Annotated in this window: 52 protein-coding genes and 1 riboswitch (1 of these 53 only partly in view); of the genes, 21 read left to right on the forward strand and 31 right to left on the reverse strand. The window is 61.6% G+C overall.

What is annotated here, in order from left to right; genetic code table 11:
- From ABSE61_RS13125 to ABSE61_RS13140, 4 genes are all read left to right on the forward strand, one after another.
- A partial coding sequence (locus ABSE61_RS13125; protein WP_423871546.1) for an efflux RND transporter permease subunit occupies positions 1-2,844 on the forward strand: 2,844 nt, incomplete at its 5' end.
- 142 nt (positions 2,845-2,986) lie between these two features.
- Positions 2,987-4,183 (forward strand): ABC transporter substrate-binding protein, encoded by a 1,197-nt coding sequence (locus ABSE61_RS13130; protein ID WP_423871547.1) that lies wholly within the window; start codon positions 2,987-2,989, stop codon positions 4,181-4,183.
- A 253-nt stretch (positions 4,184-4,436) separates the two neighbouring features.
- Positions 4,437-5,135 (forward strand): hypothetical protein, encoded by a 699-nt coding sequence (locus tag ABSE61_RS13135; RefSeq protein ID WP_423871548.1) that lies wholly within the window; start codon positions 4,437-4,439, stop codon positions 5,133-5,135.
- Positions 5,136-5,282: 147 nt separating this feature from the next.
- Positions 5,283-6,257, forward strand: coding sequence for a LysM peptidoglycan-binding domain-containing protein (locus tag ABSE61_RS13140; RefSeq protein ID WP_423871549.1), 975 nt, complete (start codon positions 5,283-5,285; stop codon positions 6,255-6,257).
- A gap of 40 nt (positions 6,258-6,297) precedes the next feature.
- On the opposite strand, the gene ABSE61_RS13145 is transcribed toward ABSE61_RS13140, so the two are convergent.
- From ABSE61_RS13145 to ABSE61_RS13190, 10 genes are all read right to left on the reverse strand, one after another.
- Entirely contained in the window at positions 6,298-6,924 is a 627-nt protein-coding gene (locus tag ABSE61_RS13145; protein WP_423871550.1) for a methyltransferase family protein, read from the reverse strand.
- Between the two features lie 75 nt (positions 6,925-6,999).
- Positions 7,000-7,986: an NAD-dependent epimerase/dehydratase family protein gene (locus ABSE61_RS13150; RefSeq protein ID WP_423871551.1), complete on the reverse strand. Its 987-nt coding sequence runs from the start codon at positions 7,984-7,986 to the stop codon at positions 7,000-7,002.
- Entirely contained in the window at positions 7,983-8,546 is a 564-nt protein-coding gene (locus tag ABSE61_RS13155) for an Mpo1 family 2-hydroxy fatty acid dioxygenase (RefSeq protein ID WP_423871552.1), read from the reverse strand. The genes ABSE61_RS13150 and ABSE61_RS13155 overlap by 4 nt, the downstream gene beginning before the upstream one ends.
- Positions 8,547-8,739: 193 nt before the next feature.
- Complete coding sequence (locus ABSE61_RS13160; RefSeq protein ID WP_423871553.1) at positions 8,740-9,132, reverse strand: MAPEG family protein; 393 nt, start codon at positions 9,130-9,132, stop codon at positions 8,740-8,742.
- A gap of 47 nt (positions 9,133-9,179) precedes the next feature.
- Entirely contained in the window at positions 9,180-10,268 is a 1,089-nt protein-coding gene (locus tag ABSE61_RS13165; RefSeq protein ID WP_423871554.1) for a lipocalin-like domain-containing protein, read from the reverse strand.
- On the reverse strand, positions 10,258-12,717 hold the full coding sequence (locus ABSE61_RS13170) for an FtsX-like permease family protein (protein ID WP_423871555.1): 2,460 nt from the start codon (positions 12,715-12,717) through the stop codon (positions 10,258-10,260). The genes ABSE61_RS13165 and ABSE61_RS13170 overlap by 11 nt, the downstream gene beginning before the upstream one ends.
- On the reverse strand, positions 12,714-13,388 hold the full coding sequence (locus tag ABSE61_RS13175) for an ABC transporter ATP-binding protein (RefSeq protein WP_423871556.1): 675 nt from the start codon (positions 13,386-13,388) through the stop codon (positions 12,714-12,716). Before ABSE61_RS13175 ends, ABSE61_RS13170 begins: the two co-directional genes overlap by 4 nt.
- Positions 13,389-13,527: 139 nt before the next feature.
- Positions 13,528-14,778 (reverse strand): MFS transporter, encoded by a 1,251-nt coding sequence (locus ABSE61_RS13180; RefSeq protein ID WP_423871557.1) that lies wholly within the window; start codon positions 14,776-14,778, stop codon positions 13,528-13,530.
- 128 nt (positions 14,779-14,906) lie between these two features.
- A complete protein-coding gene (locus ABSE61_RS13185; protein WP_423871558.1) occupies positions 14,907-15,062 on the reverse strand; it encodes a hypothetical protein in 156 nt (51 codons plus the stop codon).
- Positions 15,063-15,224: 162 nt separating this feature from the next.
- Positions 15,225-17,324, reverse strand: a complete 2,100-nt coding sequence (locus ABSE61_RS13190) for a TonB-dependent receptor plug domain-containing protein (protein ID WP_423871559.1) — start codon at positions 17,322-17,324, stop codon at positions 15,225-15,227.
- A gap of 109 nt (positions 17,325-17,433) precedes the next feature.
- A riboswitch (cobalamin riboswitch) is annotated at positions 17,434-17,633 on the reverse strand.
- A 182-nt stretch (positions 17,634-17,815) separates the two neighbouring features.
- Here ABSE61_RS13190 and ABSE61_RS13195 point away from each other — a divergent pair.
- Genes ABSE61_RS13195 through ABSE61_RS13205 form a run of 3 tightly spaced genes read left to right on the forward strand, consistent with a single transcriptional unit; the run spans position 17,816 to position 20,525 of the window.
- Positions 17,816-18,859 carry a FecCD family ABC transporter permease gene (locus ABSE61_RS13195; protein ID WP_423871560.1) on the forward strand — a complete coding sequence of 348 codons (1,044 nt, stop codon included), beginning with the start codon at positions 17,816-17,818 and terminating at the stop codon, positions 18,857-18,859.
- On the forward strand, positions 18,856-19,677 hold the full coding sequence (locus ABSE61_RS13200; protein WP_423871561.1) for an ABC transporter ATP-binding protein: 822 nt from the start codon (positions 18,856-18,858) through the stop codon (positions 19,675-19,677). Before ABSE61_RS13195 ends, ABSE61_RS13200 begins: the two co-directional genes overlap by 4 nt.
- Positions 19,674-20,525, forward strand: coding sequence for an ABC transporter substrate-binding protein (locus tag ABSE61_RS13205; RefSeq protein WP_423871562.1), 852 nt, complete (start codon positions 19,674-19,676; stop codon positions 20,523-20,525). Before ABSE61_RS13200 ends, ABSE61_RS13205 begins: the two co-directional genes overlap by 4 nt.
- A gap of 109 nt (positions 20,526-20,634) precedes the next feature.
- Here the strand turns inward: ABSE61_RS13205 and ABSE61_RS13210 are convergent, their stop codons facing one another.
- From ABSE61_RS13210 to soxX, 7 genes are all read right to left on the reverse strand, one after another.
- Entirely contained in the window at positions 20,635-21,675 is a 1,041-nt protein-coding gene (locus tag ABSE61_RS13210; RefSeq protein WP_423871563.1) for an MBL fold metallo-hydrolase, read from the reverse strand.
- Between the two features lie 67 nt (positions 21,676-21,742).
- Positions 21,743-23,488 carry a thiosulfohydrolase SoxB gene (gene soxB / locus ABSE61_RS13215; RefSeq protein WP_423871564.1) on the reverse strand — a complete coding sequence of 582 codons (1,746 nt, stop codon included), beginning with the start codon at positions 23,486-23,488 and terminating at the stop codon, positions 21,743-21,745.
- 27 nt (positions 23,489-23,515) lie between these two features.
- Entirely contained in the window at positions 23,516-23,839 is a 324-nt protein-coding gene (locus tag ABSE61_RS13220) for a hypothetical protein (RefSeq protein ID WP_423871565.1), read from the reverse strand.
- Positions 23,836-24,681: a sulfur oxidation c-type cytochrome SoxA gene (gene soxA, locus ABSE61_RS13225; RefSeq protein WP_423871653.1), complete on the reverse strand. Its 846-nt coding sequence runs from the start codon at positions 24,679-24,681 to the stop codon at positions 23,836-23,838. The genes ABSE61_RS13220 and soxA overlap by 4 nt, the downstream gene beginning before the upstream one ends.
- Positions 24,682-24,723: 42 nt before the next feature.
- Positions 24,724-25,035 carry a thiosulfate oxidation carrier complex protein SoxZ gene (soxZ, locus tag ABSE61_RS13230; protein ID WP_423871566.1) on the reverse strand — a complete coding sequence of 104 codons (312 nt, stop codon included), beginning with the start codon at positions 25,033-25,035 and terminating at the stop codon, positions 24,724-24,726.
- Between the two features lie 2 nt (positions 25,036-25,037).
- On the reverse strand, positions 25,038-25,532 hold the full coding sequence (gene soxY / locus ABSE61_RS13235; RefSeq protein WP_423871567.1) for a thiosulfate oxidation carrier protein SoxY: 495 nt from the start codon (positions 25,530-25,532) through the stop codon (positions 25,038-25,040).
- A gap of 40 nt (positions 25,533-25,572) precedes the next feature.
- Positions 25,573-25,899, reverse strand: coding sequence for a sulfur oxidation c-type cytochrome SoxX (soxX, locus tag ABSE61_RS13240; RefSeq protein ID WP_423871568.1), 327 nt, complete (start codon positions 25,897-25,899; stop codon positions 25,573-25,575).
- A gap of 130 nt (positions 25,900-26,029) precedes the next feature.
- On the opposite strand from soxX, the gene ABSE61_RS13245 reads away from it, so the two are divergent.
- The 4 genes from ABSE61_RS13245 (at position 26,030) to ABSE61_RS13260 (ending at position 29,784) form a co-directional block, all read left to right on the forward strand.
- On the forward strand, positions 26,030-26,704 hold the full coding sequence (locus ABSE61_RS13245; RefSeq protein ID WP_423871569.1) for a DUF938 domain-containing protein: 675 nt from the start codon (positions 26,030-26,032) through the stop codon (positions 26,702-26,704).
- A 114-nt stretch (positions 26,705-26,818) separates the two neighbouring features.
- Positions 26,819-28,033 carry an MFS transporter gene (locus tag ABSE61_RS13250; protein WP_423871570.1) on the forward strand — a complete coding sequence of 405 codons (1,215 nt, stop codon included), beginning with the start codon at positions 26,819-26,821 and terminating at the stop codon, positions 28,031-28,033.
- Between the two features lie 44 nt (positions 28,034-28,077).
- Positions 28,078-28,449, forward strand: a complete 372-nt coding sequence (locus ABSE61_RS13255; protein WP_423871571.1) for a nuclear transport factor 2 family protein — start codon at positions 28,078-28,080, stop codon at positions 28,447-28,449.
- A 138-nt stretch (positions 28,450-28,587) separates the two neighbouring features.
- Positions 28,588-29,784, forward strand: coding sequence for an MFS transporter (locus tag ABSE61_RS13260; RefSeq protein WP_423871655.1), 1,197 nt, complete (start codon positions 28,588-28,590; stop codon positions 29,782-29,784).
- Between the two features lie 24 nt (positions 29,785-29,808).
- Here the strand turns inward: ABSE61_RS13260 and ABSE61_RS13265 are convergent, their stop codons facing one another.
- The 12 genes from ABSE61_RS13265 to ABSE61_RS13320 form a co-directional block, all read right to left on the reverse strand.
- Entirely contained in the window at positions 29,809-30,303 is a 495-nt protein-coding gene (locus ABSE61_RS13265; RefSeq protein WP_423871572.1) for a VOC family protein, read from the reverse strand.
- 46 nt (positions 30,304-30,349) lie between these two features.
- Entirely contained in the window at positions 30,350-30,895 is a 546-nt protein-coding gene (locus ABSE61_RS13270; protein ID WP_423871573.1) for a carboxymuconolactone decarboxylase family protein, read from the reverse strand.
- Positions 30,896-31,139: 244 nt separating this feature from the next.
- Positions 31,140-32,177 carry an amino acid ABC transporter substrate-binding protein gene (locus tag ABSE61_RS13275; protein WP_423871574.1) on the reverse strand — a complete coding sequence of 346 codons (1,038 nt, stop codon included), beginning with the start codon at positions 32,175-32,177 and terminating at the stop codon, positions 31,140-31,142.
- A 56-nt stretch (positions 32,178-32,233) separates the two neighbouring features.
- Positions 32,234-32,827, reverse strand: a complete 594-nt coding sequence (locus tag ABSE61_RS13280; RefSeq protein WP_423871575.1) for a L,D-transpeptidase — start codon at positions 32,825-32,827, stop codon at positions 32,234-32,236.
- Positions 32,828-33,140: 313 nt separating this feature from the next.
- Positions 33,141-33,269 (reverse strand): DUF2474 domain-containing protein, encoded by a 129-nt coding sequence (locus ABSE61_RS13285; protein ID WP_423871576.1) that lies wholly within the window; start codon positions 33,267-33,269, stop codon positions 33,141-33,143.
- Positions 33,269-34,282: a cytochrome d ubiquinol oxidase subunit II gene (gene cydB / locus ABSE61_RS13290; RefSeq protein WP_423871577.1), complete on the reverse strand. Its 1,014-nt coding sequence runs from the start codon at positions 34,280-34,282 to the stop codon at positions 33,269-33,271. The genes ABSE61_RS13285 and cydB overlap by 1 nt, the downstream gene beginning before the upstream one ends.
- Positions 34,279-35,688 carry a cytochrome ubiquinol oxidase subunit I gene (locus tag ABSE61_RS13295; RefSeq protein WP_423871578.1) on the reverse strand — a complete coding sequence of 470 codons (1,410 nt, stop codon included), beginning with the start codon at positions 35,686-35,688 and terminating at the stop codon, positions 34,279-34,281. Before ABSE61_RS13295 ends, cydB begins: the two co-directional genes overlap by 4 nt.
- A 69-nt stretch (positions 35,689-35,757) precedes the next feature.
- Positions 35,758-36,369: a sigma-70 family RNA polymerase sigma factor gene (locus ABSE61_RS13300; protein WP_423871579.1), complete on the reverse strand. Its 612-nt coding sequence runs from the start codon at positions 36,367-36,369 to the stop codon at positions 35,758-35,760.
- Positions 36,370-36,652: 283 nt separating this feature from the next.
- Complete coding sequence (locus tag ABSE61_RS13305) at positions 36,653-37,393, reverse strand: response regulator (protein ID WP_423871580.1); 741 nt, start codon at positions 37,391-37,393, stop codon at positions 36,653-36,655.
- Positions 37,394-37,397: 4 nt separating this feature from the next.
- Positions 37,398-39,140, reverse strand: a complete 1,743-nt coding sequence (locus ABSE61_RS13310) for an ATP-binding response regulator (RefSeq protein WP_423871581.1) — start codon at positions 39,138-39,140, stop codon at positions 37,398-37,400.
- A complete protein-coding gene (locus ABSE61_RS13315; RefSeq protein ID WP_423871656.1) occupies positions 39,110-41,167 on the reverse strand; it encodes a sensor histidine kinase in 2,058 nt (685 codons plus the stop codon). Before ABSE61_RS13315 ends, ABSE61_RS13310 begins: the two co-directional genes overlap by 31 nt.
- 31 nt (positions 41,168-41,198) lie before the next feature.
- On the reverse strand, positions 41,199-42,194 hold the full coding sequence (locus tag ABSE61_RS13320; RefSeq protein ID WP_423871582.1) for a TRAP transporter substrate-binding protein: 996 nt from the start codon (positions 42,192-42,194) through the stop codon (positions 41,199-41,201).
- 289 nt (positions 42,195-42,483) lie between these two features.
- Between ABSE61_RS13320 and ABSE61_RS13325 the strand changes: the two genes are divergently transcribed.
- The 8 genes from ABSE61_RS13325 (at position 42,484) to ABSE61_RS13360 (ending at position 50,637) form a co-directional block, all read left to right on the forward strand.
- Complete coding sequence (locus tag ABSE61_RS13325) at positions 42,484-44,103, forward strand: ABC transporter substrate-binding protein (RefSeq protein ID WP_423871583.1); 1,620 nt, start codon at positions 42,484-42,486, stop codon at positions 44,101-44,103.
- Between the two features lie 38 nt (positions 44,104-44,141).
- A complete protein-coding gene (locus ABSE61_RS13330; protein WP_423871584.1) occupies positions 44,142-45,149 on the forward strand; it encodes an ABC transporter permease in 1,008 nt (335 codons plus the stop codon).
- Positions 45,146-46,048: an ABC transporter permease gene (locus ABSE61_RS13335; RefSeq protein WP_423871585.1), complete on the forward strand. Its 903-nt coding sequence runs from the start codon at positions 45,146-45,148 to the stop codon at positions 46,046-46,048. The genes ABSE61_RS13330 and ABSE61_RS13335 overlap by 4 nt, the downstream gene beginning before the upstream one ends.
- Positions 46,049-46,141: 93 nt before the next feature.
- Positions 46,142-47,884 (forward strand): dipeptide ABC transporter ATP-binding protein, encoded by a 1,743-nt coding sequence (locus ABSE61_RS13340; RefSeq protein WP_423871586.1) that lies wholly within the window; start codon positions 46,142-46,144, stop codon positions 47,882-47,884.
- A 33-nt stretch (positions 47,885-47,917) separates the two neighbouring features.
- Positions 47,918-48,100, forward strand: a complete 183-nt coding sequence (locus tag ABSE61_RS13345) for a DUF4089 domain-containing protein (protein WP_423871587.1) — start codon at positions 47,918-47,920, stop codon at positions 48,098-48,100.
- A gap of 25 nt (positions 48,101-48,125) precedes the next feature.
- Entirely contained in the window at positions 48,126-49,502 is a 1,377-nt protein-coding gene (locus ABSE61_RS13350; protein ID WP_423871588.1) for an AtzE family amidohydrolase, read from the forward strand.
- Between the two features lie 14 nt (positions 49,503-49,516).
- Positions 49,517-49,915, forward strand: coding sequence for an oxalurate catabolism protein HpxZ (gene hpxZ, locus ABSE61_RS13355; protein WP_423871589.1), 399 nt, complete (start codon positions 49,517-49,519; stop codon positions 49,913-49,915).
- On the forward strand, positions 49,912-50,637 hold the full coding sequence (locus ABSE61_RS13360; protein WP_423871590.1) for a GntR family transcriptional regulator: 726 nt from the start codon (positions 49,912-49,914) through the stop codon (positions 50,635-50,637). Before hpxZ ends, ABSE61_RS13360 begins: the two co-directional genes overlap by 4 nt.
- Before the next feature lie 24 nt (positions 50,638-50,661).
- Here ABSE61_RS13360 and atzF read toward each other — a convergent pair whose 3' ends face one another.
- Together atzF and ABSE61_RS13370 are read right to left on the reverse strand one after the other, a co-directional pair.
- The gene (atzF, locus tag ABSE61_RS13365; protein WP_423871591.1) at positions 50,662-52,455 is read right to left on the reverse strand and encodes an allophanate hydrolase; all 1,794 of its coding nucleotides are present in this window, start codon (positions 52,453-52,455) and stop codon (positions 50,662-50,664) included.
- A 270-nt stretch (positions 52,456-52,725) separates the two neighbouring features.
- Positions 52,726-54,009, reverse strand: coding sequence for an NAD(P)/FAD-dependent oxidoreductase (locus ABSE61_RS13370; RefSeq protein WP_423871592.1), 1,284 nt, complete (start codon positions 54,007-54,009; stop codon positions 52,726-52,728).
- Between the two features lie 345 nt (positions 54,010-54,354).
- Between ABSE61_RS13370 and ABSE61_RS13375 the strand changes: the two genes are divergently transcribed.
- Positions 54,355-55,527 (forward strand): ABC transporter substrate-binding protein, encoded by a 1,173-nt coding sequence (locus tag ABSE61_RS13375; RefSeq protein WP_423871593.1) that lies wholly within the window; start codon positions 54,355-54,357, stop codon positions 55,525-55,527.
- Between the two features lie 104 nt (positions 55,528-55,631).
- On the forward strand, positions 55,632-56,664 hold the 5' portion of the coding sequence (locus ABSE61_RS13380) for an ABC transporter substrate-binding protein (protein WP_423871594.1). It continues 140 nt past the right edge of the window; only the first 1,033 of its 1,173 coding nucleotides appear in the window; the start codon lies at positions 55,632-55,634; its stop codon lies beyond the right edge, outside the window.

Consider the following 56,664-nt stretch of genomic DNA (forward strand, 5'->3'; position numbering starts at 1 on the left):
CAGGTGCTGGTCCAGAACCGGGTCGCGATTGCGACGCCGCAACTGCCGGACGACGTTCAGCGCAATGGCGTGGTGACGCGCAAGAACAGCCCCGACATCCTGATGGTCGTGTTCATGTTGTCGCCCGACGACACCTTCGACCAGCTCTATATCAGCAACTATGCGCTGCTTCAGGTGCGCGACCAGTTGCTTCGGCTTGACGGCATCGGCGACATCCAGATTTTCGGCGCGCGCGATTATTCCATGCGCCTGTGGCTCGACCCCGACAAGATCGCCAATCTCGGGCTGACGGCCGGCGACGTCTTGACCGCCATCCGCTCGCAGAATTTGCAGATTGCAGGCGGCCAGCTGGCGGGACCGCCGATCGCGGACCGCGCCTTTCAGCCCAATCTGACCTTTACCGGGCGTTTGAAGAATATCAGGCAGTTCGAAGACATTCTCGTCAAAGCCGGCAGCGATGGCCGCACCGTGCGGCTGCGCGACGTAGCGCGGATCGAGCTCGGCGCACTCGACTACACCACTAACAGCTTTCTCTTGCGCAAGACCGCCGTGGCGATGCTGGTGACCCAGCGCCCGGGCTCGAACGCTCTTGCCACCGCCAAGAACATTTCCGATGCGATGGTCAAGCTGAAGGCGAACTTCCCCAAAGGGCTCGACTACAACATCGGCTACAACCCGACCGAGTTCATCGCGCAATCCGTCAACGAATTGATCAAGACCATCTACGAGGCGATGGTCCTGGTCGTCATCGTTGTGCTGGTTTTCCTGCAAGGATGGCGCCCGGCGATCATCCCGATCGTGGCGATTCCGGTATCGCTCGTCGGTACATTCGCCGCGATGGCCGCGCTCGGCTTCGCCATCAACAACTTGACCCTGTTCGGTCTCGTGCTCGCGGTAGGTATCGTGGTCGACGACGCGATCGTGGTGGTGGAGAATGTCGAGCGGCATCTTCGCGACGGCTTGAGCAAGCGTGATGCGGCGCTGCGCACGATGGAAGAGGTCGGCGGCGCGCTGGTGTCGATCGCGCTGGTATTGTGTGCGGTGTTTGTACCCACCGCGTTCCTTGGCGGCATTTCCGGGCAGTTCTTTCAGCAATTCGCCATCACGATTGCGGTCGCGACCGCAATTTCATGCTTCTGTTCGCTGACGCTGTCGCCGGCGCTCGCGTCGCAGATCCTGGTGGCGCATCAGGAGAGGCGGGAGCCCGCACGCTGGAATATCCTTGCGCGGGGCTGGGGAGCCTTCACCGGCGTTTTCAATCGTGCCTTCGACCGGCTGTCGCATGGCTATGGCAGCGCCGCCGCCTTCGTGATCCGGCATTCGACGGTGATGCTGTTGATCTATGTGGCGCTGATCGGCAGCGCGGGCTGGTTGCTGGCGACGACGTCGCAGGGATTTATTCCGGCTCAAGACCGCGGATACATCATCGTCTCCGCGCAATTGCCCGGCGCGGCCTCGCTCGCGCGCACCACCGAGATTGTCCGTGAGATCGAAAGGATTGCGCTCGACACGCCCGGCATCGTCCGCGTGGCGGCGTTCGCCGGCCTTTCCGGCGCGACGCGAACACAGTCCGGCAACGCGGCCGCGCTGTTTCCGGTCTTCGACGAACCGGAAGCGCGTCTGAAGAAGGGCCTGACGGCGAACGCGATCACAAGCGAGTTGCGGAAACGGCTTTCCGTGATCGAAGGCGCGTTCATCATCGTCATTCCTCCGCCGTCGATTCCCGGCATCGGCACCGGTGGTGGTTTCACCATGCGGATCCAGGACCGGCAGGGTCGGGGAGCGGAATTGCTCGCGGCGGCGACCGATGAGCTGGTCGCGGCGGCGCGCCGGACACCGGGACTGACGTCGGTGTTCTCACCCTATTCAGCCAACACGCCGCAGGTTTTCGTGGATATCGATCGCATCAAGGCGCAGAAACTCGGCGTGCCGATCCAGAACGTGACGGATGCGGTCGAAACCTATTTCGGCTCGACCTATGTCAACGACTTCAACATCCTCGGCCGGACCTATCACGTCACCGCGCAGGCCGACCTGCAATTCCGCAAGGAGGCGGCCGACCTGGCGCGCCTGCGCACACGCAATGCCGCCGGCAACATGGTGATGCTGGGCAGTGTGGTGGATTTCCAGGATATCGCGGGGCCGGATCGGGTCGCGCGCTATAATCTCTACTCGGCCTCCGAGCTTCAGGGAGAGCCGACACCGGGAACGAGTTCAACCACGGCGATCAACATCATGAAGCGCTTGGCGGAGGAGACCTTGCCGAGCGGCTTCTCCTACGACTGGACTGATTTGTCCTACCAGCAGGTCAATGGCGCCAATGCGGGCCTTTATGTCTTCCCGATCTGCGTGCTGTTCGTATTCCTGGTACTGGCGGCGCAGTATGGCAGCTGGACGCTACCTTTCGCGGTGATCCTGATCGTGCCGATGTGTCTGCTGGCGGCGACGCTCGGGGTGCGCATCATGGGACAGGACGTCAATATCCTGACCCAGATCGGCTTTGTGGTGCTGGTGGGGCTGGCCGCGAAAAACGCCATCCTGATCGTCGAGTTCGCGCGTGACATCGAGCTCGAGGGCCGGCCTCGTCTGGAAGCGGTGATCGAGGCCTGCCGATTGCGCTTGCGTCCGATCCTGATGACGTCGTTTGCCTTTATCCTCGGCGTGCTGCCGCTGGTCGTCTCGTCAGGTTCGGGATCGGAAATGCGTCAGGCGGTCGGAGTGGCCGTGTTTTTCGGCATGCTCGGCGTTACGCTGTTCGGGCTCGTGTTCACGCCGATCTTCTACGTGATCGTGCGCAATCTTGCGGATGGATCGCAGCGGAAGACGCAGGCCGAGCCTGGCTGAAACGTGATTAACGACATTCTCTGGCCGTTGCCACGGAGGCCGCGCCTCCGCGACCCTACTTTTGGCTCATTCCAGGTGGGTGGGCAGGGCTAAGGTTATAAAATAAGCTGCACGTCATAAAACAAAATCGGGAGAGGCCCAAATGAGAGCGAAACTATTGCCGGTCGCTATTGCCGCTTGCGGCCTGATGCTGGCGGCGCCGGCCTCGGCGCAAGGCGTCAAGATCGGAATCTTGAACGACCAGTCCGGCGTTTATGCCGATTACGGCGGCAAGGGTTCGTTCGAAGCCGCCAAAATGGCGATCGAGGATTTCGGCGACAGTGTGCTGGGCCAGAAGATCGAGATCATCACGGCCGACCATCAGAACAAGCCCGACCTCGCCACCAGCATCGCACGGCGCTGGTATGAGGTCGAAGGCGTCGACATGATCACCGAGCTGACGACGTCCTCGGTCGCGCTTGCGGTGCAGGGACTGTCGCTGGAGAAGAAGAAAATCGACATCGTCGTGGGGGCCGCGACCTCGCGCATCACCGGCGATGCGTGCACGCCCTACGGCTTTCACTGGGCCTTCGACACTCATTCGCTCGCGGTCGGCACTGGCGGTGCGCTGGTGAAAGCAGGTGGCGACAGCTGGTTCTTTCTGACCGCGGACTATGCCTTCGGCTACTCGCTGGAAAAAGACACCAGCGATATTGTCCAGGCAAACGGCGGCAAGGTGGTGGGCTCGGTCCGTATCCCGCTCAATTCGTCGGACTTCTCCTCCTTCCTCCTGCAGGCGCAAAGCTCGAAGGCCAAGATCGTCGGGCTCGCCAATGCCGGCCTCGATACCACGAACTCGATCAAGCAGGCGGCGGAATTCGGCATCGTGAAGAGCGGTCAGAAACTCGCAGGCCTCTTGATGACGCTGGCCGAGGTGCATGGCCTCGGTCTTGAAGCCGCCCAAGGCCTCGTGCTCACGGAAGGCTTTTACTGGGACCAGAGCGACAAGACCCGCGCGTTCTCGGAGCGCTTCTTCAAGCGAACCGGCCGCATGCCCAACATGATCCAGGCCGGCACTTACTCGGCGACGCTGCAATATCTGAAAGCGGTGAAGGCGGCCGGCACCAAGGATTCCGACGCGGTTGCCAAGAAACTCAAAGAGCTTCCGGTCGATGATGTGTTTGCCCAGGGTGGCAAGGTGCTCGAAAACGGCCGCATGGTGCACGACCTCTATCTGTTCGAGGTCAAGAAGCCCTCCGAATCAAAGAGGCCCTGGGATTACTACAAGCAACTCGCGGTGGTTCCCGGCGACAAGGCGTTCTTCAGTGCCAAAGAGAGCGGCTGTCCGCTGACGAAGTGATCGAAGGCGCCGTTAATACGGCCATGTGACGCGGCGCCATTTTGACGCCGTATCAAGGGCGACGTCCACAAAGGAACTTCTGCCAAAAAGCCTCGGCAAAAAGCGTGCGTGTTCCCGAGGGGTAACGGGGCACGCGCGGTGTTGCAATCGTGTCACGCCACGTGGATTAAATCGCAATCTCACACTGCCTTTTATTGCAGATGCGAGCATGCCGGGGCTACGTTCCGGCCACCAAATTTCTCCCGAGGGAACCATGACATCATCCGGCGTCACCACGAAGTTTTTCAGCGTGCTCGGTTTGTCCGCGCGATGGTGGTTGCGCTCCCTGAAGCCTGCGGCCCTGGCGATCGCGCTGTTCGCTCTTCCAGCCTTGACGACCGCAAGCCATGCCGTGCCGGCGTCTGGTGCCAGCGGCGTGCACGTCTATCTCTTGCGCGGCGTGCTCAACGTCTTCTCGCTCGGCCTCGATGGCATCGCTTCCAAGCTGGAAGCCCAGGGCATTCCTGTCACGATCACCAACTATCTTGGCTGGTCGGCTCTCGCCGACGAGGCCGCGGCCGACTACCGGAGTGGAAAAATCCACACCATCATTCTGGTTGGGCACTCCTCGGGCGCGACGGTGCTGCCCGACATGGTGGCGCGTCTCAGTCAGCAGGGCGCGCCGGTGAAGCTCGCGATTGGACTTGATTCAGTATTTCGCACCAGCCTGTCCGGCCGCGTCGGACGATACGTCAATTACTATATCGGCAACGGCAATGGCGAGCCGGTCGCACCGACGAAGCAACTGCATGGGACGCTTGAGAACGTGAACGTGTCGAATGTTCCCGGCGTCGGGCATCTCACGATCGAAAAGAGCGAGATCATGCAGCGGCGGGTGATCAGCGATATCGATGCCGTGGCTTTCGGCAGCCGCCCCAGGGAAGTATCCGCGGCACCCATTCTGGCTCGATAAACTATCGCCGCCACGCGCGGCGGCCTCTCGGATCCGGCAATTTGCCTTATCGGCGCTGCAAGGTGCCACAATTCTACCAACTCGGCTGACCAAAAAGGGCACTTCGCGCGCATCGGCCGCGTCAATAAAGCCCTTTGGATGCCGCTCATGCCGGCGTCCGACACCGGGCTCTCAGCGTTAGGATGGTTTGTGGAGCGGTTGATCAATCCGGCGCGAGTTGCAGTGGCCCTTGCCGGGGCACTGCTATGGACCTCGCTATTTGACGGTGGCCTCAATCCGGCGGCGGCCGATCCGGCCGCGACCGAGACATTGATATCGCCGCCGCCTCCTGGATTATCGACGACTGCCCGGCACCCACGGGTTTATCTGTTCCGCGGCGCGCTCGGGCCCATTTTCTCGCGCGGGATGGATAGCCTCACCGAACGTCTTGAAGACGCCGGCATCACCGCCAACGTCTACGAATTCACTATCTGCCGCCTGATCGCGGCCCAGGCGGTTCACGAGTATCGGGAAAATCCCGAGCCGATCGTCCTGATCGGGCATTCGATGGGCGGCCTCTGTGCTGTGATCTTTGCGGAGATTCTCGAGGGCGAAGGCATCCGCGCGGATCTGGTCGTCGCCATCGATCCCGCTCATGCGACGAACGACGTCCCGCTGAATGTCGATCGTTTCATCAACATCTTCCTGTCCAAGAGTGTGCTCGGCGGCGGTGACGTCAAGCCGAAGTCCGGATTCCGGGGCCACTATGCGAGTTTCGACCTTTCGCAGCATGACGAAGTTTCGCACATCAATATCGAGAAGATGGATACGGTGCAGCAGCAACTTGTGACCAAAGTCCTTCAGCTAGCGACGGCAAAGGCCCAGGGTGACACCGTCCAGATTCGTTATGTCGTTCCCGCAAAAGCACCCGTCGAGCTCTGGGACAGCGGAACGTCGGTGTTTGCCCGGCCCGGCGACAGCCTGCAATCGATCGCGACCGCCTATCATGTGCCGCTGTGGTCGGTCACCCAGGTCAACAAAGGCGCGGAACGTGCGCCGCTGGTGCCGGGCGAACGCGTCATCGTTCCGCGTCATATCGAGCCGGTTGTCGAGGTTTCAGAGCCGGTGCCGCCGAAACATTGATCGGCGGCCGGAATGCTCTCACGGCATCGAGCCGCAAAGTTCAGCGCTGCGGCAGGAACGGCACCAGCATCGGAACGCGTTGACAGTAAGGACCATAGGCATCCGCGCCGAGTTCGGTCGAGAGGAAGCCTTCTTCCATGCGCGCCTTTTGCCAGAGCCCAAAAGCGATTAGGGCGGTGCCGAGTAACGCGGTTGCGGTTCCCACCGCAATGCCGGTTCCGATCATGGCGCCGATCAGTCCGGTATAGATCGGATGGCGAACCATCCCGTAAGGACCGGTGTCGATGACGCGGTGGCCTTCCTTGCGCGTGATGGCGTTCGACCAGAAACGCCCGAGATGAATCCGCGCCCACCAGGTGAACAGGCAACCGGCGGCAGCGAGGACCGCCAGGATGTAGGTGCCGGTGGTGCCGACTTGCCACAGCGGCTTCTCGCCAAGGACGGTCGCCGTCCAGGGCGTCAACAGGATGGCGCCGATCAGGATGGGAATGCGGTAAGCCCGCGAGTCCCAGGTCCTCACATGCTTTTCGGTTCGCCCCGAGAAGAACGAGCCTATCAGCCAGCTCAAGAGCCATGCAGCCCAGATCAAGGCCAGCAATGCGGTGGGCCAGGTTGCGGTCCATCCGCTCCATACGAAAGCGATAATCGGATTTGTCTCGTTCATCATGCGTGACCTTATATTCCCGATTGGATGGTGCTGGCAAATGGCGAAAAAGCGCAGGCAAAGGAGGCGCTTACCGCCTCAAGACGCTTCGGGAGTGCTGAGCAGATACGCAATGGTATCGCGCAACGCCGGTTCGATCGGGCGCGGCATGTAGCCGAGCTCATTTCGGGCTTTCTCGATCGACAAGTCCGTCGCTCGCAATGCGATCCGCACACCTTCTGCCGTGCCGGCCGGCGGCCGGTGTGTCACGTGGTCTGCAACGAATTCCAGCATGGTGGCGGCGGCCTCTGCGATCTTGCCGGGGACCGGAATAGCGAGAGAGCGGCGGCCGCTGATCGTTGTCATCAGCTTCAAAATCTTGCCCAACGAAATGCTCTCACCGCCGAGAATGTAGCGGTGGCCGACCTGCCCGCGTTCCATCGCCAGGACGAGGCCCGCGGCGACATCGCGCACGTCTACCAGGTTCACGATGAAATCGAGATACATCTGAACGCGCCCGTGCAGAAATTGCCGGAGCATGGCGGTCGGAGGTGTAAGGTTGTGGTCGTGCGGTCCGATCGGCATGGTCGGCGTGCCGATGACCAGCGGAAAGCCTGCCGCGGCCGCCTGTGCTGCCGATTGCTCCGCCAGCATTTTCGAACGCGTATAAACGCCCGGCATTTGCTGCGGCGGCAACAGGCTGCGTTCGTCAGAGGCCTCCTTCAATGAGGGCGGCCTGAACAGAATGGATTCAGTCGAGCAATGGAGAAAGCGGGCCGTGCCGCGTTTGCGGGCCGCCGCAATAACGACCTCGGTGCCTTGAAAATTCACCGCATGGAAATCGCCCTTCTGGGGTAGCCACATACCCGGAAGGCCGGCAAGATGATAAACGTCTTCGACGTCCCGCAGCGTGTCATCGACCAGCGCCGAATCCAGCACTGAACCCGAGATATATTCGACGCCGGGGATCGCACAGACCGGCGGCCGGCGATCAAGCACGCGGACCTTTTTTTCGCGCGCCACCAGCGCCGACACAAGGTGCTGCCCAATGAAACCGGTACCGCCCGTGACAAGTACGCTGGTCATGAACGTGGCAGCGGTTCGACCTGATGTTTGTTGGCAAGGGGTGAGGGGTCGCGCTGCGCTTGCGGTGGAGCGGTCTGGATAATGGCTGCCAGATCGCGCCGGAACCCGAGCGCGATGAACAATTTCGCCATCACAAACATCGGCCCCAGCAGAAGATGAGTCGGGTTATCGACGAGGGCCGGCTGGCGCTGCTCGAAGACGCGGTGCCCGACCACCTGGAAGCCGATGCCGATGACGATCAACATGGCCGTGACAGACCAGATCACGGTGAGGCTCGCATGGCTTACGACGAATGCGGCGGCTGAAAGCAGCACGACGGCGGCGCCGAGAATCGCGGCGCCGATCGCAGCATCGAGCACCAGCCAATAAGCCAGCACCGGCAACACCATGATCGGCGCGAGTGTCGTGTGCACGCCGAGTGCGCCAATCGGCCACAGGCTGAGCGGAAGAATGGCGGCGAAGAACAACGCGATGATACCAAAAACATGCATCGCGCAGTTCCAGGGATCACGATGATACTCGACGTAATCCGCAAGTTGGTGCTTGAAAAAGGCACTCATGGAGTGGGCTCACTACCTTCGCGCGGAAACGATTCAGGGGCTGATGTCGAAAAATGAGGCGGGGCAGCCTGCTGCTATAAAAGCTACTTAAACTTGGCATATGGCTGAAGTCAAATAGCGGTCCAAGCCCTCGTTCCGGCAGGATTTTTTTGATTTATTGAAAATTGCGAGCATGGGATGCGGCGGTTTCGGTTCACGGATGAATCAGGCGCCACAAAATGGCTCCAGTCGCGCCCAGCCAGAGGATAATGGCGGCACCTCCCTGGATCGCAAAACCAGGTCCGCGTTTGTTGGCGGCCTTTGCGTAACCGGTCATGTAGAGCACACGTCCGACAATCCAGACGACGCCGAGCGCGGCCGCGATCGCATCGCTGATGTAAATCGCAAACAGCCAGAGCGCGGGCAGGAAGATCGGCAGCCATTCCAGCGTATTCATGTGGACGCGGAAAACACGTTCGAAGTCCGGATTGCCCGATATGGCCGGCGCCTTGACTCCATAAGCTTCACGTGCCTTTCCGACCTGAAAGCTGAATAGCAAATACATCAGGGTCGCGAGGCAGGTGACGAGGGCGGTGAGATGAAACATGGCGCGCTGATCCCTTGTGGTTCTCTTGGGCTTCCGAAAGGCCGCCTTCAGTAACCCGTCATCTCCAGATAACCAACCCCGTTGTGACTCCCGGAAAAGCCGATCGGCCCCTCCCAGTAGGGAAAGCGCGTTCCCATCCAGCATTTTGGATTCACCGGCGCGCATGAAATCGTCAGCGCCAACGACGGGATCGCAATGTCCCAGCTGGTCGGGATGCTGCGTCCGGCAATGCCGGTCGAAGCCTTCGGTGTCATGACAATCTCGGAAGAGATGATTGGCCGGCCATTCCCATCCGGCGAGAACCACTTGCCGGAAAGGAAGGAATGGCCATCGGTCCTGCGCAGCCGAAACAACATGAGTTTCTCGCCGCCGTTGAAATGCAGTGACAGCCAGTCCCACCCCGTCTGATCGGAAGCCAGCGGCTGGCTGCTCCATTCGCGGTCCATCCAGGCTTGTCCGGTGACTTCGATCGGTCTGTCATCGATGGTGATGTGGCCCGCCGCCTTGAAATAAGGTTGGCTGTAATAATAGGACGCCTGTCCCTGCTCGGATTTGACGCTGTAGCCGTCCTCGCCCTGCAAGACCAAAGGGCGATCTGTCTCGAGGCGCAGCGTGTAGGTGAAATCGGGTCCCGCCGCGTTGAGTTCGAGCGGCGAAAGAGTGCCGTTGTTCAGTCCCTCTCGGCCGCGCATTTGCCAGGCGTCGATCCAGGCATGAAAGGGCGTGGCTTCAACATCTGCCTGTCCAACGCCGCCGCGCGCGAAGGTCTCGCTGAAGCGGTGGGTATCGGCGCGCGTGACCGCCGCGTGCCCCATCCAGATCTGCTGATTGGCCCAGCCTCGTTGTTGTGCTCCTGAAGACATGGCTTGGCGGAACAGCGTCCATTGCGCGCCGTAGCTTGATCCCGTTGCATCGGTAAGGTTTGCCGTCACGTACCACCACTCAATGCGAAACTCGGGATGCGGGCCATGATCGGCGGGAAAGATCAGCTTTCGACCCGGGATAACAGGCGCAAAGCCCTGGCCGTTCATGCCGAGCCCGGCAAAGCCCTGCGCCCGCGCAGCCTTTTGCGCTGACGCCAGCAGCAACCCGCCGCCGGCAAAAGCACGGCGTGACAATCTGAAGTCACCGCTCATCGGCGAAGACCTTGATCAGCGCGGCGGGCTGCAACCGCATCAGTTTGAAAACCGGAATCGCCGCGGCGGCGAGCGAAGCCACGGTCGCCACCGCAAGAAGCTCGGCCAGTTGCAGCGGAAACACGTGAAACGGCAGGCGCCAGCCGAACGCCTTCACGTTCACCACCGCGATCAGACACCACGCGACCAACAGGCCCAGCGGCAGCGCAAGCAGGGCCGTGATCAAGGCGGCCGACATCGTTTTGAGAAGCTCGATCATCGCCAACTGACGTCGCGTGATCCCGATCGCCCATAACGGCGCGAGTTGCGGCAGGCGGGAATTGCCAAGCGTGAGCAGGCTCGTCAAAAGCGCGATGCCGGCAACACCGAGCGTAAAGGCATTCAACGCGGCGGTCACCGCGAAGGTCCGGTTGAAGATGCGTTTGGATTCCGCCTTCAGCGTCGCCTGGTCGATCAGGTTGCGTTCATCCAGTCCGAATTTCTCCCGCAACGCCGACATCAGGGCGGGAATGACGGCGGGCTGCACGCGCAAGCCGATTCGCGTCAGCGGGGTATTCGGAAAGTAACGGGTCAGCGCGGCGAAGTTGACCGCGATCTGTGCTTTAGGATTGCCGTAATCGGCATAGATGCCGACCACGCGAATTTTCCAACTTCCGGCCGGAGTCGGCACCTCGACCGTATCGCCGGTCGAAAGCTTCATGCGCTCGGCGAGTTGTTCGCTGATGAACGCGGCATCGCCCGCCACAAGCCGCGCCCAGGCATTCGGGGAAGATCGCAGCAAGGGCCAGCGATCGCGATAGGTCGCATGATCGGGAAGGCCGAAAACCTCGAGCGGTGCACCGGCGAATTGGGTGTCGGCCCGGCCGCCGGGCAGGATCGCGGTGACGTCGCGCCGCTCGCGCAGCCACGCAGTGATGGCTCTGGCCTGCGCGTCATCCGGTGCATTGAGGTAGAGATCGGCCGCGAGCCGCCCGTCGAGCCAGCCGATGAAAGTTCGGCTGAAGGTTTCAACCATGGTGCCGACGCCGACATTGACCGATAGCGCGAGCAATAACGCCATCAGCGCCAGCGATAATCCCGAAAGCTGCTGGCGGCTGTCGGCCCAGAACCATGTCGCAAGTGCGCCACGTGCTTGCCGTTGGCCGCCCGTTAGCGCCAGTTCCAACATCAGGGGTAACGCGAGCGCAGCGCCAAGCATGATCGCCGCCAGCACCGCAAAACCCGCCAGCAGCGAATCGCCGAACCAGAAGAATCCTAAGGCTACGACGAACACCGCCATGGCTGCGATCGCTTGAAGAACCACCCATCGCCGTTGCGCCTGATGCCAGGCTTGAGGCTGGGCCGCCGCGAGCACGGACAGGCGGCTTGCCTTCCACAGGCTTTGCGTCGCGGCCAGGAGCGCGCCGACGACACTGATGAGGAGGCCCGCGATCCACCATTGCGGCTGAAGCGAGAGCTGCCCCGGAATTTGCGCGCCATAAAGTCCGCGCAGCGATGCGGCGACATCCGGCAATAGCGCGGCCGCGATCAGATAACCGCCGACCATCCCCAAAAATCCGGCGGCGAGGGCGAAGAAAATCAGCTCGATCACCAATACCGTGTTGAGCTGCCGCGCAGACACGCCGCAAGCGCGCAAGGTCCGCAACATCGGCAGGCGTTGCTCGAATGCGAGCCCAATCGCCGAGTTGACGATGAACAGCCCGACGAAAAACGAAAGCAGGCCGAACGCCGTAAGGTTCAAATGAAAACTGTCGGTGAGGCGCTCCAGATCGCTCTCCGCATCGGGCTCGATCAGGCGCAGCCGATCGCCCGCAATCGATTCCAGTGTCGCTCGCGGGCCCCTGGCCTTGCCGACAAGCAAGCGCGAAACCTGATCGGGCATTTTCAGCAGCCGCTGAGCGATGCCGATATCGACCACCATCACGCCCGGCGCGAGTTGCGCCGCCACGCGAAGCGGCGGCAAAGCGACGTCGCTACTGATTTGCGGAGAGGCGCCTTCGCTCAAACCGAGTTCGGCCAGCGTCTCAGACGCTAGACGCGTCTCTCCCGGCGGCATGACGAAGGCCTGCAAATCGCCGCCGATGGCCGGCGTATCGCCGACGTTGGCCGGAAGGGTCACGGGTTCGATACCAAGCAGACGAAATATTCTGCCGCCGACCTGGATCCGGCCTTCGAGGACCGGCGATACCGGCCAGCCGGCGCGGCGGAGCTCGACAAAAAGTTGCTGCGAGAAAGCAACACCGTTGCGGGACACCAGCGCGGCAGTACGGACCCCGCCGAACGCGGCGGCCGCCCGATCGTAGCTGGTCCGCGCCTGCAGGTTCAGCGCCTGCACCCCGCTCCACAGCGCGATCGCCGAGGCGAGGCCTATCATAAGCGTTGCGAATTGCATCGGATGCCGCCGCCAGTGGCTGAGCAGCACGGCCAGAATCCAGGTGGGCCGCCTCACGCGATCAATCCCGCGCTGAGATGGATATGACGATCCAGCGTTGCGGCCAGCCGGGTCGAATGAGTCACCATCAGAAGGCCGCAGCCGGTTTGTGCGACAAGGTCGCGGGTGAGCGACAGCACGTCGTCGGCGGTGGCTTCATCGAGATTGCCGGTGGGCTCGTCCGCAAGCAGGAGCGCAGGCTTGACCGCCAGCGCCCGGCCGATCGCGACCCGTTGCTGTTGGCCGCCGGACAGTTGTTCGGGATAGCGGTCGAGGAAGGCGGCCAATCCCAGCCGCTCCGCAAGCTCGTTTTGCCAGGCTGCGTCGTGGCGTCCGGCAATACGGGATTGGAAAGCCAGATTGTCTCGCACGCTCAGGCTTGGAATCAGGTTGAACTGCTGGAAGACGAGACCCAGCCGGTCGCGTCGCATCGCCGCAAGGGCCGCTTCGTTGAGCTGCGAGACCGATGCTCCGGCAACATCGATCTCGCCGCCATCGGCGCGATCGAGTCCTGCGACCAGATGCAACAGCGTGCTCTTGCCGCTGCCGGATTCGCCGGTCAGCGCGACCCGCTCGCCGGCCGCGATCTCCAAATTGACCCCGCGCAGAACGGCTATTCGCTCGCCGGCCGCCGAATAGGCCTTGGTCAGGTTGCGGACGCTCAGCACGATCTCTTTGTCAGCCGTCATGCGAAGCGATGCACCCTCAATACCTCTTCAAGGCTCATTCAGCATAGCAATACCACAGGGGGAGATCACGGTCCCGAATGCAACGGCGACACGATCGTGAAGGTGGGCTTACGATAGAGGCTGTGGCGCAAAGCCGCGCTTAAGACACGGATTTGGCTGCCTGCCCGGACGGGCTGCTTTTCGGATTTCGCTCGGTGGCCAAGGCCAACAGGACCGTGAGCACCATGAACACGACCGAGGTGCCGAATACCCAATGCGGGAGGTTCTTGTCCATGATCCAGCCAAACAACAACGGGCTGATGATGCCGCCGATATTGAAGCCGGTCGAGACGATGCCGAACGCCCGGCCGGCGGCGCCTGGAGGGGCGGCATTGCGGACCATCATGTCGCGCGAGGGAGCGATCACGCCGCCGAGGAATCCGGCCAGCGCCATCGCGGCTGTCAGCAACAACGGCGGCAGACTGGTGGTCGCCACAATCAGCAGGATCACGGCATTGACCGCAAAGCAGGCGGCTGCGACCTGTCCATGACGCTCGGTCAAGTCGGCGAGATATCCGCCCGCCAGAACGCCTATCGCGCTCGCGCCCAGATAGGCGGTGAGCGCAAGGTTGGCGGCGGAGAAGGTCGCGCCATATCCGCTCATCATCGCCACGACACCAAAATTGGCGATTCCGGCGTTGGACAGGCTTAGCAGCAGGAAGAAAACCGTTAATACGATAAGCGCTGGCGTGATGACGTTTTGCCTGGGTGGGTTGGCGCTGTTTGTTTTTCGATTCGTGGCGCCGGCATCGGGAATGCCGACGCCGAGAAGAAAAAGCGCCACCAGCGGGCCGGTCGTCCCCGCCACGATCAACGCGCCATGGCCACCGACGATGGCCACCAAGCCTGCCACGATCGCGGGCGCCACCGCGCCTCCGAGAAATCCGGCAAAGGTGTGAATCGAAAACGCGCGGCCCATGCGTGCCTCGTTCATATGCGCCGAGAGGATCGCGTAATTGGCCGGGTGATACACGCTGTTGGCCAATCCTAACAGTGCGGCGCTGACGAGCAGCGAGGGGTAGCTCAAATGCAGCCCGAGTGCGATCAGCGCGGCGCCGCCGAGGCAAAGGCCCATCAGCAGAATTTTCCGCGCGCCTAGATGATCCGCGACATAACCGATCGGGGCCTGGGTCAGGCCGGAACTCACGGCAAAAACCGTCAGCGCGAAACCGAGTTCGACATAGCCGACGTTGAGCTGCTGCTTCAGGAACGGAAACAGCATCGGCAGCACGAAAATGTGGAAATGGCTCACCCAATGGGCGACGGATATCGCGCCCAGCGTGCGGAGCTGTTCGTCTTTAGCGGTCTGCGGTGATGTCGCATGTTGCGGTGCGGCCAGAATGTCGGCCATTTCAGGCATTTCCTCGCTTTTTGGGCGGGAAAATATCGGTCCTTCCGGTTACTTGTCCATGAATATGGCTGCATGGCAGCCCTTAGAGAGCGGCTGCCCCCGGGCTTCACAAAACGGCTTCTCGCCTCTCAAAGCGGCTGATCGTCTTCGCTATAGCGGTCCTGCTTGGGCGTCGCGATATCGCCGTCTTCGACGTCGTCGTCATCTTGGGGCGGAGGCTCTGGCTTGCGTGGCTTGCCGCCCGCTTTGCCCGAAGGTTGCTCTTGCTTGCCGGCTCCGCCCATGTCGTGCTCGTTGGTTGGCTCGGTTCATCCGATCAGAACGTCACGCCGGCCTTTAGCATGAAAGTGCGGCCGGGCAGCGGGTAGGCGCCGAATGCTCCCGGTGTGAACGCGCTCGCGATAGCGCAGTCATAGTATAACAGGTTGAACACGTTATTGCCGCGCTTACTTGACCGCGTAGCTCGCGAAGCGGATGCCGCCGAACACGCCAAGTCCCGGTGCAAGGAACCCGGTCGGGTTCTGGTAGTGAACATTGGCGACGTTATCGATCCGACCAAACACCTTGAGCTGATCGTTGATCGCGTAATCGGCTCGAAGATTCACGGTCGTGTATCCCGGCGCAATTACGGGTGCAAATGTTACGCGGTCAACATCGGTCCAGTCGCTGACCCGAAGCACGGTTGCCGACAGCGTGAGCGGGTCGATCGGATTCCAGATCGTTGTGACACTGAACTTTTCCTTCGGCCGGCGTTCCAGTTGCAGCCCGGTGCTGGCATCAACGGCTCGTGTGACGGTATAATCCGCCCGCACCTTGACACGGTCGATAATGTTGGCGGTGATGAAGCTCTCGGTGCCTTCGGTGATCGCTTGGTCGACATTGATAAGGGTGGTGCCGGCGGCGTTGGAATTGATCAGGTCCGTGATGTCGTTTTTGAAGTAAGTCGACCCAAACCGTATGCGGTCGTTGAACAAAGGTTGTTCGAAGCCGATATCGGCGCCCCGGCTTTGTTCGGGCTTCAGGTTCGGGTTGGCAAAGAAGCCGAAATCGGGAAAGTTCTGGAAAAGCTGGCTGAGGGTTGGCGCCTTGAAGCCGGTCCCGTAGCTTGCCTTGATTGTGGTCTCGGTGAAGGGAACGATCACGGCGGGCGCGACCCGATAGGTCATGTGATCGCCGAAACTGTCGTTATCGTCCTGGCGAATATTGGCGGTCAGGAAAAAACGCTTGGCGAAATTCGACTGCCATTCGACGAAACCTGCCTGATTGCCGGTCTGCGCCGAGAAACCTGTCGTGTCGATCCGGGAGTCTTCGCGCTCAAGCCCGACGACAAGATCTTGTCCGGTCGCGACTTGGGTCACGCTATGCCAATCGAATTTGAGCCGGTCGCCGCTTGTGATGCTCGAAACCGGGTCGAACGGGCCCTGGTCCGAGTCCCAATAATGGGAGTAGTTCGCTCCGAAATAGTTTTTGATACGGCCGTCGAACAGCGACAAGACGGCTTCTTCACGCCCGAAGAACTCGTGGACGCCCTGTCGGCTTTGCGCGGCGTCTGGCAACGAGGTGAAGTTCGGACCAGGCGTATTAGTTCCCGTAAAGAGCAGTGTTGACTCAGTATAGCGCAGCACCGAATTCCACGTCAGGTACTCGTTGAGATCGACGCCGGTTTTAGCCGAGTAGGTCATGTTGTCGTAGTTATTTCCGTTCGCCTGCTGCCCGGGGGGCAGCAGTTGGAGTGGCGTAACGGGCACGTCGCTGGCCTCTAGATGGGACACGCTGAAAGCGTAATTGAAATTGTCCTGCGAGCCGCTGACGCCGACGCTCTGGTTGAAGGTGCCGAATGAGCCGGCCTCGTTCGATGCCGTCCAGCGCGCGGGCCCTTCACCCTTTTGCGTGATGATCGAAATGACGCCGCCGATGGCGTCGGAGCCGTAAAGACCGCTTTGCGGTCCGCGCAATACTTCGACTTGGGCCGCGTCGCCGATGAGGAGATGCGCAAGGTCGATCGCGCCGTTCGGTGTGGTGGGGTCGCCGACGTCGATGCCGTCGATCAGGATCTTGGTGTGGTTGGAATTGGTGCCGCGTAAGAAAACGGAAGTCTGCCCGCCGGGCCCACCGCTCTGAACGATATTCAGCCCGGGCACCGTGTTCAGGACGTCAGGTAGCGTACGGTATTGCTGGGTTGCGATATCCTGGGCGGAGATGGCCGTGACCGAGTTCGCGACCTGGTTGGTCGGAGTTACGATTCCCGTCGGGCTGACGACGGTGGGGGCCGTGTTCGGAATACCTTGCTGCGCGGTTGTAGGCTTCTCTGCCGGCTTCTGCTGGTTCGGCTTGGCGGCAGCCTGTCGCGGTTTCGGCTTCTGTGCGGCCGGAGGTTGCGTGGTTTCCGGCTTCTTGGGTGGGCCGACTTCGATGGGTGGCAGCAGATCGGGCGAAGCCGATTGCTGCGCATGCGCGGCTGAAATTGCGAACGGAGAAAGCGGGATCAGCACGGTCGACGCGAGCCACAGGCTGCGCCGGGCACAGGCATTGATGATAGGACGCATGGTCGGACCTCGGAGTGACGTCAGTGGCACGTCACAGCGAACGAAGTCTCACCACGCTGTCCCCAGCCTAGTGAAGCTAATGCCTGTACTCCCCGACCGGCATCCTCGCGTGTGACCACGTATGACGGCAGGTCTCCTGGCTCGCGGGTCGTTACCTTTCGTCGCCTTCCCGGGACCGAGTTTCCCAGTGGCATCTGACGAAAGATTCACCGCTTACAGTTGCGGGGGCAGCCGCGGCTTTGGAGGATTCTCTCCGCACCGCATTCCCTCTTGATCCTCGTGAGAGGAACCGTCGGAGCCATCTAGGAGGGGGCCGGCGAAAGAGTCAATGCCGGGCGCCCGGTTGCGCGATGGCGGTACGCATTTTGTTCGCTCGCTGTCTCCTGCTCGACACGGCCGCTTGTACCAGCCTTTATTCGCTGTATGAGCATAGGCCTTGGCAGGCTTGGGCGACGAAAACGTCGCGCCTTTTTGGACGTGTTGGACGCGCGATGAGCGGTACGAACGTAATGGCGGGGAGCGATGGCGAAGCGCGCTGGCGGAGTAGCGTGACGGTTTCGCTGTTCGTTCTGGTCATAGCGCTGTTTCTCGCCTCGCTCGGCATTGGGGCGGTGCGTCTTTCGCCATGGGCCGTGGTCGATGCCCTGTTCGGCGGCGGCACCGACGTCGCGCAGGTAATCGTCCGCGAGATCCGGCTGCCGCGTGCCGTGCTGGGCGTAGCGATCGGTGCGATGCTCGGCCTTTCCGGTGCGGCATTGCAGGGTCTGTTGCGCAATCCGCTGGCGGCGCCGTCGCTGTTCGGCGCCCCGCAATCGGCGGCGTTCGGCGCCGTATTGATTATCGCGCTCGGCCTCGCTGATGTGCGCTCCTATGCGTTGCCGTTGGCCGCGATCGCTGCCGCCTTCCTGTCGGTCTTCATGCTTCTCGCCATCGCCGGGCGCAATGCCGGGCTCCTGATTCTGATCCTGGCGGGGCTCGCATTGTCGAGCCTTGCGGGCGCGGCGACCGCGCTGGTGATGAATCTGTCGAGCAATCCGTTTCTGGTAATCGAGATCACGTTCTGGCTGCTCGGCTCGCTGGACGACCGCAGCTTTCGCCATGTCGCGTTGGCGCTGCCCTTTATCATCGCGGGCGCGATCATCCTGTTCAGCCAGCGTAACGCCTTCCGCGTACTTAGCCTCGGCGAGGAGACCGCGCAAAGTCTCGGCGTCGATGTCGCCCGTTTGCGGTTGTGGGTGGTTTCCGGCGTCGCGCTCGGCGTCGGTGGGTCGGTCGCCGTATCCGGCACCATCGGCTTCATTGGTCTCGTTGCCCCGCACTTGGTGCGGCCTCTGATCGGGCAAGACCCGGCGCGGCTGTTGCTGCCGAGTGCGCTCACCGGCAGCGCGTTGCTGCTCGCCGCCGATATCGCCGTGCGTATCATTCCCTCGACCAGCGACATCAAGGTTGGCGTACTGACCTCGATCATCGGCGTGCCGTTCTTTTTCTACCTCATCATGCGCGAGAGACGCTCATTGGGCGGGGGCGTCGCATGACGGGGCAGGCTTTCCTGACGGCGCAAGGTCTGAGCGTGCGGCTCGCCGGCAGGACCGTGCTGCGCGATGTCTCGCTGGGGTTGTCCAAGGGGCATCTGGTCGCGCTGGTCGGGCCCAACGGCGCGGGAAAAACCACACTGCTGCGAGCGCTGGCAGGGCTCGTGCCCTGCGAAGGTATTATCCATGTCGAAGGCGACGTTTTGTCGACGCTGACGTTGCGGGAGCGCGCGCGCCGCTTTGCCTATTTGCCGCAAGGCCACATCGTCCATTGGTCGTTGCCGGCGCGCGATATTGTCGCTTTGGGGCGCTATCCGCATGGCGCAACCGACCCCGCGCGTCTGACGCCGAAAGATGCGGAAGCCGTGACGCGGGCGATGCAGGCCGCCGACGTGACCGATCTCGGCGAGCGCCCGGTCACGGAATTATCCGGCGGCGAGCGCAGCCGGGTGGCGCTGGCGCGGGTATTCGCGGTCGAGGCGCCTGTCATTCTCGCCGACGAGCCGACGTCGTCACTCGATCCGCGCCATCAGCTCGACGTCATGGAAACGCTGCGCATGGCGGCTGACAGCGGCGCGCTCGTGATCGTGGTGACCCACGATCTCGGTCTTGCCGCGCGATTTGCCGATACCGTGCTGGTGTTGTCGGAAGGCCGATTGGTGTCGCAAGGCGCAGCCAGCCAGGCGTTGACGGATAGTGTGATGGCGGACGTGTTCCGGGTCAGTGCCTATCGCGCTGAATATCGGCACGAAGCGGTGATCGTGCCGTGGGAAAAAAATACGGACCAGAATTCGGACAAAAATCCGGAACCGTCCACATGAGCCCGAGGGCGGGGGCGGCGCTTGCGGCATGGTGCGTCATTTTATGGTGCATCGTATTGCCAGCGCCGGCTTCGGCCGCGGACTTGCCTCGCATCGCGTCGATGAATTTGTGCACGGATCAATTGTTGATCTCGCTCGCCGACCCCAAACAGATTCTGGGCCTCAGCCGTTACGCGCACGAGCGCTTTGAATCCTTTGCCGCCGATGACGCGACGCAATTTCGGATTTTGTCGGGCGGCGCGGAAGATATTCTTCTACTCCATCCGGACGTCGTGGTCGCGAGCCTTTACGACAAGCGATCAACGCGGGAGTTGTTGAAAGAAAATGGGCTTCATCTCGCTGAATTCGCCGTGCCGCGCAATCTCGACGAGGTCAAGGCGCAGATTCGCGAAATGGGCGATCTCGTCGGTCATCCCGACCGTGCCAGCGCCGAGGTCTCACGGCTGGACGATGCAATCGCGCAAGCGCGCGAGACGGTGTTGCAGCATCGCTACAAGGTGTTGCCGTTGTCGCGGCGCGGCTGGGTCACGGGCAGTGATAGCCTGCTCAGCTCGCTGCTGGCCGAGACCGGACTTTTCAATGCAGCCGGCGACCTCGGCATTGGCTTCGGCGGCTATGCCTCGCTCGAAGCCATCGTGAACTTGCAGCCCGATTTCATCGTGGTTGCGGATGCAAGCGAGCGCGCCGAAGACGACGGCCACGCTTTCCTGCTGCATCCCGCGCTGGAGCGGCTTTATCCGCCGTCGCGGCGTATCGTGATTCCGGACCGGCTGACGGTATGCGGAGGCGTGATGATCGCCGATGCGCTGGATCAGCTGGTCAGCGAGTTGAAGCGGGTCGAGCGATAGGATCGGTGCCTCACCCCGAGGGGCGGTCGTAAAGACCGCGTCTCGAAGGGCCACAACGTCTCGTCCTTCGAGACGCGCGAAGTCGCGCTCCTCAGGACGAGGAAGGTCTCTAGCCCGTCAGTACCGGCCCTCCGGCCTTTTTCCAGGCATCGATGCCGCCGGCAATATGGGCCGGATGGGTCAGCCCGGCTTCCTTCGCGGCGGCGACTGCCATCGCCGAGCGTTCGCCATAGGCGCAGAAGAAGACGATGCGCCGCCCGGTCGCGGTCGCGACTTCGCGCAACATCCCGCCAGGCTTGAGGCTGTCGCCGATCGCTGGATATGGCGCGTGCAGCGCGCCGGGCAAAGTGCCATGCTTGGCGCGCTCGGCTACCTCGCGCAAGTCGACCAGAAGAATATCGGGACGGCCGAGACTTTCGATCGCCTCGCGCGCGGTGAACGCCAGTCCTTGCTTGGCCAACTCATCCTGATGCAGGCCGACATGTATGTTGGCCGGCACCGCGACATCCATCATTTTCGGATTGGGCAGCTTCAAATTATTCATCAGCTCGACATATTCGTCGACCGAGCGCACCTGCAGCCGCGGATTGTGGCGCTTCTCCTCGCCGATGGTGGAGACGGTGTCGCCTTTATAGTCATGGGCGGGAAACACCATGGTTTCTTCCGGCAGCTTCAACAGCCGGTTGAAAATCGACTCGTATTGCGCCCGCGCGCTGCCGTTCTGGAAATCGGTGCGGCCGGTGCCGCGGATCAGAAGCGTATCGCCGGTGAAAACCCGATCTGCCATCAGATAGCTGTAGGAATCGTCGGTGTGGCCGGGCGTGTACATCACATCGAGCGTAATGCCCTCGATCGTTACCTTGTCGCCGTCGGCGACCCGCATCGCCACGACGTCGGCTTTGGTCTGCTCGCCCATGATGGTGACGCAGTGGGTGCGGTCGCGCAGCTCGCCGAGCCCTGTCACATGGTCGGCGTGCAAATGCGTATCCACGGCCTTGACCAGTTTGAGGTCGAGTTCGCGCAACAGCTGGCAATAGCGATCGACCCGATCGAGAACGGGATCGAGGATCATGGCCTCGCCACCTGCGCGGCTTGCCAGGAGATAGCTGTAGGTGCCGGAGACGCTGTCGAACAGCTGACGAAAGATCATGCCATGAGATCCGTGAACCGATTCCCTGATCGTATCATGCCGAGGAAAATGGCGCAGCAGAACGGCGTTAACCGGGCTCCAGGATGCCAGGGTTGCCGGTCACGCCCCGCAGCGCAACATTGTTGGCCGAGGGGTTGAGCGGCTTGCCACTCCCAAGATGTTTGGCAAGAACGTCCCACACCGGTATTCCCTGCTGGGCGTTGACGGCGGCCCAACCGGCGACGGCGTAGCGCTTCCCAGCTTCGATCGCGCGGCCCCTGTCGAGCTTCAGGTCGGAAATTCGTCGCCCGATTTTTTCCGAAGGCGTGCAGCTATAGCTGAGCCCGGCGATCCGGACCATGTCTCCACCCTGCTGGTAGTAGGGATCGGGATTGAAGAGATTGTCGCAGATATCTTCGAGCGTGTTCTTGATCTCGGTGCCGGTCAGCCTCGAGACATAGGTTTCCGGATAGGTGATGGCGGTCTCCGCCAGCACGTCTTCCATCGTCAAGGGCTGGTTCGGCAGGAAACTCGCACCCCAGCGAAAGCCCGGCGACAGCGCGATTTCGGAATCGAACTCACGGCGCAGCGCGCCGCAGATCAATTGATCCACCGTGCCCGTGAAATTGCCGCGGCGATAAAGCAGACGATCGGTGGTAACGATCTTGCCGATCCATGAGGCTGCATGGGGGTTGCGAACTTTATCGATCAGCGCCGCCATCGCGGCATCCGCTTTCAATAGCTCCGAAAACACCGGAAACAGACGGTACCGGATGTCCCGTACGCGGCCTTTGTCGAGGTCGAGATCGAGCACGCCGAGGAATTTGCCGTTCGAGCCGGCGTTGGTAACAAGCGTGGTGCCGCCGGTATTGGCGACCGCGATGGTTTGCGGAATCGCATCGTGGGTGTGCCCGCCGAGAATGACATCGAGGCCACGCACGCGGCTCGCCAATTTGAGATCGACATCCATGCCGTTATGCGACAACAGCAACACCGCGTCGGCCTTCTCGGCAGAACGAATATTGTCGATCAGCGTTTGCAATTCCCGTTCGCGAATGCCGAAGGTCCAGTCCGGTGTCAGCCGTTTCGGATGCGCGATTGGAACGTAAGGAAACGCTTGGCCGATTACCGCAACACGGTAGCCGCCGACCTCCTTCACGGTGGCCGGTTTGAACACGCGGCCTGAAGCGGGGTCGAAAGCCTTGGCGCCGTTGAATGCGGCTTCGTCGGTCAGGAAAACATTTTGCGCCAGGAATTCGCCTTTGAAGCGCTCGAGATTGCTGCGCAGCGTCTCCTCGCCATAGGTGAATTCCCAATGCCCGGTCATCGCTTCGACGCCGAGCAGGTTAGCGGCCTCAATCATGTCGGTACCGCGCAAGGTGTTGGCCAACCCTGTACCTTGCCAGGTATCGCCGCCGTCAAGCAGCAAAGCGCGCTGCGGTCCCACCTCATTACGCAACCGGTCGATCAAGGTTTTCAGATGCGCAAAGCCGCCAAGCTTGCCAAAGCGGCTTGCAGATTTCTCGAAATCGAGTGAAGTGAAAGCGTAAGCAGCGGCGCTCTCCGGCTTGATGCCGAAGCGGTCGAGAAAGGCGCGCCCGACGAGATGCGGCGGCTGTCCGGCCATCGAGCCCAGGCCGAGATTGACGCTCGGCTCACGAAAATAACCGGGCAGGAGCTGCGCATGCGTATCGGTGATGTGCAGGATGCGGGCGTTGCCGAAGCGTTCGAGATCGTAGACGCCGCCCTCCGCGCTGCGCGCGCGCCGCGGCAGGCTTGCGGAGAACGCGGCAGAACCCGCAAGTTTAAGTAGTTCCCGGCGACGGATGGTCATGGTCGGCAGTGCGCCATTTTCGAGCCTTTAGCGTATCTGAAGATTCTTCCAGGCGTCCTTTTCGCTGGTCGCCTGGAAAATCGAAGCCTTGGCCAGAGCTTCGGCCGCTTTGGCGGCGGTAATCGCCGTCTCGAAATCTTGTTTTTCGGCGGCTTTCCTGGCGTCAGTGAGGGCGGTTTCGGTTGCGAGCCATTGGTTGCGCAAGCGGCCAGCTTCCTGTTCGGCCGCGTCTGCTGTGGCATAAGCTTGTTTGAAGTCGGCCTCGGAGTTCGCGGCGAATGCTGTGCCGATCGACGAGAGAGGCGCGAGCAAACAAATGATTCGCAGCCGAGCTTTCGATGGATTTCTCATGGCCGAGAACCCGGTCCGGAGATCGGCAAGCCGTTGCTGACATACGACAGAAAATATTCGAGGTCGCGATATTCTTCGGCTTGCGGTTCAAGCGGTACGCCGCGCACCTGGCTGTTGCAGGTGATGAAGCGGCGGCTGGTGGTGCCCATGCCGCCCCATTCCGAACGGTAGATCGGCATGGCGTTGAGAATCCCGAGCGCCGGCGCGAGCACTTCAGCGCGCAGCCGCTCGCCGGGATTTTGTACATGGCAGGTCGCGCAGGAAAAATTCAATTGCCCCCGCCGCGAGTAGAAATAGCGCTTGCCGTTCTCGTATGCCTCAAGCGCGCGGGGATCGTCGGGGATTTTGATATCGAATGGTTTGCCGCGGGATGTGAAGGCCATATAGGCGGTCAATGCGGCCATGTCGTCGCCGGTGTAGGAAATAGCTTTCGCGCCATTGGCTTCACGGCACTGATTCAGCGCCAGTTCCAACGTGACGACATGGCCCGTCTTCTCGTCAAATCGCGGATAGTTCTGCCGGATCCCGATGCCTTGCTCTGAAAAACAATCCGCGTAGTGCTTGCCGTTGGCGAAAGGCTTGGCGAACAGCTCCTTGCCTGCCTCAAGCGAAAATTCGTAAGGCGGAAATTGCTCTTTCTCTTCCCATTGCCGGCGCATGTCTTCATTCAGCGAGTAGGGGCCGTTGGCGAAATCGTCGAGCTTCACGTTGGGAAACTTATCGACGAAATAATTCCGGAAAGCGCGCGCGTCAGCCGCGGGGTCGATGCCGTCGGCGGCGAGCGCCTCAGCGATCGCGAGCAGCAAAGCGGCGAGGGAAATCAGAAGAAGTCTCACGCTCAGCCATCCCCCGGCTCGATCGACGCGCGCCGACAAGACGAGCGCCTACTGTATCTTGAACGTGGCAGTGTCACTCTCGCCCTTGTTGTCGATCCAGCTTACCTTCAGCTCGTCGCCCTTGCTGGCGCCTTTGAACGCGAATTTGACGTAGGGATCCTTGGAGACCGCCGTTCCCCAATCGGCGATGAACACCGGCCGGCCGTTATGTTCGAACGTCAGCTCCCTGATGAAATGAGCCGGGATGAATTCGCCTTTGTCGTCCTTGATGAAGCCCGAATCCATCGGATGCTGAATCAGCGTCTGCACTTCGGTCGTCTCGCCATTTGCGATCGCGCGCACGCGGATGCTCGATGCCATGTTCAGCCTCCGCAGCCGCCAACGGTGACCTTGACTTCCTTGGTCGCGCTAAAAAGCTTGCCGCCGGATTCCACGATCACAATGACATTGCTGGTCTTGGCCATTTTCAGGCGGTTGGCGACGTTGGGCATCGTGCCCTGCGGTATCTTGTAATAGGCCGCGAGTACATTCGGATTTTCCGGCACCACGAAGGCGATCGTCGTGACGTCCGCAAGGCTGGTTGAGACCGATATCGGAACCACCGCGCCGTTCTCGGCGATCTCCGGCGCATCGAGTTTGATCTTGTCGGAGGGCTCGGCGGTCCGACCGTAGAGCAGCTTGATCGCCTCCTTGCCGTCCTTTTGCTTGAAGGCGTCTTCGGGGTATTTATCGTTGGCGGCGGCAACGGCCGGCGTGGCGTGGAGCGCGACAACGCCGAGACCCGTGAGTGCGACCGATCCGGCGCCGCGCAGGACAAGGCGTCGCGTGACCGGCAAGCTGCCATCAAGGGTCGTCATCGCTCATCTCCCCATTTTGCCACGCGCTTGAGATTGTTTCTCATAGCGTTTGCAGGAAGTCGACGATCGCGTCGATTTCCTGTTCAGTCAAAATACGATTGCGGCCGAACGGCGGCATCGCCGTCAGCGGATTCCGGCCTGTCTCGTCGGTCAGGATCGCGACGAGGTCGCTGCGGTCAGGATACTTGCGTTTGATGTCCTTGAGCTCCGGCCCGATGGTGCCTGGCAGATCGCCGCCCCTGATGTTGTGGCAGCTCAAACAATTTCCTTTGGCCCGGTCGAAAGCCAGTTTTTCGCCCTCGCTGGCCTTTGATTGGGCCTGCGCCGCACCACACGGCCAGCTGATGGCCGTTATGAGCGCCATCATGAGAAGCCTGGATGAGCAGCGATCGGACAAGATACGATTGTTCCAGCTGGCGATTGGTCCGAATATAACGTTTCACAGCATAAACGCTATCGCCTGACAATGCGGGTGGCGCCGATTCCTGGAGGCTGACGTGGCCGAGTATGTCGTTGAATTTGGCAAGGACGGTGGCCGCCTCGAGCCGGACGGCCGGCTCGACGCGCCCGCTTTTCACCGCAACCATCAGGCCATCCGCGGCGTTCTGGAGCGGCACTTGACCGGAAAATCCGGCGATGCTGTTGAGGCCGGCAGTGGCACCGGCCAGCACGTCGTCGAATTCGCCCGTCAATTTCCTGACATCACATGGTGGCCGAGCGATCTCAACGAGAATCACCTGACCAGCATCGAGGCGTGGCGGCTGCATTCGCAGTTGACGAACATCCGTCCGCCACAACGGATCGATCTGTCCGATCCGGCCTGGGGCGAGGCGATGCGGGCCGCAGGTGGTCCGGGCCAATTGCTCGCGGTGTTCTGCGCCAATGTTATTCACATCGCGCCGTGGCGCGTCGCGGAAGGATTGGTCGCTGGCGCAGGGCGTGCCTTGCGCCAAGGCGGAATGCTCTTCCTCTATGGTCCCTTTTCGCGCGGCGGCCGGCATAGCGCCGAAAGCAATGCAGCTTTCGATACGAGCCTGCGCCAGGGCAATCCCGAATGGGGCGTGCGTGATGTCGAGGCGGTGGAAAAGCTCGCAGGCCGTACCGGTCTTTCGCTGATCGAGATCGCGGACATGCCGGCCAACAATCTCACGCTGATATTCCGCCGAGCCTAAGCGGTCGCGCATAGCGCACGCTCGTTTCCATCGGTTGATAGGAGCGGCGACGCATAGTACTCGAATCGTCAATGTTACAGCGGCGTCTTGCCGTCTTCGGGGTGGAAACAGCCAATGATCGATATGGCCGCAGCCGCGGCAAGCACGGATGACGTTCGCGTCCGCGCCAATGTCACGCGATTGGCCGCGGCACAGGCGCTGACGGGAGCGAACTCCGCGGTGATTTTCGCGACCGGATCGATCGTGGGTGCAACGTTGGCACCTGATGTCTCGCTCGCGACCGTGCCGATCTCGATGTATGTCGCGGGCCTCGCCGCGGGCACCTTGCCGACCGGTATCCTCTCGCGCGCCTACGGCCGCCGCGTCGCTTTCATCGCCGGTACGGCATGTGGCACCTTCACAGGCCTGCTCGGCGCGTTGGCGATCTTGCGCGGCTCCTTCGTGTTGTTTTGCTGCGCGACCTTTCTCGGCGGGCTGTATGGCGCGGTCTCGCAGTCTTATCGCTTCGCGGCCGCCGACGGCGCCAGCGCGGCACTTCGTCCCAAGGCCGTGTCGTGGGTGATGGCGGGCGGTGTGTTCGCCGGCGTGCTCGGTCCGCAGCTCGTGCAATGGACGATGGATGTCTGGTCGCCCTATCTGTTCGCATTCAGCTTCATCGTGCAGGCTGCGGTGGCGTTGGTGGCGATGGCTGTTCTTGCCGGTGTCGATGCACCAAGGCCTGCGACGGCCGATCTGCATCGCGGCCGTCCGTTGTTTGAGATCGTGCGGCAGCCGCGCTTCATTGCGGCGGCGCTCTGTGGCGTCATCGCCTATCCAGCGATGAATCTCGTGATGACGTCGGCGCCGCTGGCGATGAAAATGTGCGGGCTGACCTTGAGCGATTCCAATTTCGGCATTCAGTGGCACATCGTGGCGATGTATGGGCCGAGCTTCTTCACGGGATCGCTGATCGCGCGTTTCGGTGCGCCAAGGGTGGTTGCAACGGGGCTTCTGCTGGAGGCTTGCGCTGCCATCGTCGGTCTCTCCGGCCTGACGGCGCTGCACTTCTGGGGGACACTGATTGTGCTTGGCATCGGCTGGAATTTCGGCTTTGTCGGCGCCTCCGCGCTGGTGCTGGAAACGCACCGGCCGGAAGAGCGCAACAAGGTGCAGGCCTTCAACGATTTCCTGGTATTCGGCATGATGGCGGTGGGGTCGTTCTCTTCCGGCAAGTTGCTGGCGAATTACGGCTGGGCTGCAGTCAACTGGGTGGTGTTCCCGCCGGTATTTTTGGGCATCACCGTGCTGTTGCTCGTTTCGCTCATGAGGCGGAGGGCCGCGTCGCCGTAGTTCTGAGAGACTTCCATTCGATTTTCTCACGCCAGGAGGGATCAATGCCGTCGCGCGCCCGTCTCGATGAGTTCATCGCGGTTGTCGAGTCCGGCGACCATACCGGCGCCATCGAACGCTATTACACCGAAGACGCAACCATGCAGGAGAACGCAGCGCCGCCGCGGGTCGGCCGCGATACGCTGGTCGCTCACGAGCACGCCGCGCTGGCGCGGATGTCGCAGGTTGATTCGAAATGCGTGTCGTCGGTGGTCGAAGGCGATCGCGTCGCTATCCACTGGAATTTTGTACTTACCGAGAAGTCCGGCGTAGTGCGCCGCTTCGACGAGCTCGCCTGGCAGGAATGGCGCGGCGACAAGATTTTCCGCGAACGTTTCTTTTACGATCCGACCAAGGTCACCGTTGGAGTGGTTTGAAAATCGCCCCTGCTGATGCCAGCTGCTGACACTTCGATTTGGATCGAAATAAGTGGCTTGGCCCGGCGTCAGCCAAGGCCTATCTGATTTCCCTAGAGATCGGGAGATCGCCGCTTGGACGCCTCAGCTTCCTATTCGATGAACGAGAGCTCCATCCGCTATAACGGGTGGCGGATCGTTGCGGTGTGCTTTGTGGTCGCAACCTTCGGTTGGGCGTTCGGTTTTTATGGCCAGAGCGTCTATCTGGCCGAGTTGCATCGGCTGTATGGCTGGCCGGCATCACTGATTTCGGCCGCGACGACGTCTTTCTATTTGTTCGGCGCGTTGCTCGTCGTTTTCGTCGGGGAAACGGTCAGAAGATTCGGCCCGCGAAATTGCCTCCTGGCAGGTACGAGCGCGATGGCGGTCGCGGTGGTTCTCATGGGGCAGGCCAGCCAACCCTGGCAGCTTTATTTCGCCGATGCAGTCCTTGCCGTCGGCTGGGCGGGCACCAGCCTGGCGATGATCAGCAATACGCTGGGCCTCTGGTTTGATCGAAAGCGCGGCATGGCGATCAGCCTAGCCTTGAACGGTGCAAGCTTTGGCGGCATTGCCGGCGTTCCGCTGCTGGTGATCGCGATCGGCCGGTTTGGCTTTGCGCATGCGATGATGGTGGCGGCCGCCGTCATGGTCGTATTGGTGATGCCCGTGGTGTTGCTTTTTGTCGGGCCGCCGCCGTCGCACGCGAGCGCTGGGCTTGCCGCGGCTGACGATGCGCCGTCGTCGTCGGAAATCCGTGCCCGCGCTTTTCGCGATATCGGTTTTCTGTCGGTATCAATCGCATTCGCGCTGGTGCTGTTTGCGCAGGTCGGCTTCATCGTTCACCTGATCGCCTTCCTCGATCCCGTGATCGGCCGTTCCAGTGCAACGGTCGCGATCGCGATGTTGACGGCGATGGCGGTGGTCGGTCGCGTGCTGTTCTCGACCGTGATCGACCGCCTCAATCAGCGGCTGGCCTCGGCGCTTTCCTTTGTGAGTCAGGCGCTGGCGCTCGCGGTGATCGTCAACTTCGATAACGATATGGTGCTGATAGCGGCCTGCGCTGTCTTCGGTTTTTCGGTCGGCAACCTGATCACGCTGCCGTCGCTGATCGTGCAGCGTGAGTTTGAGGCGCGTTCGTTCGGCGTATTGATCAGCCTGCTCACCGCGATCACCCAGGTGACCTATGCTTTCGGCCCCGGCGTAATCGGTGCGCTACGCGATCTCTCCGGATCCTATACGTTGCCGTTTTACTGCTGCATAGCGCTGGAACTGGTGGCGGCCGCGTTCGTGACGATCCGTGGAAAGTTGGCGTGACGGGCCAAAGCTAGTGGGGCAAGGCTATGCCACGCGTTGCCGCATCAGATCCTCGACATCGAGGCGCCGCGTGAACATCGCCAGCGATCCGTCAGCCGTACGCGGCCATTCGGCTTGCGGCCGGTCCCAATAAAGCTCGACGCCGTTTTCGTCGGGGTCACGCAAATAAAGCGCCTGGCTCACGCCGTGGTCGCTGGCGCCGTCGAGCGGAATGCCGGCGCTGGTCACGCGATGCAACGCATCCGCCAGCGCCGCACGGGTCGGATAGAGGATCGCGGTGTGAAAGAGCCCCGTCGTTCCCGCAGCAGGCGGATGACCGCCTTTGCTTTCCCAGGTGTTCAACCCGATGTGGTGGTGATAACCGCCTGCCGAGATGAACGCCGCGTCAGTGCCATAGCGTTGCATCAGCTCGAAGCCGAGCACGCCGCAGTAAAATCCCAGCGCGCGCTCGAGATCGGCGACCTTGAGATGAACGTGGCCGATTCTGGTGCCGGCGACGATGGGCGGATTTGGCGACATGACTGCTCCCCTGCATGACAGTTAGCATCTAGGGAGCGGCCAAAGCTCATGCAAGTTCCGACACCTGCCCATCGGGCAGGCCAAACTCGAAGGTGTTCAGCGTCATCGAGACCATGGTGTAGTAGCCGCAGAGGCCAATGACCTCGACGACCCCACGTTGGGTGAGAACATTGACGGCTTCGTCATACAGCGCCTGGGACAGCCCGTGGCCCTCATGCAGCGATTTCGCGACATCGTAGATCATCTTGCCCTTGGGGTCGTCGAATGTGGGCGTGTGGCGATCGCGAATGTCGTCGGCGATCTTGGGGTCCATGCCGCCCTGGAGCGCGAGGCGCTTGTGAGCAAACCACTCGTAATGCGAGGTCCAGTGCCGCGCGGTGACGAGGATCGCAATCTCGGACAATTTGGTCGGAAATATCGTGTTGAAACGCAGCACCTCGCCTAGCCGCGTGGCGTGACGCGCCATCTCCGGGCTGTTGAGCCAGGCCATCATCGGCGCCGGCGGCCTGCCGCGCTTGCCGGCGATCGCTTCGTCGTAGGTCGCTTTTTGGTCAGCGCCCATTTCCTCGGGCGAGAGCAATTTCAGCCGCATCTTCGTTTCCTTTATTTATTTAGCGTTTTGGCAAGACACCTGATCGGAAAGGCGGGCCACGTATATTGGCTCACAGTCGCCCCGTCATTGCGAGCGTCAGCGAAGCAATCCAGCCTTGCGGCCGCGGGCCGATCAAAAATTCTGGATTGCTTCGGAGCTTCCGCCTTCGCTCTTCGAGCTACGGCTGACAAGACGCTCCCTTGCGCAAACGCTTCGTGATTGTCGCAGGCAATGACAGGAGGGACTACCTGATCGGCGGCGCGTATTGAATGCCGCCGGCGCTCCAGAGCTGGTTGAGTCCACGCGGAATCTTCAACTTGGAGTCCGAGCCGACATTGCGCTCATAGACCTCGCCGTAATTACCGACATGCCGGATGACGCGGACCGCCCAGTCTTTGGTCAACCCAAGTTCCCCGCCATAATTGCCTTCGGTGCCGACCAGCCGCATGACGTCAGGCTTCTTGGACTTGAGCGCTTCGTCGATGTTCTTGGAGGTCACCCCAAGCTCTTCGGCATTGATCATCGCATAAAGCGTCCACTTCACGATCAGCATCCAGTCGTCGTCGCGAAGCCGCACCACCGGCGCCAGGGGCTCCTTGGAGATCACGTCCGGCAAGATGGTGTGGTCGACCGGCTTCGCCAGATTGAGCCGCAGCGCATAAAGCTGGGATACATCGGCAGTCAGCGTATCGCATTGGCCGGATTCATAGGCCTTGACGACGTCTTCCAGTTTGCCGAACTTTTTCTCCTCGAACTTTATGTTGTTGGCACGGAAGTAGTCGGCGAGGTTGAGCACCGTCGTGGTGCCATCCTGTACGCAAACCTTGCTGCCGTTGAGGTCGAGCGCCGAATCGATGTTGCGCGCGCGGGGCAGCATGAAGCCCTGGCCGTCATAATAGGCGACCGCCGGGAAATAGAGATCGTAGGAGGTCTCGCGCGACATGCTCCAGGTCGAATTGCGCGACAGAATATCTACTTTGCGATTTTGCAGTTCGCGGAAGCGCTCATTGGCGTCGAGCGGGATGAATTTCGCCTTGTTCGGATCGTCGAAGATGGCGGCAGCGACCGCGCGGCAGAAATCGACGTCGAAGCCGGTCCAGTTGCCTTTATCGTCGGGGATCGAGAAGCCGGGTAGCCCCTTGTTGACGCCGCACAGAACTTCGCCACGGCGAACCGTCCGCTTCAGGGTGCGCGTGTCATAGAGCTCGTAGGTGACGGCAACGGCCGCGACCGCAACTGCGACCGCCAGCCCAATGAGCAGGCCGCCTCGGAATGTCCGCATAATCTGTCCCTCGCCCCGGTCGGGAAGTTGAAATAGCTTTTGAGAAAAAGCTGCTGTTACAGTTCCGGCTTCTGCCGCACCACGACCTTGGTGCCCACCGGCACGCGGTCATAGAGATCGGCGACGTCGGAATTGACCAGGCGGAAACATCCGGAGGAAACCTTGGTGCCGATCGTATCCGGCCGGTTGGTGCCGTGAATGCGATAGACCGTGGTGCCGAGATACATCGCGCGCGCGCCAAGCGGATTGCCGGGGCCGCCGGCCATGAAGCGCGGCAGATAGGGTTGGCGCTCGATCATTTCCGGCGGCGGCACCCAGTCCGGCCACTCCGCCTTGCGGGCAATACTCAACAGCCCTTGCCACTGGAATCCGTCGCGGCCGACGCCGATTCCATAACGAAGCGCACGGCCGCCGGGCTGGACCAGATAGAGATGCCGTTCGGCGGTCGAAATGATGATGGTGCCCGGTGGCTCCGTGGTGCGGAAATACACCATCTGCTTTTGCCACTCCGGATCGAGTTCGTAGCTGTCGTCGGCGATCAGGCCGGGCTGGTCGCCCTGGTCGGGCTGTTGCGCAAAACTGTGCGAGGGCGAAAGCATCAGACCGGCTGCGGCGATTGCCGTGCAGATCAGGTGACGCATTTTTATCATTTCAAACCTCTCCCGTCGCTCGTCGTCTGAAAACCACCAGCGTTTACCAAGGCCGTTTTCCCATCAAATCTCAGGGGCAGGATGATGGCAAGCTGTCGTTCAGATCGCTAGTGCCCTCATTCCGAAATTCGTGAGACATCGCGGCAACCTCTTACGCGAATTTCGGAAAGCAAAGGGCACTAGCAAATTTATGTTTTCTAGTATCGCTTTCGATCTGAAGCCCCTGGGAAGAACTCGCCCTTTGCAGGGCAGGGACTTCAGGTCGGCGATACTAGTCCTTTTACAGGCAATGCTATGATTTTCAAAAAACTTTTCAATGCGGGGCGATCCAAAGCCTGATGATCAGCGATACGCTCGCCACCGCGCCGACGCCGCCGAGCCAGAGGATGGCAAACCACGCCAGACGTTGGGCGAGTGACCGCGCTTGGGGCTTGGCAATCATCAATGATAGCCGCTTTCAGGTTTGACCTTGCCACGGAAGACCCAATAGGCCCAGGCGGTATAGCCAAGGATCAGCGGCACGAGCACCGCGACGCCAAACAGCATGAAGATCTGGCTCCGCTCCGGCGACGCCGCCTGCCAGATGGTGATGCTTTGCGGCACGATATACGGATACATGCTGATGCCGAGACCCGCATACGACAGCGCAAACAAAGCGAGCGACAGGAAAAACGGCCGATAATCCTGCCTGACGGCGAGGCTGCGCAACAGCATGATGGTTACGGCGGCGACCGCGATCGGGACCGGCGCGGTCAGGATCAGGTTCGGCCAGGTGAACCAGCGTTGCGCATATTGCACATGAAGAAACGGCGTGGCGATGCTGACCGCCCCGATCGCGCCCAGCATCGCAAACAACAATAGCCAGCTCAGGCGATAGGCCTTGTCGCGAAGACCGCCCTCGGTCTTCATCACCAGCCAGGTGGCGCCGAGTAGCGCGTAACCGGCGACCAGCGAAATGCCGGTCAGAACGGTGAACGGCGTCAGCCAGTCCCACCACCCGCCGGCATAGTGCCGTCCCTCGACGTGAACGCCTTGCAGGATGGCGCCGAGCGCGATGCCTTGCGCCAGTGCCGCCACCGACGATCCGCCGGCGAAGGCGATATCCCAGCGATTTCGTTCGACCTGTGTCGTGCGCCAGCGAAATTCGAAGGCGACGCCGCGAAAGACCAGGCCGATCAACATCGCAATGACGGGCGTGTAGATGGCCGGCATCAAAACGGCATAAGCGAGCGGAAAGGCGGCCATCAGGCCGCCGCCGCCCAATACCAGCCAGGTCTCGTTGCCGTCCCACACCGGCGCCACGCTGTTCATGATGACGTCGCGATCGGACTTTTCAGGAAAAAGCGGAAACAGAATCCCAAGCCCGAGGTCGAAGCCGTCCATCACCACATAGACGAAAACCGCAAACGCGATGATGAACGCCCAGATCGTTGCCACATCGAAAGACACGGTCATCCGGCTTCTCCTTTCGCCACCGCCGCAGCGGCGGGCGTGATGCCGGCGGCGCGCGCCGGGATGTCGCCTTGCGGGCCTTGTTCGCCATGATGCGGCGGATGGCTCATCAGGCGCAGGAGATAGATCACGCCGGCGGCGAACACGGCGAAATAGACCACAACGAAGGCGGTCAAAGAGGAGGCAACCGCGGGCGCAGCCAATGGCGAAGCTGAATCCGTCGTTCGCAGCAGCCCGTAGACCGTGAACGGCTGGCGCCCGGTCTCGGTGGTGATCCAGCCTGCGAGCACGGCCACGAAGCCCGCCGGGCCCATGACCATCGCGAAGGCATGCAACAGGCGGGATTCATACAGCTGGCCGCGCCAGCGTTCCCACAGGCTAAGCAGGCCGAGGCCGAAGATCAGAAATCCCAGCCCGACCATGACCCGGAACGACCAGAACGTGATCGGAACCGGCGGCCAATCCTGCCGTGGAACGGTGTCGAGGCCCTTGAGCGGCGCATTGAGCGCATGTTTGAGGATCAGCGAGCTCAGCTTCGGGATTTCGATCGGGTAGCGGACCTGGCCTGCTTGCTGATCGGGTAGTCCGAACAAAATCAGCGGCGCGCCGTCATTGTGGCTCTGGTAATGGCCTTCCATCGCCATCACCTTGGCCGGCTGATGCTCCAGCGTGTTGAGGCCATGCTGGTCGCCGGCGAGAATCTGGATCGGTCCCACCAGCGTCGCCATCCACATCGCCATCGAGAACATCACGCGGGCGCCCGCCTGATGGGAGTCGCGCCAGAGATGAAAGGCGCCGACGGCACTGACGACCAGCGCGGTCGTGAGATAGGCCGCAAGCACCATATGCACGATGCGATAGGGAAATGACGGGTTGAAGATCAGCTTCAGCCAGTCGGCGGGAACGAACTGTCCGTCGGCGTTCACCGCGTAGCCGGCGGGCGTTTGCATCCAGGAATTGGCGGAAAGGATCCAGAACGCCGAGATCAAAGTCCCGATTGCCACCATCAAGGTTGCGAGGAAGTGCAGGCGATGGCCCACCCGTTCGAGGCCGAACAGCATGACGCCAAGGAAGCCGGCTTCGAGAAAGAAGGCCGTGAGCACCTCATAGGCCATCAGCGGGCCGATCACCGGGCCGGTCTTGTCGGCGAAAACCGACCAGTTGGTGCCGAACTGGTAGGACATCACGATGCCGGAAACGACGCCCATGCCGAAGGCAACGGCGAAAATCTTCAGCCAGTAATTGAACAGGTTGATGAAGACTTCACGACCGGTCCAGAGCCACAGCGCTTCGAGAACCGCGAGGTAGCTGGCTAATCCGATCGAGAAAGCGGGAAACACGATGTGAAACGACATCGTGAACGCGAACTGTGCCCGGGCCAAGCCCACGGCATCCCAGCTTTCGAACATCACAAGAACCCAACATCACCGCGGTGACGTGGATTGTATCACGTGGAATGTTGCGAGGGTACTATCAGTTCAGGCGGCCAGGCTCTCGATGCCGGCGACCTTGAGCAGGTCGGCGAGCTGTTTGCGCGCATAGAACATCCGCGTCTTCACCGTGCTCTGGGGAATGCCGATGATGAGACCGACCTCTTCGACCGACTTCTCGTGATAGTAGACGAGATTGATGATCTCGCGATGCGCCGGCGACAATTTGGCAACGCAGGCTCGCAGGATCGCGCTGGTTGAGCTGCGGTCAAGACAGGCTTCCGGCGTCTCCGCGCCATCGGCGATCTCGAGGATCTCCTCCTGATCGATGTCCTCATGCCGCCGCTGGCGCAAGGCGGTCAGGGCCTTGAAGCGGGCAATCGACAGAAACCAGGTGGAGACCTGGGAACGGCCCTGGAATTGGCCCGCCGTACGCCACACGTCGAGGAAAACCTGGCTGGTCAAATCCTCGGCCGTGGTGGTGTCGCGTACCATCCGCAGGATAAACCGGTAAACCCGCACATGGTGGCGCGAATAGAGAATGTGCATCGCGTGGCGGCCGCCCTCGGCAATGCCCTCAAGCAGCGCTTCATCGGACGTCGCCTGAGCGGCAATGATGCCTTGGTGGGCTGCGGCATTGATGGCTACGACATTCTGCATGACAGTCTCCCAGTGTCGCCCTGTGGCGGCCTTTGTTGCCTCCATTGGTAGTCAGCGACAGTTTCGGGACGTCTGCGAGAAAAGCGAAAAATGGTTTCGTGGGCTGGAGAATTGTTTCGTCGGGGCCGTTTCGACGAAACAATTGGCAGGAAAAAGCCAGCAAATCTAATAAGATAAAATTTTAGCTTGTCGGCGGCAGCAAGGCCCTCACCGAGGGAACAAAGACGCCCGACGGTGACGGTGGCCTGTAGCAGGCCTTCTGCGGGGAAAATCTCAGCGGAAGTCAGGTCTTGTCGCCTGCGGGCGAGAACAGATATCCGCCGCCGCGAATCGTCCTGATCACTGCCGGTTTGGTGGGATCGACCTCGATCTTGCGGCGAATTCGCATGATGCGAAGGTCGACCGCGCGATCGAAAGCTTCGCTGTCGCGGGCGTTGGCAAGTTCCAGGAGCCGCTCGCGCGACAGCACGCGCTTCGGATTAGCGGCGAAGACCTTGAGCAGCCCGAATTCGGAGGCCGTCAACGGATGTTCGTTGCCTTCGTCGTCGCGCAGCGCCTGCGCCTGAAGATCGAGCCACTTGGTGCCGAACCGCACCAGCGAATCCTTGTCGGCTTTCGCGCCATTGGCATCGCCTGCGGCCTGCACCCGGGCCGGCGCGCTTCGCCGCAACACCGAGCGAATTCGTGCCATCAGTTCGCGCAGTTCGCAGGGTTTGGCGACATAGTCGTCGGCGCCAAGCTCCAACCCGACCACGCGATCGATCGGACTCGCGGTGGCCGTCAGCATGATCACGGGTACGTTGGTGCGGCTTTTCAGGTCGCGGATGATCGAAAGGCCGTCTTCTTCAGGCATGTTCAGGTCGAGCACCACCAGATCGGGCACGTTGTTTTCGATCGCGCCGCGCAGGCTCTTGCCGCCGTCGCAAAGCGTTACGGTAAAACCGTGCATTTTGAGGTAATCACCGACCATCTCGCGGGCCGGTGCCTCGTCATCGACAATGATGATGTGCTGACTTTGACTCATGGGATTACACGTCTGTTGCCGGCAATGTGATAGTGAATGTCGAACCTTGTCCAGGCCCGGCGCTGTTGGCCGTGACCTCGCCGCCATGCATATCGATAATGCGCTTGACGATCGATAGTCCGAGGCCAGTCGAACTCTCTCCGCCGGTGGGCTTGGCGGACAGGCGCTGGAAGCGCCCGAACAGCCGGCCTAGGTCCTCTGGCGACAGACCGGCGCCTTCATCGACGACGCGGATAACCGTCATTTTTGAATCCTCGCCGACCTGCACCGAAATCTTGCCCCCGATCGGGCTATATTTGATGGCATTGCTGATGAGATTGTCGATCGCCTCGCGGATTCGATCCGCGTCGCAGACGGTCGTGTGGTTCGGCGAGGCCGAAACCGTAATCGATTGCTGCTTGTTGACCGCAAGCGGCTGATTGGCATCGGCCACTTCGCCAACCAGCGCGGCAATATCGACCGGTTCGCGGCGGATGGTGATGTCGAATGCATCCGCCATCGCATCGGAGATCAGGTGATCGACCATCGAGGTCAAACGCTTGGTGGCGTCACGGATATGTTCGACCTGGGACGTCACATTGTCGCGGGAAGAGCCGGCGGCGATCAGTTCGGTCAGCATTTCGGTGCGGCCGAGAATGACGCTCAGCGGATTCTTCAGGTCGTGGGCGACGGTGCCGAGAATCTCGTTCTTGAAACCGTTGGCACGTTGCAGCCGCAGCCATTGCGCCGAGAGCCTGCGGTTGGCCTGCATCAGCGCGCGGGTGCGTTGGGTGACGCGATCCTCGAGCTGGGTATTGGCCTGCTGGAGCTGCTGATAGAGGATGACGTTATCGAAGGCGATCGAAAGCCGGCTGCCGAAGATCTCGACCAGCGAGCGGTCGGTCTCCGACAGTTGCCGCTCCGCCTGCAACAGCACCACGACTTCACGCCCGCTGCCGGTGCGGACGTAGAGCACGGTGCGCTGATCGACGAATTCGTGTTTGCGGCGCTTGAAGGCAGCCTCGACCATCGAACGCAAATCGGCATCGAGCGATTTGGCGCTGGTGGTGCCGATGAAACGGCTGTAGCAGCCGGAGCCCGCCAACACTGAAAAATCGTCGTTGGCGTCGCCGCCGTCGCGCAGCACCAGGATGCCGGCACAGTCGACGTTGAGGAGCGAGGCGATCTGGGTCAGCACGCCTTCGGCGAGGCGCTGCATCGACTTGAAGTCGTAAAGCGTCGAGGCAGCGTCGATGATGATTTCCAGCCCGCGCCGGGTCTGCACCATGCGTTCGAGCTGCTGATAGCTGCGCAACGCCGCGGTGAGCGAGGTGAACAGCTTGTCGGCGGTGAGTTCCGTCTTCGCCTTGTAGTCGTTGATGTCGTACTGAACGATCACGCGGCGCTCGGGCGCCTGTCCGGGTTGTCCAGTGCGCAAGATGATGCGAACCGTCTCGTTACGAAGCTCGTTGCGGATATATTCGACCAGATCGAGGCCCGCGGCGTCGGTTTCCATGATGACGTCGAGCAGCACGGCGGCGATATCCGGATGCGCGCGCATCAGCGTCCGCCCCTCGCTGCCCGAATAGGCCGACAGGATCTCGAGGCCCTGTCCGTTGAGGCTATAATCGCTCAGCGCAAAGCGCGTGCCTTCATGCACCGCCTGATCGTCGTCGATGACCGCAATCTTCCATTTGCGCGCGCCGGAGACTTCCGGGTCGGCACCGGAATCGTCGATCAGGTGGAGGACATCGTCCTGTTCGGCCATGCAGAAGTCCTGTCGCGATCCTGGTTCTCGGTTGGCTGACCGCCCTTGGCGGCTTTGGGCATGATAATGCGAAACGTAGTCCCTTGTCCCGGTCTTGAATCCAGCATCATCCGGCCGCCCAGTTGCTGGGTCACGAGATTGTAAACGATGTGCAGGCCAAGTCCGGTACCGCCTTCGTTGCGACGCGTCGTGAAGAAGGGGTCGAACGCCTGGCGCTGCACGTCCGGCGTCATGCCGGCGCCGTCATCGGCAAATATGATCTCGACGTCGTCGCTGCCGCGGGGCTTTGCCGAAATCGTGATCGTCCCCGAGCGCCCGTCGGGAAAGGCATGCGTCGCGGCGTTCAGGAAAAGGTTGGTAAGGATCTGGCCATAAGAGCCCGGATAGCCGTCGATGACGAGATTTTCAGGCACTTCGACCACCAGCGCGATCGACGCCTTCTTCAGCGCAGGCCGCAGGCTCGCGACGATCTGGTCGGTCGCCTCGCTCAGATTGAAGGTGCGACGTTCGGCATGCGAGCGGTCGACCGCGACCTGCTTGAAGGATTGAATGAGTTCGCCGGCACGTTGCAGATTGCCCACCAATTGCTGGGCGGCATCGCGCGAGGTCCTGACGAATTCGTCGAGCTGCGAGCGCCGCAATCCGTTGCCGGTCTTCAATTCGTCCTCAAACGCTTCGGTGCGGCGTGCGAAACTCGAGGCAACCGTCAGGCTGATGCCGATCGGGTTGTTCACCTCATGGGCAACGCCCGCCACCAGGCCGCCGAGCGCGGCCAGACGTTCGGCGTCGATCAGGTTCTGCTGCGCGGTATTGAGTTCGTGCAGCGCGCTCTCCGCCTTTTCCTTGGAAGCGCGCAATTCGTCTTCGGTCTTCCGCTTGGCAATGGCGTTTTCGCGGAACACTTCCACCGCGCGCGCCATCTCGCCGACCTCGTCGTTGGCGCCGGTGCCTTGAACCCTGCGGTTATAGTCGCCCGAGGTGATCGCGTGCATCGCCGTCATGATCTGCTGCAACGGCAGGCGGATCGACAGCGCAATCAAAACCCCGGCGGTAATGATAATTCCCAAGAAAATCACGGCGATCGAAAGCACTTTTCGGGAAATGTCGGCGAGCGTCTGGTCGAAAGTCTCCTGTGCCCTCTGCTCGCGCTGGCGCATCTTGATCGACAATTCGTCGATGGCACTGGAAGCCTCGGCCTGGCTCGCGTCGATCGCGTCGCGCAAGAGTTCCGTGCGGTTGGTCAACTGCGCCGACAACTTCGCAAGACCTTCACTGAGCGCCTTGCTTCGCGCGTTCAGCCGTTGCAGCGCCATTCGTTGCAGATCGTTGTCGGCGAGATCGATCATCACGGGGATGGTCTGCTGGATGGTCTCGGTATTGCGGCTCGCTTCTTCGGCGGAAGCCGTGGCCAACGAGAGATAATAAGAGTTGGCGGCCACCAGCATGGTCGTGAAGGCCTCGCGGGATTTGCCGAGCGAGGGCCAGATCAGCGCATCGCGGTGGCCGGTGGCGCCCTCGATGATCGAATAAAGCCCGGCCATGTCGCGGGCCGGCGTGAGCACCTCATCTTCATAGGTTTTCGTGATCGTCGTCTGCACGGCGCTCAATCGGCTGAAGCCGTTGAGGAAGCGCTCGGTGACACGCTCGAGCCGTTCGACCGAGCCGGAAAGCATCGGATCGGTCGAAGCCCGCGTCGTCAGGGTGCCCAGCATCGTCTCGCGTACATGCGAGATCTCGGCGAACATTTCCGGGCTCGGCTGGTTGATGTAGCGATGGATCAGGTTTTGCAGATGGCCGGTTTCGCTCTCAAGCCGCGCCAGAATGTTGTCGGATTCCCGCGCCTGCCGCACATCGTCCCAGGCCGATCCCAGAACCTGGACGCCGTTCCAGATCATCGCGACCAGCACCACGACGACGGCCGAATTCAGCGCCGCGATCGACAGGATGCGCCAGCGGATCGGCACCGCGCGCACCAGCGCGACCAGCCGCGAATGGCCGCGTCCCGCGAACGTCGCGGGCGTTTCCATCGTCGCGGGCTGGCGCGCTTCCTGTTGCAATTCAGTTGACCTTGCGAATTCGTTCGATCAGCGCGGCTGCGGCCGGATCGCGCCGTGTCTTGGCGTAAATTCCATCCATCGCTGCTTCGAACGGCTTGCGATCGAACTCGCTCACGATCGTCACGCCGGCTGCCTGCGCCTGCCGGCGCGATTGCTCCTCGAGGTCTTTCCAGCGCTCGCGCATGAAACGGCTCGACTGCCGGGCGGCGTCGTGAAAGATCGCCTGATCTTCAGTCGTCAGGCTCGTCCAGGCCTTGAGCGACATCACCAGCACTTCGGGGCTCATCGTATGTTCGGTGAGCGTATAGAAACCGGCATATTTATAATGATCGGTGGTGACAAAGGACGGCCAGTTGTTTTCCGCACCGTCGATCAGCTTGGTGGCAAGGCCAGTGCGCACTTGCCCATAGGGCAGCTCGATCGGCTCTGCCCCGAGCGCCTTGACCATGTCGGACATCAGTTCCGATTGCTGCACGCGAAGCCTCAAACCCTTCATGTCGGCGATCGAGCGGATCGGCCTGACGCTGTTGTAGATCGACCTCGCGCCGGAATCGTAGAAGGCGAGGCCAACGAAACCATAGGGCTCGAAGCTGCCCAGGATTTCATCGCCGATCGGGCCATCGAGCACCTTCTGCAAGTGTTCGATGGAGCGGAACAGAAACGGCATCGCCAGCACGTTCATGGCCGGCACGAAACTTCCGATCAGCGCCACGTTGGTGCGGTTGAGATCGATGGCGCCGGCCCTGGTCTGTTCGATGGTCTCCTTTTCTTCGCCAAGCTGGCGCGAATGGAACACGCGAATCTGCAACCGGCCGTTGGTTTTCTTCTCGATCAACCGGCCCATGAATCGCAGCGCCTGGACGGTCGGGTAGTCCTCGCTCTGGGTGTCGGCGGCGCGAAATTCGCGCGCAGGGGCGCTCGTCGTGACGGCCGTCAGAACTAATGCAACGAACATGATGACGGTCCGCGAAAAGCCGGCGCGCGTATACACGGGCAACTTGTCCCCCCGTAATTAAGGCGATGACCGGGAAAAAAGGTTCAACGCAATTCCACGGCGAGATTTTTAAAGCACAACATGGCGGACCGATATCCTGCCTATTAATTCAGCAAGTTTATTTCTCTGTATGCAATGGATTTTTGCGTCCGCGCCGTCGGCGTGGTTGCGGCCGGCGAACGATCGACAAGCCAAATCAGGGATTTAACCGTCGGTTAACCAATCGTTAGGCCTTGGCACGAACCTTGCGAAGCTGGCTCCATAACCGACCCCTTTTGTGCTGGAGCATCCGATGAAGCGCCGCGATTTTCTTAAATCCGTTTCCGGAATCGCCGTCGGGGCTGCTGCAGCGCAAGCGCCCGCGATCTGGTCGCCGGCGAAAGCCGATGCGAGATCGGAAACATTGCTGGTCGTGACCGAAGGCGGTCCCAACAATCTCGACATTCATGGGGTCGGCACCAACCGTGCGGGCTACGAGGTGTCGTGGAATTGCTACGACCGGCTGATCGGCCACGAAACCAAGACGCTGCCCGACGGCACGTTGTCCTACGACCGCGACAAGTTCAAGCCGGAGCTCGCCGAGGACATGAACCTCAGCGACATGTCGGTGACGTTCAAATTGAAGAAGAACGCCAAATTCCACGACGGTACGCCGGTCACCGCAAAGGATGTCAAATGGTCGCTCGACCGTTCGGTCACGGTCGGCGGCTTCCCCACCGTGCAGATGAAAGCCGGTTCGCTGTCCGACAAGGAGCAGTTCGTCATCGTTGACGACAGCACCATTCGCGTCGATTTCGCCAAGAAGGACCGGCTGACGGTGCCTGATCTCGCCGTGATCGTGCCGAGCGTCTACAACTCCGAGCTCCTGAAAAAGAAGGCCACGGAAAAAGATCCTTGGGCGCTGGAATACACCAAGAGCAACACCGCCGGCAGCGGCGCCTACAAGGTAACGAGCTGGAAGCCGGGCGTCGAAACCGTCTACGAGCGCAACGAAGACTGGGTCGGCGGCAAGCTGCCCCAGCTCAAGAAGGTGATCTGGCGCACCGTGCCGTCGCAAGGCAATCGACGCGCTCTGATGGAACGCGGCGATGCCGACATCTCGTTCGACCTGTCGAGCAAGGACACGTTCGAGATGAAGAAGGACGGCAAGCTCGTCATCATCTCCAATCCGATCGGCAACGGCATGTATTCGATCGATCTGAATGTGACGAAGCCGCCATTCGACAATCCGAAGGTTCGTCAGGCCGTGGCCTACGCCTTGCCGTATCAGAAGATCATGGATGCGGCGATGTTCGGTCTTGCCAATCCGTTGTTCGGTGGTCCCTCCAACACCGTCGCCGATACGACCTGGCCGGCCAAGACCGGCTACGCCAATGACATGGCGAAGGCCAAGGCGCTGATGGCCGAAAGCGGCGCTTCAGATATCGAAACCACGATTTCCTACGATCTTGGCACCGGCGATGTCAGCGAGCCGGTGTCCGTGCTGGTGCAGGAGGCTCTCGGCCAGATCGGCATCAAGACTTCGATCAACAAGGTGCCGGGCGCGAATTGGCGCAGCGAAATGGCCAAGAAAAGCATGCCGCTGATGCTCAACTTTTTCTCCGGCTGGCTCGATTATCCCGAATATTTCTTCTTCTGGGCCTATTCCGGCCAGAACGCGATCTTCAACACGCCAAGCTACGTCAACCCCGACATGGACACCTTGATCGACGGCGCGCGCGCAGCGGCAGCCGTCGGCGACAAGGAAAAATATACCAGGGACGTCGAGGGCTTCATTTCCAAGGCCTACACGGAAGTCCCGCGAATTCCGTTGTTTCAGCCCTATCTCAATATCGCCACGCAGAAGAATATCTCCGGCTACGCCTACTGGTTTCACCGTCAGCTCGATTACCGCTCGATCGTAAAGGGTTAGAGGCCGGAAAACGCGGCGCCGCCGCCGGGAGGTCGAACATGGTGATCCTCAAACGGCTCGCAACCGTCATCCCGACCCTGATCGGTGTGATCGTCGTGACGTTTCTGCTGACGCGGGTACTGCCGGGCGATCCGGCGGTGTATTTCGCAGGCCCCGCGGCCACGCCGCAATCGATTGCCGAAATCCGCAAAAGCCTCGGGCTTGACCGGTCGCTGCCGGATCAATTCCTGCGCTACGTGAACGATCTTGCCCACGGCAACTTCGGCAACTCGCTGTCGACGGGCCAGCCGGTTGCGGCCGAAATCGCAAGCCGCCTGCCGGCCTCCGCCGAACTTACGTTGTTCGGCTTGTTCCTGGCGATCGCGATTGCGGTACCGCTCGGCATCTTTGCCGCCGTCAAACAAGGTTCTCTGATCGATCATCTTTGCCGCGTGATTGCGACCGCGGGCGTTTCGCTGCCGGTGTTCTTTACCGGGCTTCTGTTGGTCTACGTATTCTACTTCCGCCTCGGTTGGTCGCCCGCGCCGCTTGGCCGGCTTGATGCCTTTGCCACAAGCCCGCCCGATATCACCGGCTTCTTCCTGATCGACAGCCTGATCACCGGCAATTTCGAAACGTTTCGCGCCGCGTTCAGCCAATTGATCCTGCCGGCGGTGACACTGGCGGTGTTTTCGCTGGCGCCGATCACGCGCATGACCCGCGCCTCGATGCTGGCGGTGCTGGCGTCCGAATTCATCCGAACCGCGCGCGCCAGCGGCCTCAACAGTCGCACGGTGATCCTGACCTACGCGTTCCGTAACGCGTTGCTGCCGGTCGTGACCACGCTCGGCATGGTGTTCTCGTTTCTGCTCGGCGCCAATGTGCTGGTGGAAAAGGTCTTTGCGTGGCCCGGCATCGGCTCCTATGCGGTCGAGGCGCTGCTGCAGTCGGACTTCGCGCCGGTGCAGGGCTTCGTGCTGACGATGGCGGTGCTTTACGTCGCACTCAACCTGATCATCGACATGCTCTATGGCGTGATCGATCCGCGCGTGAGGGTTGACGCATGACCGAAGCGAGTCTCACCACGGCGCCAGCCGCAAACCTTCCGGCGAAGCCGCCGACCAACTCGCTTCTCCGCCATGCGATCTATGTGGTGGCTGACAATCCAGTTACCGGATTGTCGTTTGGCCTGTTCGTCCTGATCGCACTGTGCGCTTTAGTCGGTCCCTATGTCGTGCCTTACGATCCGCTCGCCAGCGACACCTCAGCGACATTGCAGTCACCATCGCTGCGGCACTGGTTCGGCACCGATCTGATCGGACGTGATATTTTCAGCCGCGTCGTGGTCGCTACCCGCCTCGACTTCGTGATCGCGATTGCCTCGGTCGCCCTGGTGCTTGCCATCGGCGGGCTCGCCGGCATCGCCGCCGGCTTTTTCGGCGGATGGACCGACCGCATCATCGGGCGCATCTCCGACACCATCATGGCGTTTCCGCTTTTTGTGCTCGCGATGGGCATCGTCGCGGCGCTCGGCAATACCGTGACCAACATCGTGATCGCGACCGCGATTATTAATTTCCCGCTTTACGTCCGCGTTGCCCGCGCCGAAGCCAATGTGCGGCGCGATGCCGGGTTTGTGCAGGCCGCACGGCTTTCCGGCAACAGCGACATGCGGATTTTGCTGACGCATATCCTGCCCAACATCATGCCGATCATGATGGTGCAGGTGTCGCTGACCATGGGCTATGCCATCCTCAATGCCGCCGGCCTGTCGTTCATTGGGCTTGGCGTCAAGCCGCCGACGCCGGAGTGGGGAATCATGGTGGCGGAGGGCGCGACCAACATCATTTCCGGCGAGTGGTGGGTGGCTTTCTTTCCCGGCGGGGCGCTGATGATCGCGGTGTTCTGCTTCAACCTGCTCGGCGATGGTTTGCGCGATCTGGTCGATCCGCAGCGGAGGACGTGAGAGCATGATCCGGAAAAGTGGGTACCGGTTTTCCCACGCGACAAACGCGGAACGCGTTTGCGCGGAGATCATGCTCAAGAGAATGAGTGTGACATGAACGCCTTGCCGCTGCTCGACGTCAACGATCTCACAGTGGAATTCGCCACCCGGCGCGGCATCGTCAAGGCCGTGCAGCATGTCAACATCGCGGTCGCCAAGGGTGAGACGCTCGGCATCGTCGGCGAGTCCGGGTCCGGCAAATCAGTAACGTCTTACGCCGTGATGCGGATTCTCGATCGCGCCGGCAAGATCGCCGAAGGCTCCGTTCAATTCTCCGGCGTCGATGTCCGGGCGGCGACCGAAGATCAGATGCGCGACATGCGCGGCCGCGAAATGTCGATGATCTTCCAAAGCCCGCGGCTCGCGCTCAACCCGATCCGCAAGATCGGCCACCAGATCGAGGACGTGCTGCTGCAGCACGTTCAGGTCGATCGCTCGCAGGTGACGGACCGCGCGATAGCAGCGCTCGAGCAGGTTAAGATCGCGCGTCCCCGCGAGCGCTATCATGCCTATCCGTTCGAGCTCTCGGGTGGCATGTGTCAGCGGGTGGTGATCGCGCTGGCGCTGGCCTGCGGTCCGCGCCTTCTGATCGCCGACGAGCCCACCACCGGTCTCGACGTCACGACCCAGAAGGCGGTGATGGACCTCGTCGTCGAACTCACCAAAGCGCGAAGCATGTCGACCATCCTGATCACGCACGATCTCGGCCTTGCGGCGGCCTATTGCGATCGCGTCGTGGTGATGGAGAAAGGACGCGTGGTCGAAACCGCGCTCTCCGCCAATATCTTCGCCAAGCCCGAACATCCCTATACGCGGAAATTGATGCGCGCGACGCCGCGGATCGGCGTCTCCTTGCGCGATCTGTTGCCGGAGGAAGAGGCGGCTTTGCTGCCGGCGCCGCCCGTGGCCACCTCCGTTTCTGCAAACGGGAAAAGCGAGGAAGGCGTAAACGCTTCAACCAAACCGCTTCTGCTCGTCGAAAAGCTGGTGAAGGAATATCCGCGCCAGGGCGCGCCGGCGATGCTCGCCAAATTGTTCGCGCGCAAGCCGCCGGCCGAGCCTGAGATTTTCCGCGCGGTCGACGGCATCAGCTTTACGGTCGGCCATGGCGAAAGCGTCGGCCTCGTCGGTGAATCCGGCTGCGGCAAGTCCACGACCTCGATGATGGTGATGCGGCTGCTGGACCAGACGTCCGGCCGCATCATGTTCGACGGCGAAGAGATCGGCGGCATCCTGCCGAATGCTTTTGCGCGATTGCCGCAGCGCAAGAGCATCCAGATGGTGTTCCAGGATCCGACCGACAGCCTCAACCCGCGCTTCACCGCGGTGCGCGCGATCGCCGATCCGATTCTGAGGCTGGGGAACATCAGTGGGCGCGATGCGCTGCGGGCACGCTGTGAGGAACTAGCGACCTTGGTAGGTCTGCCGGTCAATCTGCTCGATCGTTTTCCGCATCAATTGTCGGGCGGACAGAAGGCCCGCGTCGGCATTGCCCGTGCGATGGCGCTCAATCCGAAGCTCGTCATCCTCGACGAGCCGACCGCGGCGCTCGACGTTTCGGTGCAGGCGGTGGTCTTGAACCTGCTTCAGGACCTCAAGCAGTCGCTCGGCATGAGCTATTTGTTCGTCTCGCACGATTTGAACGTGGTGCGGCTATTGTGCGACCGTGTCATTGTGATGCGGACCGGGCGAATCGTCGAACAGGGGACGTCTGACCAGGTCTTGGGCGATCCGCAAAATGCCTATACAAAGGAGCTGCTCACGGCTATTCCCCATCCGCCGCTACCGGCGGCCTGATTGGGGACTGAACTACCGAACTAAAAGGCTGAAATGTCAGAAGATTCGCTGGACGATTATATCGACGCGGCCGCCAAGGCCCTGAGGCTTCCGGTCAAGGAAGCCTGGAAACCTACTGTGCGGGCCAATCTCGAAGTGTCCTTGAAGATGGCGCGGGTGGTGGACGAGTTTGCATTCTCTGACGCAGCCGAGCCCGCCAGTGTCTTCACCGCTTGATACCGTGGCAGGTGCCGGAGACGGAATGTCTGCGCTCGACATCGCGCTCTCCGTCAAGGACAAGAAATTCTCGGCGCTGAGCGCCACTGAAGCCGTGCTCGCGCGGATCGCCAAACACGATGCGGTCCTGAACTCCTTTACCGACGTCACTGCCGAACGGGCCCGTGCGAAAGCGCGCGCCGTCGATGCCTCGATCGCGGCCGGTAAAACGGCGGGACCACTTGCCGGCGTGCCGTTTGCCGTGAAGAACCTGTTCGACGTCAAGGGGCTGCCGACGCGAGCCGGATCGAAGATCAACCGCGATCTTCCCCCAGCCGTGCGCGACGCCACGCTGGTCGAGCGGCTGGAGGCTGCCGGCGCCGTGCTGGTCGGCGCGCTCAACATGGGCGAATACGCCTACGATTTCACCGGCGAGAACATTCACGACGGGCCGTCGCGCAATCCGCATGATCTCACGCGGATGACCGGCGGCTCCTCGGGCGGTTCGGGCGGTGCCGTCGGCGGTGCGCTGGTTCCGCTGGCGCTCGGCTCGGACACCAACGGTTCGATCCGGGTGCCGTCGTCGTTTTGTGGAATCTTCGGATTGAAGCCGACCTATGGCCGGCTCTCTCGCGCGCGCTCGTTTCCGTTCGTGTTCTCATTCGATCATGTCGGTCCGCTGGCACGCTCGGTCAGCGACCTAGCGCTCGCCTATGACGCGATGCAAGGACCGGACGCAGGCGATGCGGCCTGCACGACCCGGCCGGTCGAGCCGGCATTGCCCTCGCTCGCCCAGGGCATCGGCGATTTGCGAATTGCGATTGCGGGCGGCTACTTCCAGAAGAACGTCTTCCCTGAGGCGACCGAAGCGGTCGGGCGCGTGGCAAAAGCGCTTGGCGCGAGCCGCACGGTCGAAATTCCGGAAGCGGCGCGCGCCCGCGCCGCGGCTTACGTCATCTCGACCTGCGAAGGCGCTTCGCTCCATCTCGATCGCCTGCGCACGCGGCCGGACGATTTCGATCCCGCGGTGCGCGACCGCCTGATCGCGGGCGCCATGATTCCGGCGCCGATGGTCGATCGCGCGCAAAAATTCCGCCGCTGGTACCGTGCGCAGGTGCTGGAGCTGTTCAAATCGGTCGACGTGATCCTGGCGCCGGCGACACCTTGTGTGGCGCCGAAACTGGGTCAGGTGAATTTCACGCTCGATGGCGTCGAACTGCCGGTCCGCGCCAATATCGGCATCCACACCCAGCCGATCTCCTTTATCGGTTTGCCGGTGGTGGCGGTTCCGGTGCCGTTGGAGCCGATGCCGATCGGTGTGCAGATCATTGCCGCGCCCTGGCGCGAAGACATCGCGCTGCGCGTGGCCGCCGCGCTGGAACGGCAGGGGGTCGTGTCTGCGCCACGGCCAAGAGCAATTTGAGTGGGAATTTAAGGATGCAGGTCGATCTTCCCGATGTGCTTGCCGAGGTAACCGCAGAATTCGCGCGTTACGAACAGGCGCTGGTGACCAACGATGTCGTGGTGCTCGACGAATTGTTCCGCGACGACCCGCGTACGCTGCGCTATGGCGGGGGTGAAAATCTCTACGGCTATCAAGAGATCATGGCGTTTCGCGCGGCGCGCCCTTCCGTTGGCCTAATGCGCCGGACCGACCGCACGTTGATCACGACCTACGGCCGCGACATGGCGGTGGCCTCGACGCTGTTTTATCGCGAATCCTCGCCCGGCAAGGTCGGGCGGCAGATGCAGACATGGGTACGGTTTTCGGAAGGGTGGAAAATCGTAGCCGCCCATGTCAGCATGATCGACGAACCGCGGGATCAAAAGGCATGAGCCTTGACGACCTCCCAGACCTGGCATCGCTTGGCGCTATTTCGGAAGCGAAGGCGATCGTTCGTCGCAGCCCGCGCGTCGATAAACTGACTCGCGCCGAAGAACTGCGTCTGCAACTGGCCGACGAGATCGTAAGTGGCGCGCTGGCGCCGGGGTCGGCGTTGGACGAGACCGACATCGCGCGGCGTTTCAATGTGTCGCGCACCCCGGTACGCGAGGCGTTGCGGCAGCTTGCGGCCTCAGGCCTTGTTGAGGCGCGCGCGCATCGCGGCGCGGTAGTGGCGCAACCCTCGATCGAGCGCCTGAGCGGGATGTTCGAGGCGATGGCGGAACTTGAAGCGTTGTGCGCGGGGCTGGCCGCAGAGCGGATGACGCCGGCCGAGCGCTACCGGCTCGAAGCGATCCACGAGGAATTGCGGGTGCTGAGCTACGCCGGCGATCCCGATCGCTTTCACGAGGTCAACGAGCGCTTTCACGGCTCGATCTATGCCGGTTCGCAAAACGGTCATATCGCCGAGATTACGCTCGCAACACGCAAGCGCGTGCAGCCGTTCCGCCGCGCCCAGTTCCGCAATCTCGGGCGGCTCGGGCAATCGCATGCCGAGCACGATCGCGTGGTGGTGGCCATCATGCGCGGCGACCGCAACGGCGCGGCGAACGCCATGCGCGCGCATATCGAGCGGGTGCACGGCGAATACGCGCTTTATGCGGTTTCGGTGTAAGAAACACCGCCGCGCTCTCGCGCGTTATCCCGTCTTCGCCACAAAGCTGCGCCAGCCGCCAAAGGCGGAAATGTCCTTGGCGCTGCCGATATCGGCGGCTTCCACGATAAAGCCTTTGATGCCGCGACCGTCTTTCAGACGGACCGTGCCGATCGACAGCGGCGGCGGGATCGCGTCGACGAATTTGGCAAAGGCCGCCGCCGGCAGTGCCCAGAGTTCGATCTCGATCGAGGTGCCGCTGCCCGCTTCGACGCGCAGCATTCCGGGCTTGGGCGGCGCGGTCGGAAGCGCATAGAGGCGATAGTCGGGCGCGGTCGAGGTCGCCTCCAGCAGTCGGCCGCCATGCGCCTTCAATTCGCTGTTGAGCGCCATGCCGGAGAGGTGCGCGCCGACCACCGCGATCGGAATTTCATCGCCGGTCAAGGCGAGGTTGAGATCGGCCAATGGCGGCATCACCACGCCCTTGGCGCCCAACGTGAGGTTGGTCTGGGACTGGAAGACCCGGCCGATGCTCGCGAGCAGTGCGTCCTCGCCGGCCGGCGCGAGCAGTGTGATGCCGAACGGAATTTCGTCGGACCGGATCGCCGACGGCAATGCGAGACCGCAGAGGTCGAGCAGGTTGACGAAGTTGGTATAGGTCCCGAGTCGCGAGTTGAGTTCGATCGGGTTGGCCAGTACCTGCGCGGTCGAATAGGCGGTCGGTGCAGTCGGCAGCACCAGCGCGTCGATGTCGGCGAAGGCATGTTCGGCCGTGCGCCGCAATGCCTGCAGCCGGTAGAGCGCGGCGAAGGTGTCCGCAGCCGAGAGCCGGCTGCCGGCAATTGTGATCTCGCGGGTGACGGGATGAATGGCGTCGGGCGAGGACGCCAGCATGTTGCGGATCACAAGGTAACGTTCCGCGACCCATGGACCTTCATAGAGCAGCCGCGCGGTTTCGTAGAGCGGCTCGAGATCGAAGCTCACGAGCGTCGCGCCCAACGCGCGCCACTTCTCGATCGCCGCCGCGTAGGCCGCTTCCTGTGCCTTGTCGCCGAAGAAGATGAGTTGGCCGTCGCGCGGCACGCCGAGCCGCAAGCCGGTGGGAAACGGGCTCATCCTCGATAGCGTCCGGTTGCGCGAAAACGGATCCGACCTGTCGGGGCCGGCCATGGCTTCAAGCGCGGTCACCGCATCGTCGACCGTGAGCGAGAACACCGATACGCAATCGAGCGTGCGGCAGGCCGGCACAACGCCCGCGGTCGGAATGAGGCCAAGGCTCGGTTTCAATCCGACGATATTGTTGAACATCGCCGGCACACGTCCGCTTCCTGCGGTATCGGTGCCGAGCGAGAGCGGCACCAGTCCGGTCGAGACGGCGACGGCCGATCCCGAACTCGAGCCGCCCGGAATGAGATCGGCGCGCATCGGATTGGTGGGAATGCCGTAAGGCGAGCGCACGCCGACGAGGCCGGTTGCGAACTGGTCGAGATTGGTCTTGCCGATGATGATGGCGCCGGCCCGGCGCAGCCGTGCGACCGCGATTGCATCGCGAGTCGGTGTGTAGGAATAGGCGGGACAGGCAGCTGTGGTCGGCAGCCCCGCCACATCGATATTGTCCTTCACGGCGACCGGAATACCGTAGAGCGGCAGTTCGCTCGCCTCTTTGTTGGCGGCAAGCGCTTCGGTTTCGGCAATCGCGTCCTTCTCGTCGCGCAAGGAGATGAAGATAGCGGGATCGTTGTGTTCGCGGATGCGCTGAAAACTGCGCGCCACGGTTTGCGCAGGCGACTGGCGGCCGGCGCGATGCGCGGCAACGATCGCGGCAACAGTCTCGCTCACGCGCCACCTCGATCCGCGCTGACATCGCGCAGCACGCGCGTCGATTGAATCCAGGAAGGTGAAGGCGCCATATCCGAGTGTACTCTGGAGGTGCGGGAATTTTTCGTTTTTCGAAGCAATTGGTGTGCCATTGTGTACATCGGTTGGGCGGTGCCTATTTGGCAGGATGGCCCAGTCTTATCAACTGTTTGTGGGAATTTCACGCAGGCTCGCGCCTCGCCCCGGCGTGACATCGTGCTGATTTCGCGGGCAGGCCCAAGGTTCGCCTCTTCAACGCGCTACCTTGCTCGAACCTTGCGTAATCAGCCGTGCGGCGCGCTGGTCGCGGGCATGAATCCAGAGCCAGCTAATGGCAACGCTGAGCCGGTTGCGCAAGCCGATCAGGAAGTAAATGTGGGCGATGCCCCAGATCCACCAGGCAATCGTGCCGCGCAGCTTGATCGCGCCGAAATCGATCACCGCCTTGCGCTTGCCGATCTGGGCCAGACTGCCGGCATGACTGTAACGAAACGGCGCAGGCGTCTCGCCGCGCAAACGCGCTCTTATCGATGCCGCGACATGGCGGCCCTGTTGCTTGGCGGCGGGCGCGATGCCGGGCACCGGGTTTCCTTGGCGATCGGCGATCGTGACGGTGTCGCCGACCGCGAAAATATCGGGATGACCGGGAACGGTCAGATCGGGCAGCACCTGCAGCCGGCCGGCGCGGTCGGCGGGAGCGTGCAGCCATTCGGCGGCGCGGGAGGCACGCACGCCGGCGGCCCAGATGAGCGTTCTCGCGTGCAACGCCTTGCCACCGAAGACGACGCCGTCGGCGGAGCATTCGGTGACGGGCTGACCGAGAATAACTTCGACGCCGATCGCCTCGAGTGAACGCTGCGCATAAGCCGAAAGGTCGTCCGGAAAGCCCGCCAGCACGCGCGGACCGGCCTCGATCAGCACGACACGCGCCTGATGGGTATCGATGTTGCGAAAATCCGGCGGTAGCGTGTCGCGTGCGAGTTCGGCAATGGTGCCCGCGATCTCGACGCCGGTCGGGCCGGCGCCGACGATCACGAAGGTCAGAAGCGCGGCGCGTTTTTCCGGATCGCTTTCACGCTCGGCGCGCTCGAAGGCGACCAGGATTCGACGCCGCAACGTAGTGGCGTCTTCGAGCGTTTTCAGGCCCGGCGCAAACGGCTCCCATTCGTCGTGGCCGAAATACGCGTGGCGCGCGCCGGTCGCGAGCACCAGCGTGTCGTAGGGGAGCGTATCGCCGTCGTCGAGCAGCACGCGTTTGTTGTCGGCGTCGATACCGCTGACGGTGGCGAACAAGGTCGTGACGTCGCTACGGTCGCGCAGCAGATAGCGGATCGGCCAGGCGATTTCGGAGGTGGCCAGCGAGGCGGTCGCGACCTGATAGAGCAACGGCTGAAACAGATGGTGGTTGCGGCGGTCGACGAGCGTGATCGCGACCGGGGCGCCCTTTAGCCGCAGCGCGCATTCAAGCCCGCCGAAGCCGGCGCCGACGATTACCACGCGATGGGTTGATTTCGGATGAGACACTTCTGTCGTCATGGCGCCCTCTAGGTTCGAACGGCTCCCTCTATTGGTGTAAGCGTTCGGCCGCTGCACTCAAGACCGCCTTGTTGATCGGCTGATAGCGAATGCCGATTGTCGCAGGCCGTCGTGGCAAATCCGCTAACGAGTCAACCGGCACTATAATTCCTTGCCATCGGCGGCTACCGCGAACTATGGTGCATAGCTCAGGGTATGGTCCGAAGGTTCAAGAGGGTGCCGTCGGTTCGTGCTTGCTGCGGGCCGGCCCTTTCGAGCACAAAAAAAGTCTGGAGGCTGGGATGCCTCCGCAAACGGTGCCGGGTTCGTGGTTAACCCAACAAGGATTTGAGGAGGGAGACGACGATGAGAACGGGATTTTGGCTCGCGGGCGCCACCGTGCTGGCCCTGGCTCAGCCAGCGGCTGCGGCTGATACGATCAGAATCGGTTTTGTCTCCACGTTCAGCGGGCCCACTGCCGTCATCGGCAACGACATGCGCAACTCCTTCGAACTCGCGCTCGATCATCTCGGCCGCAAGATGGGCGGCAAGCCGGTCGAAGTGATCTATGAGGACGACCAGCAGAAGCCTGATGTCGGCAAACAGAAGACCGAGAAGCTGGTGCAGTCCGACCATGTCGACTTCATCGCCGGCTATATCTGGTCGAACGTGCTGCTCGCTTCGCTCAAGACCGCGGTGGATTCTCAGACCTTCCTGATCTCCGCCAATGCCGGACCCTCGCAACTCGCCGGTGAATTGTGCTCGCCTTATGTGTTCTCGACCTCCTGGCAGAACGACCAGACGCCAGCGGCGATGGGCCTTTACATGAACCAGAAGGGCGTCAAGTCGGTGTTCCTGATCGGCCCGAACTATGCGGCGGGCAAGGACATGCTGGCCGGCGTCAAGAGCACCTTCAAGGGCGAGGTCGTGGGTGAGGAATACACGGTGTGGCCGAGCCAACTCGATTTCTCGGCCGAACTCTCCAAGGCGCGCAACTCGAAGGCGGAATCGATCTTCGTGTTTTACCCCGGTGCAGCCGGCGTGCAGTTCCTCAATCAATATGCGCAGGCCGGCATCAAGCAGCAGATGCCGCTCTATACGGCCTTCACCGTCGATGAATTGTCGCTGCCGCTGCAAAAGGACAACGCGATCGGCGTTCCCGGCGCCCAGGAGTGGGTGAACGACCTGCCGAGCGAACAGAACAAGAAGTTCGTCGAGGACTATCGCAAGAAATACGCGCCCTCGCGGCCGACCTATTACGGTGCGCAGGCCTATGACGCGGCGCAGTTGATCAACAGCGCTGTGGTCGCGGTCAAGGGCGATACCAGCAAGAAGGACGCGATGAAGGCGGAGATGGAGAAAGCCGATTTCAAGTCGCTGCGCGGCTCCTTCAAATACGGCAACAACCATATCCCGATCCAGAATTTCTATTTGCAGGATGTCGTCAAGGATGCCGACGGCTCGCTCTCGCTCAAGACCGTCGCCACCATCGTCAAGGACAACCAGGACACCTTCCACGACAAGTGCACGATGAAGTAGCCCAGGGAACTTGCTTTAAGTTTAAAATATCTGATAGATGGTGGTGGCGATCTCACTGAGACTGAGGACTAACTTCGGCAAGTGAGCACTCGGAGCGGATCCACATGAGAACGGCATTTTTGCTCGCGGGTGCGCTGGCAATAGCCTTCGGCCAGTCCGCGATTGCGGCCGACACGATCAGGATCGGATTTATCGAGACCTTCAGCGGTCCGACTGCGCCGATCGGCATCGACGCGCGCAACGCATTTGAACTTGCTCTTGATCACATCGGCCGCAAGATGGCCGGCAAGACGGTCGAGGTGATCTATGAGGACGACCAGCAAAAGCCTGATGTCGGCAAGCAGAAGACCGAAAAGCTGATCGAGTCCGATCATGTCGATTTCATCGTCGGCTACAACTGGTCGAATGTGCTGCTCGCCTCGCTCAAGCCCGCGGTCGATTCCAAAACCTTCCTGATCGGCATCAATGCCGGCCCGTCGCAACTCGCCGGCGAGTTATGCTCGCCTTACGTGTTCCTGACCTCATGGCAGAACGACCAGACGCCTGCGGCGATGGGCCTCTACATGAATCAGAAGGGTATCAAATCGGTATTCCTGATTGCACCGAACTATGCGGCCGGAAAGGACCGCCTGGGTGGCTTCAAGAGCACGTTCAAGGGCCAGGTGCTCGGCGAGGAATATACGGTGTGGCCGACCCAACTCGATTTCTCGGCTGAACTCGCCAAGGCACGCGCCTCGAAAGCGGAATCGATGTTCGTGTTCTTCCCGGGTGCTGCCGGCGTGCAGTTCCTCAACCAATATGTGCAAGCTGGCATGAGGGGGCAGATTCCGCTCTATACGGACAGCATGGTCGACGAATTGTCGTTGCCGTTGCAGAAAGAGAATGCGCTCGGCATTCTTGGTGTGCAGCAATGGGTGAACGATCTGCCCAACGAGGAGAACAGGCGGTTTGTCGCCGACTATCGCAAGAAGTATCCGGGCTTGCGCCCGACGTTCTACGGTTCGCAGGCTTACGACGCCGTGCCGCTGATCAACAGCGCCGTGGTCGCGGTCAAGGGCGATTTGAACCGGAAGGACGCGATGAAGGCGGCGATGGAAAAGGCCGATTTCAAGTCGGTGCGCGGCGCGTTCAGATACG

Source organism: Bradyrhizobium sp., from assembly GCF_049519115.1.
In the GTDB taxonomy this organism is placed as follows: Bacteria; Pseudomonadota; Alphaproteobacteria; order Rhizobiales; family Xanthobacteraceae; genus Bradyrhizobium.

What these genes read in the sequence shown, in the direction of transcription:
- ABSE61_RS13130 (WP_423871547.1), top strand. Translation starts at nt 2,987, where the DNA reads ATGAGAGCGAAACTATTGCCGGTCGCTATTGCCGCTTGCGGCCTGATG.
- ABSE61_RS13135 (WP_423871548.1), top strand. Translation starts at nt 4,437, where the DNA reads ATGACATCATCCGGCGTCACCACGAAGTTTTTCAGCGTGCTCGGTTTG.
- ABSE61_RS13140 (WP_423871549.1), top strand. Translation starts at nt 5,283, where the DNA reads ATGCCGGCGTCCGACACCGGGCTCTCAGCGTTAGGATGGTTTGTGGAG.
- ABSE61_RS13145 (WP_423871550.1), bottom strand. Translation starts at nt 6,924, where the DNA reads ATGATGAACGAGACAAATCCGATTATCGCTTTCGTATGGAGCGGATGG.
- ABSE61_RS13150 (WP_423871551.1), bottom strand. Translation starts at nt 7,986, where the DNA reads ATGACCAGCGTACTTGTCACGGGCGGTACCGGTTTCATTGGGCAGCAC.
- ABSE61_RS13155 (WP_423871552.1), bottom strand. Translation starts at nt 8,546, where the DNA reads ATGAGTGCCTTTTTCAAGCACCAACTTGCGGATTACGTCGAGTATCAT.
- ABSE61_RS13160 (WP_423871553.1), bottom strand. Translation starts at nt 9,132, where the DNA reads ATGTTTCATCTCACCGCCCTCGTCACCTGCCTCGCGACCCTGATGTAT.
- ABSE61_RS13165 (WP_423871554.1), bottom strand. Translation starts at nt 10,268, where the DNA reads ATGAGCGGTGACTTCAGATTGTCACGCCGTGCTTTTGCCGGCGGCGGG.
- ABSE61_RS13175 (WP_423871556.1), bottom strand. Translation starts at nt 13,388, where the DNA reads ATGACGGCTGACAAAGAGATCGTGCTGAGCGTCCGCAACCTGACCAAG.
- ABSE61_RS13180 (WP_423871557.1), bottom strand. Translation starts at nt 14,778, where the DNA reads ATGGCCGACATTCTGGCCGCACCGCAACATGCGACATCACCGCAGACC.
- ABSE61_RS13185 (WP_423871558.1), bottom strand. Translation starts at nt 15,062, where the DNA reads ATGGGCGGAGCCGGCAAGCAAGAGCAACCTTCGGGCAAAGCGGGCGGC.
- ABSE61_RS13190 (WP_423871559.1), bottom strand. Translation starts at nt 17,324, where the DNA reads ATGCGTCCTATCATCAATGCCTGTGCCCGGCGCAGCCTGTGGCTCGCG.
- ABSE61_RS13195 (WP_423871560.1), top strand. Translation starts at nt 17,816, where the DNA reads ATGAGCGGTACGAACGTAATGGCGGGGAGCGATGGCGAAGCGCGCTGG.
- ABSE61_RS13200 (WP_423871561.1), top strand. Translation starts at nt 18,856, where the DNA reads ATGACGGGGCAGGCTTTCCTGACGGCGCAAGGTCTGAGCGTGCGGCTC.
- ABSE61_RS13205 (WP_423871562.1), top strand. Translation starts at nt 19,674, where the DNA reads ATGAGCCCGAGGGCGGGGGCGGCGCTTGCGGCATGGTGCGTCATTTTA.
- ABSE61_RS13210 (WP_423871563.1), bottom strand. Translation starts at nt 21,675, where the DNA reads ATGATCTTTCGTCAGCTGTTCGACAGCGTCTCCGGCACCTACAGCTAT.
- soxB (WP_423871564.1), bottom strand. Translation starts at nt 23,488, where the DNA reads ATGACCATCCGTCGCCGGGAACTACTTAAACTTGCGGGTTCTGCCGCG.
- ABSE61_RS13220 (WP_423871565.1), bottom strand. Translation starts at nt 23,839, where the DNA reads ATGAGAAATCCATCGAAAGCTCGGCTGCGAATCATTTGTTTGCTCGCG.
- soxZ (WP_423871566.1), bottom strand. Translation starts at nt 25,035, where the DNA reads ATGGCATCGAGCATCCGCGTGCGCGCGATCGCAAATGGCGAGACGACC.
- soxY (WP_423871567.1), bottom strand. Translation starts at nt 25,532, where the DNA reads ATGACGACCCTTGATGGCAGCTTGCCGGTCACGCGACGCCTTGTCCTG.
- soxX (WP_423871568.1), bottom strand. Translation starts at nt 25,899, where the DNA reads ATGATGGCGCTCATAACGGCCATCAGCTGGCCGTGTGGTGCGGCGCAG.
- ABSE61_RS13250 (WP_423871570.1), top strand. Translation starts at nt 26,819, where the DNA reads ATGATCGATATGGCCGCAGCCGCGGCAAGCACGGATGACGTTCGCGTC.
- ABSE61_RS13255 (WP_423871571.1), top strand. Translation starts at nt 28,078, where the DNA reads ATGCCGTCGCGCGCCCGTCTCGATGAGTTCATCGCGGTTGTCGAGTCC.
- ABSE61_RS13260 (WP_423871655.1), top strand. Translation starts at nt 28,588, where the DNA reads ATGAACGAGAGCTCCATCCGCTATAACGGGTGGCGGATCGTTGCGGTG.
- ABSE61_RS13265 (WP_423871572.1), bottom strand. Translation starts at nt 30,303, where the DNA reads ATGTCGCCAAATCCGCCCATCGTCGCCGGCACCAGAATCGGCCACGTT.
- ABSE61_RS13270 (WP_423871573.1), bottom strand. Translation starts at nt 30,895, where the DNA reads ATGCGGCTGAAATTGCTCTCGCCCGAGGAAATGGGCGCTGACCAAAAA.
- ABSE61_RS13275 (WP_423871574.1), bottom strand. Translation starts at nt 32,177, where the DNA reads ATGCGGACATTCCGAGGCGGCCTGCTCATTGGGCTGGCGGTCGCAGTT.
- ABSE61_RS13280 (WP_423871575.1), bottom strand. Translation starts at nt 32,827, where the DNA reads ATGATAAAAATGCGTCACCTGATCTGCACGGCAATCGCCGCAGCCGGT.
- ABSE61_RS13285 (WP_423871576.1), bottom strand. Translation starts at nt 33,269, where the DNA reads ATGATTGCCAAGCCCCAAGCGCGGTCACTCGCCCAACGTCTGGCGTGG.
- cydB (WP_423871577.1), bottom strand. Translation starts at nt 34,282, where the DNA reads ATGACCGTGTCTTTCGATGTGGCAACGATCTGGGCGTTCATCATCGCG.
- ABSE61_RS13295 (WP_423871578.1), bottom strand. Translation starts at nt 35,688, where the DNA reads ATGTTCGAAAGCTGGGATGCCGTGGGCTTGGCCCGGGCACAGTTCGCG.
- ABSE61_RS13300 (WP_423871579.1), bottom strand. Translation starts at nt 36,369, where the DNA reads ATGCAGAATGTCGTAGCCATCAATGCCGCAGCCCACCAAGGCATCATT.
- ABSE61_RS13305 (WP_423871580.1), bottom strand. Translation starts at nt 37,393, where the DNA reads ATGAGTCAAAGTCAGCACATCATCATTGTCGATGACGAGGCACCGGCC.
- ABSE61_RS13310 (WP_423871581.1), bottom strand. Translation starts at nt 39,140, where the DNA reads ATGGCCGAACAGGACGATGTCCTCCACCTGATCGACGATTCCGGTGCC.
- ABSE61_RS13315 (WP_423871656.1), bottom strand. Translation starts at nt 41,167, where the DNA reads ATGGAAACGCCCGCGACGTTCGCGGGACGCGGCCATTCGCGGCTGGTC.
- ABSE61_RS13325 (WP_423871583.1), top strand. Translation starts at nt 42,484, where the DNA reads ATGAAGCGCCGCGATTTTCTTAAATCCGTTTCCGGAATCGCCGTCGGG.
- ABSE61_RS13330 (WP_423871584.1), top strand. Translation starts at nt 44,142, where the DNA reads ATGGTGATCCTCAAACGGCTCGCAACCGTCATCCCGACCCTGATCGGT.
- ABSE61_RS13335 (WP_423871585.1), top strand. Translation starts at nt 45,146, where the DNA reads ATGACCGAAGCGAGTCTCACCACGGCGCCAGCCGCAAACCTTCCGGCG.
- ABSE61_RS13340 (WP_423871586.1), top strand. Translation starts at nt 46,142, where the DNA reads ATGAACGCCTTGCCGCTGCTCGACGTCAACGATCTCACAGTGGAATTC.
- ABSE61_RS13345 (WP_423871587.1), top strand. Translation starts at nt 47,918, where the DNA reads ATGTCAGAAGATTCGCTGGACGATTATATCGACGCGGCCGCCAAGGCC.
- ABSE61_RS13350 (WP_423871588.1), top strand. Translation starts at nt 48,126, where the DNA reads ATGTCTGCGCTCGACATCGCGCTCTCCGTCAAGGACAAGAAATTCTCG.
- hpxZ (WP_423871589.1), top strand. Translation starts at nt 49,517, where the DNA reads ATGCAGGTCGATCTTCCCGATGTGCTTGCCGAGGTAACCGCAGAATTC.
- ABSE61_RS13360 (WP_423871590.1), top strand. Translation starts at nt 49,912, where the DNA reads ATGAGCCTTGACGACCTCCCAGACCTGGCATCGCTTGGCGCTATTTCG.
- ABSE61_RS13370 (WP_423871592.1), bottom strand. Translation starts at nt 54,009, where the DNA reads ATGACGACAGAAGTGTCTCATCCGAAATCAACCCATCGCGTGGTAATC.
- ABSE61_RS13375 (WP_423871593.1), top strand. Translation starts at nt 54,355, where the DNA reads ATGAGAACGGGATTTTGGCTCGCGGGCGCCACCGTGCTGGCCCTGGCT.